General features: G+C 60.8%; 71 protein-coding genes, 1 tRNA gene and 2 pseudogenes (2 of these 74 cut by a window edge). 31 read left to right on the forward strand and 43 right to left on the reverse strand.

The window, feature by feature from the left end; genetic code table 11:
- From CD932_RS18815 to CD932_RS18910, 21 genes and pseudogenes are all read right to left on the reverse strand, one after another.
- Nucleotides 1-24 carry the 5' end (the start) of a hypothetical protein gene (locus tag CD932_RS18815; RefSeq protein ID WP_094444284.1) on the reverse strand. The gene continues 1,173 nt to the left of window position 1, outside the view, so only the first 24 of its 1,197 coding nucleotides appear in the window; its start codon is at nt 22-24; the stop codon falls past the left edge of the window.
- Complete coding sequence (locus CD932_RS18820; RefSeq protein WP_094444285.1) at nt 25-1,398, reverse strand: DUF4055 domain-containing protein; 1,374 nt, start codon at nt 1,396-1,398, stop codon at nt 25-27.
- Nucleotides 1,399-1,539: 141 nt separating this feature from the next.
- Entirely contained in the window at nt 1,540-2,235 is a 696-nt protein-coding gene (locus CD932_RS29790; protein WP_094444490.1) for an HNH endonuclease signature motif containing protein, read from the reverse strand.
- 188 nt (nt 2,236-2,423) lie between these two features.
- Nucleotides 2,424-3,629, reverse strand: a pseudogene (locus CD932_RS29795) (terminase family protein); the annotation flags it as partial.
- Entirely contained in the window at nt 3,598-4,059 is a 462-nt protein-coding gene (locus tag CD932_RS18835; protein WP_094444286.1) for a DUF2280 domain-containing protein, read from the reverse strand. The gene CD932_RS18835 and the pseudogene CD932_RS29795, both read right to left, overlap by 32 nt.
- Before the next feature lie 30 nt (nt 4,060-4,089).
- Nucleotides 4,090-4,728 carry a putative metallopeptidase gene (locus tag CD932_RS18840; RefSeq protein WP_254926663.1) on the reverse strand — a complete coding sequence of 213 codons (639 nt, stop codon included), beginning with the start codon at nt 4,726-4,728 and terminating at the stop codon, nt 4,090-4,092.
- 1 nt (nt 4,729) lies between these two features.
- Nucleotides 4,730-4,978 (reverse strand): hypothetical protein, encoded by a 249-nt coding sequence (locus CD932_RS18845; RefSeq protein WP_094444287.1) that lies wholly within the window; start codon nt 4,976-4,978, stop codon nt 4,730-4,732.
- Nucleotides 4,979-5,115: 137 nt separating this feature from the next.
- Complete coding sequence (locus CD932_RS18850) at nt 5,116-5,430, reverse strand: hypothetical protein (protein WP_094444288.1); 315 nt, start codon at nt 5,428-5,430, stop codon at nt 5,116-5,118.
- Nucleotides 5,431-5,439: 9 nt separating this feature from the next.
- Nucleotides 5,440-5,586 carry a hypothetical protein gene (locus CD932_RS28980; RefSeq protein WP_176461052.1) on the reverse strand — a complete coding sequence of 49 codons (147 nt, stop codon included), beginning with the start codon at nt 5,584-5,586 and terminating at the stop codon, nt 5,440-5,442.
- Nucleotides 5,587-5,662: 76 nt separating this feature from the next.
- A tRNA-Gly gene (locus tag CD932_RS18855) sits at nt 5,663-5,736 on the reverse strand.
- 278 nt (nt 5,737-6,014) lie between these two features.
- Nucleotides 6,015-6,410: a hypothetical protein gene (locus tag CD932_RS18860; protein ID WP_094444289.1), complete on the reverse strand. Its 396-nt coding sequence runs from the start codon at nt 6,408-6,410 to the stop codon at nt 6,015-6,017.
- Nucleotides 6,411-6,452: 42 nt separating this feature from the next.
- A complete protein-coding gene (locus CD932_RS18865) occupies nt 6,453-6,701 on the reverse strand; it encodes a hypothetical protein (RefSeq protein WP_094444290.1) in 249 nt (82 codons plus the stop codon).
- A 181-nt stretch (nt 6,702-6,882) separates the two neighbouring features.
- Nucleotides 6,883-7,413, reverse strand: coding sequence for a hypothetical protein (locus CD932_RS18870; RefSeq protein ID WP_094444291.1), 531 nt, complete (start codon nt 7,411-7,413; stop codon nt 6,883-6,885).
- Nucleotides 7,414-7,485: 72 nt separating this feature from the next.
- Nucleotides 7,486-7,911 (reverse strand): hypothetical protein, encoded by a 426-nt coding sequence (locus CD932_RS18875; RefSeq protein WP_094444292.1) that lies wholly within the window; start codon nt 7,909-7,911, stop codon nt 7,486-7,488.
- Complete coding sequence (locus CD932_RS18880) at nt 7,908-8,270, reverse strand: hypothetical protein (protein ID WP_094444293.1); 363 nt, start codon at nt 8,268-8,270, stop codon at nt 7,908-7,910. Before CD932_RS18880 ends, CD932_RS18875 begins: the two co-directional genes overlap by 4 nt.
- Entirely contained in the window at nt 8,267-8,623 is a 357-nt protein-coding gene (locus CD932_RS18885) for a hypothetical protein (RefSeq protein WP_094444294.1), read from the reverse strand. The genes CD932_RS18880 and CD932_RS18885 overlap by 4 nt, the downstream gene beginning before the upstream one ends.
- Complete coding sequence (locus tag CD932_RS18890; RefSeq protein WP_094444295.1) at nt 8,620-9,474, reverse strand: hypothetical protein; 855 nt, start codon at nt 9,472-9,474, stop codon at nt 8,620-8,622. Before CD932_RS18890 ends, CD932_RS18885 begins: the two co-directional genes overlap by 4 nt.
- The gene (locus tag CD932_RS18895) at nt 9,471-10,382 is read right to left on the reverse strand and encodes a hypothetical protein (protein ID WP_094444296.1); all 912 of its coding nucleotides are present in this window, start codon (nt 10,380-10,382) and stop codon (nt 9,471-9,473) included. The genes CD932_RS18890 and CD932_RS18895 overlap by 4 nt, the downstream gene beginning before the upstream one ends.
- Nucleotides 10,375-10,698 carry a hypothetical protein gene (locus tag CD932_RS18900; protein ID WP_094444297.1) on the reverse strand — a complete coding sequence of 108 codons (324 nt, stop codon included), beginning with the start codon at nt 10,696-10,698 and terminating at the stop codon, nt 10,375-10,377. Before CD932_RS18900 ends, CD932_RS18895 begins: the two co-directional genes overlap by 8 nt.
- An 8-nt stretch (nt 10,699-10,706) precedes the next feature.
- A complete protein-coding gene (locus CD932_RS18905) occupies nt 10,707-13,334 on the reverse strand; it encodes a DNA methyltransferase (RefSeq protein WP_094444298.1) in 2,628 nt (875 codons plus the stop codon).
- Complete coding sequence (locus CD932_RS18910) at nt 13,331-13,867, reverse strand: Ref family recombination enhancement nuclease (protein WP_254926664.1); 537 nt, start codon at nt 13,865-13,867, stop codon at nt 13,331-13,333. The genes CD932_RS18905 and CD932_RS18910 overlap by 4 nt, the downstream gene beginning before the upstream one ends.
- A gap of 57 nt (nt 13,868-13,924) precedes the next feature.
- Between CD932_RS18910 and CD932_RS18915 the strand changes: the two genes are divergently transcribed.
- Entirely contained in the window at nt 13,925-14,251 is a 327-nt protein-coding gene (locus CD932_RS18915; protein ID WP_141213306.1) for a hypothetical protein, read from the forward strand.
- 117 nt (nt 14,252-14,368) lie between these two features.
- Here the strand turns inward: CD932_RS18915 and CD932_RS18920 are convergent, their stop codons facing one another.
- Nucleotides 14,369-14,800, reverse strand: a complete 432-nt coding sequence (locus CD932_RS18920) for a hypothetical protein (RefSeq protein ID WP_094444300.1) — start codon at nt 14,798-14,800, stop codon at nt 14,369-14,371.
- A 32-nt stretch (nt 14,801-14,832) separates the two neighbouring features.
- Between CD932_RS18920 and CD932_RS28380 the strand changes: the two genes are divergently transcribed.
- Entirely contained in the window at nt 14,833-15,111 is a 279-nt protein-coding gene (locus CD932_RS28380) for a hypothetical protein (RefSeq protein WP_141213307.1), read from the forward strand.
- Between the two features lie 2 nt (nt 15,112-15,113).
- Here CD932_RS28380 and CD932_RS18925 read toward each other — a convergent pair whose 3' ends face one another.
- The 9 genes from CD932_RS18925 to CD932_RS29800 form a co-directional block, all read right to left on the reverse strand.
- Complete coding sequence (locus CD932_RS18925; RefSeq protein WP_094444301.1) at nt 15,114-17,462, reverse strand: DNA cytosine methyltransferase; 2,349 nt, start codon at nt 17,460-17,462, stop codon at nt 15,114-15,116.
- Nucleotides 17,459-17,896: an HTH domain-containing protein gene (locus CD932_RS18930; RefSeq protein ID WP_254926665.1), complete on the reverse strand. Its 438-nt coding sequence runs from the start codon at nt 17,894-17,896 to the stop codon at nt 17,459-17,461. The genes CD932_RS18925 and CD932_RS18930 overlap by 4 nt, the downstream gene beginning before the upstream one ends.
- Before the next feature lie 97 nt (nt 17,897-17,993).
- Entirely contained in the window at nt 17,994-18,752 is a 759-nt protein-coding gene (locus tag CD932_RS18935) for a KilA-N domain-containing protein (protein WP_094444303.1), read from the reverse strand.
- A 55-nt stretch (nt 18,753-18,807) separates the two neighbouring features.
- Complete coding sequence (locus CD932_RS28385) at nt 18,808-18,996, reverse strand: hypothetical protein (protein ID WP_141213308.1); 189 nt, start codon at nt 18,994-18,996, stop codon at nt 18,808-18,810.
- A complete protein-coding gene (locus CD932_RS18940; protein ID WP_254926666.1) occupies nt 18,993-19,268 on the reverse strand; it encodes a hypothetical protein in 276 nt (91 codons plus the stop codon). Before CD932_RS18940 ends, CD932_RS28385 begins: the two co-directional genes overlap by 4 nt.
- Before the next feature lie 76 nt (nt 19,269-19,344).
- A complete protein-coding gene (locus CD932_RS18945; protein WP_094444304.1) occupies nt 19,345-19,560 on the reverse strand; it encodes a hypothetical protein in 216 nt (71 codons plus the stop codon).
- 17 nt (nt 19,561-19,577) lie between these two features.
- Entirely contained in the window at nt 19,578-19,865 is a 288-nt protein-coding gene (locus CD932_RS18950) for a hypothetical protein (protein ID WP_094444305.1), read from the reverse strand.
- 70 nt (nt 19,866-19,935) lie between these two features.
- The gene (locus CD932_RS28985) at nt 19,936-20,076 is read right to left on the reverse strand and encodes a hypothetical protein (protein ID WP_176461053.1); all 141 of its coding nucleotides are present in this window, start codon (nt 20,074-20,076) and stop codon (nt 19,936-19,938) included.
- A complete protein-coding gene (locus CD932_RS29800) occupies nt 20,073-20,426 on the reverse strand; it encodes a YdaS family helix-turn-helix protein (protein ID WP_094444306.1) in 354 nt (117 codons plus the stop codon). Before CD932_RS29800 ends, CD932_RS28985 begins: the two co-directional genes overlap by 4 nt.
- 80 nt (nt 20,427-20,506) lie before the next feature.
- Between CD932_RS29800 and CD932_RS18960 the strand changes: the two genes are divergently transcribed.
- The 3 genes from CD932_RS18960 (at nt 20,507) to CD932_RS28395 (ending at nt 23,257) form a co-directional block, all read left to right on the forward strand.
- A complete protein-coding gene (locus CD932_RS18960) occupies nt 20,507-21,217 on the forward strand; it encodes a LexA family transcriptional regulator (RefSeq protein ID WP_094444307.1) in 711 nt (236 codons plus the stop codon).
- A gap of 93 nt (nt 21,218-21,310) precedes the next feature.
- On the forward strand, nt 21,311-22,015 hold the full coding sequence (locus tag CD932_RS28390) for a hypothetical protein (RefSeq protein WP_141213309.1): 705 nt from the start codon (nt 21,311-21,313) through the stop codon (nt 22,013-22,015).
- 345 nt (nt 22,016-22,360) lie between these two features.
- Nucleotides 22,361-23,257, forward strand: a complete 897-nt coding sequence (locus tag CD932_RS28395; protein WP_141213310.1) for a hypothetical protein — start codon at nt 22,361-22,363, stop codon at nt 23,255-23,257.
- Here CD932_RS28395 and CD932_RS18965 read toward each other — a convergent pair.
- On the reverse strand, nt 23,207-23,521 hold the full coding sequence (locus CD932_RS18965; RefSeq protein WP_094444308.1) for a hypothetical protein: 315 nt from the start codon (nt 23,519-23,521) through the stop codon (nt 23,207-23,209). The genes CD932_RS28395 and CD932_RS18965 overlap by 51 nt on opposite strands.
- A 685-nt stretch (nt 23,522-24,206) precedes the next feature.
- Here CD932_RS18965 and CD932_RS18970 point away from each other — a divergent pair.
- The 24 genes and pseudogenes from CD932_RS18970 to CD932_RS19080 all read left to right on the forward strand — a co-directional run bounded on the left by CD932_RS18970 (nt 24,207) and on the right by CD932_RS19080 (nt 41,021).
- Entirely contained in the window at nt 24,207-24,581 is a 375-nt protein-coding gene (locus tag CD932_RS18970; RefSeq protein WP_094444309.1) for a hypothetical protein, read from the forward strand.
- 50 nt (nt 24,582-24,631) lie between these two features.
- Nucleotides 24,632-24,952: a hypothetical protein gene (locus CD932_RS18975; protein ID WP_254926667.1), complete on the forward strand. Its 321-nt coding sequence runs from the start codon at nt 24,632-24,634 to the stop codon at nt 24,950-24,952.
- A 464-nt stretch (nt 24,953-25,416) separates the two neighbouring features.
- Entirely contained in the window at nt 25,417-25,830 is a 414-nt protein-coding gene (locus tag CD932_RS18980; protein ID WP_094444310.1) for a hypothetical protein, read from the forward strand.
- On the forward strand, nt 25,827-26,051 hold the full coding sequence (locus tag CD932_RS18985) for a hypothetical protein (RefSeq protein ID WP_094444311.1): 225 nt from the start codon (nt 25,827-25,829) through the stop codon (nt 26,049-26,051). The genes CD932_RS18980 and CD932_RS18985 overlap by 4 nt, the downstream gene beginning before the upstream one ends.
- Nucleotides 26,048-26,182, forward strand: a complete 135-nt coding sequence (locus CD932_RS29450; protein ID WP_254926668.1) for a hypothetical protein — start codon at nt 26,048-26,050, stop codon at nt 26,180-26,182. The genes CD932_RS18985 and CD932_RS29450 overlap by 4 nt, the downstream gene beginning before the upstream one ends.
- Nucleotides 26,179-26,412, forward strand: coding sequence for a hypothetical protein (locus tag CD932_RS18990; protein ID WP_094444312.1), 234 nt, complete (start codon nt 26,179-26,181; stop codon nt 26,410-26,412). The genes CD932_RS29450 and CD932_RS18990 overlap by 4 nt, the downstream gene beginning before the upstream one ends.
- A 100-nt stretch (nt 26,413-26,512) precedes the next feature.
- Nucleotides 26,513-27,451: a RecT family recombinase gene (locus tag CD932_RS18995; RefSeq protein WP_303396097.1), complete on the forward strand. Its 939-nt coding sequence runs from the start codon at nt 26,513-26,515 to the stop codon at nt 27,449-27,451.
- A 35-nt stretch (nt 27,452-27,486) separates the two neighbouring features.
- On the forward strand, nt 27,487-29,463 hold the full coding sequence (locus CD932_RS19000; RefSeq protein WP_094444313.1) for a YqaJ viral recombinase family protein: 1,977 nt from the start codon (nt 27,487-27,489) through the stop codon (nt 29,461-29,463).
- 27 nt (nt 29,464-29,490) lie between these two features.
- Entirely contained in the window at nt 29,491-30,246 is a 756-nt protein-coding gene (locus CD932_RS29180; protein ID WP_254926669.1) for a KTSC domain-containing protein, read from the forward strand.
- A 40-nt stretch (nt 30,247-30,286) separates the two neighbouring features.
- Nucleotides 30,287-30,736, forward strand: coding sequence for a DUF1367 family protein (locus CD932_RS19015; RefSeq protein WP_254926685.1), 450 nt, complete (start codon nt 30,287-30,289; stop codon nt 30,734-30,736).
- A gap of 27 nt (nt 30,737-30,763) precedes the next feature.
- The gene (locus tag CD932_RS19020) at nt 30,764-31,474 is read left to right on the forward strand and encodes a hypothetical protein (RefSeq protein WP_094444315.1); all 711 of its coding nucleotides are present in this window, start codon (nt 30,764-30,766) and stop codon (nt 31,472-31,474) included.
- A 13-nt stretch (nt 31,475-31,487) separates the two neighbouring features.
- Nucleotides 31,488-32,381 (forward strand): annotated as a pseudogene (locus tag CD932_RS19025) (recombination-associated protein RdgC); the annotation flags it as partial.
- 108 nt (nt 32,382-32,489) lie between these two features.
- The gene (locus CD932_RS29455) at nt 32,490-32,708 is read left to right on the forward strand and encodes a DNA translocase FtsK (protein ID WP_303396099.1); all 219 of its coding nucleotides are present in this window, start codon (nt 32,490-32,492) and stop codon (nt 32,706-32,708) included.
- Complete coding sequence (locus CD932_RS19030; protein WP_094444317.1) at nt 32,705-33,235, forward strand: hypothetical protein; 531 nt, start codon at nt 32,705-32,707, stop codon at nt 33,233-33,235. Before CD932_RS29455 ends, CD932_RS19030 begins: the two co-directional genes overlap by 4 nt.
- The gene (locus CD932_RS19035) at nt 33,232-33,549 is read left to right on the forward strand and encodes a hypothetical protein (protein ID WP_094444318.1); all 318 of its coding nucleotides are present in this window, start codon (nt 33,232-33,234) and stop codon (nt 33,547-33,549) included. Before CD932_RS19030 ends, CD932_RS19035 begins: the two co-directional genes overlap by 4 nt.
- Nucleotides 33,546-34,679 carry a phage Gp37/Gp68 family protein gene (locus tag CD932_RS19040; protein WP_094444319.1) on the forward strand — a complete coding sequence of 378 codons (1,134 nt, stop codon included), beginning with the start codon at nt 33,546-33,548 and terminating at the stop codon, nt 34,677-34,679. The genes CD932_RS19035 and CD932_RS19040 overlap by 4 nt, the downstream gene beginning before the upstream one ends.
- Nucleotides 34,676-35,362, forward strand: a complete 687-nt coding sequence (locus CD932_RS19045) for a hypothetical protein (protein WP_094444320.1) — start codon at nt 34,676-34,678, stop codon at nt 35,360-35,362. Before CD932_RS19040 ends, CD932_RS19045 begins: the two co-directional genes overlap by 4 nt.
- Nucleotides 35,359-35,793: a hypothetical protein gene (locus tag CD932_RS19050; RefSeq protein WP_094444321.1), complete on the forward strand. Its 435-nt coding sequence runs from the start codon at nt 35,359-35,361 to the stop codon at nt 35,791-35,793. Before CD932_RS19045 ends, CD932_RS19050 begins: the two co-directional genes overlap by 4 nt.
- Entirely contained in the window at nt 35,790-36,161 is a 372-nt protein-coding gene (locus tag CD932_RS19055) for a hypothetical protein (RefSeq protein WP_141213311.1), read from the forward strand. The genes CD932_RS19050 and CD932_RS19055 overlap by 4 nt, the downstream gene beginning before the upstream one ends.
- Nucleotides 36,158-37,912 carry a DEAD/DEAH box helicase gene (locus tag CD932_RS19060; protein ID WP_094444323.1) on the forward strand — a complete coding sequence of 585 codons (1,755 nt, stop codon included), beginning with the start codon at nt 36,158-36,160 and terminating at the stop codon, nt 37,910-37,912. The genes CD932_RS19055 and CD932_RS19060 overlap by 4 nt, the downstream gene beginning before the upstream one ends.
- Nucleotides 37,913-38,024: 112 nt before the next feature.
- Nucleotides 38,025-38,258 carry a hypothetical protein gene (locus CD932_RS19065; RefSeq protein WP_094444324.1) on the forward strand — a complete coding sequence of 78 codons (234 nt, stop codon included), beginning with the start codon at nt 38,025-38,027 and terminating at the stop codon, nt 38,256-38,258.
- Nucleotides 38,255-39,574, forward strand: a complete 1,320-nt coding sequence (locus tag CD932_RS19070; protein ID WP_094444325.1) for a hypothetical protein — start codon at nt 38,255-38,257, stop codon at nt 39,572-39,574. Before CD932_RS19065 ends, CD932_RS19070 begins: the two co-directional genes overlap by 4 nt.
- On the forward strand, nt 39,571-39,906 hold the full coding sequence (locus tag CD932_RS29190) for a hypothetical protein (RefSeq protein ID WP_217907316.1): 336 nt from the start codon (nt 39,571-39,573) through the stop codon (nt 39,904-39,906). The genes CD932_RS19070 and CD932_RS29190 overlap by 4 nt, the downstream gene beginning before the upstream one ends.
- Nucleotides 39,907-39,911: 5 nt before the next feature.
- Nucleotides 39,912-41,021 (forward strand): site-specific integrase, encoded by a 1,110-nt coding sequence (locus CD932_RS19080; protein ID WP_254926670.1) that lies wholly within the window; start codon nt 39,912-39,914, stop codon nt 41,019-41,021.
- A 196-nt stretch (nt 41,022-41,217) separates the two neighbouring features.
- Here CD932_RS19080 and CD932_RS19085 read toward each other — a convergent pair whose 3' ends face one another.
- Nucleotides 41,218-41,517 carry an RnfH family protein gene (locus CD932_RS19085; RefSeq protein WP_094444327.1) on the reverse strand — a complete coding sequence of 100 codons (300 nt, stop codon included), beginning with the start codon at nt 41,515-41,517 and terminating at the stop codon, nt 41,218-41,220.
- Nucleotides 41,504-41,941, reverse strand: a complete 438-nt coding sequence (locus tag CD932_RS19090; RefSeq protein WP_094444328.1) for a type II toxin-antitoxin system RatA family toxin — start codon at nt 41,939-41,941, stop codon at nt 41,504-41,506. The genes CD932_RS19085 and CD932_RS19090 overlap by 14 nt, the downstream gene beginning before the upstream one ends.
- A 95-nt stretch (nt 41,942-42,036) precedes the next feature.
- On the opposite strand from CD932_RS19090, the gene smpB reads away from it, so the two are divergent.
- A complete protein-coding gene (smpB, locus tag CD932_RS19095; protein WP_094444329.1) occupies nt 42,037-42,486 on the forward strand; it encodes an SsrA-binding protein SmpB in 450 nt (149 codons plus the stop codon).
- A gap of 301 nt (nt 42,487-42,787) precedes the next feature.
- Here smpB and CD932_RS19100 read toward each other — a convergent pair whose 3' ends face one another.
- From CD932_RS19100 to ppsA, 5 genes are all read right to left on the reverse strand, one after another.
- A complete protein-coding gene (locus CD932_RS19100) occupies nt 42,788-43,096 on the reverse strand; it encodes an H-NS family nucleoid-associated regulatory protein (protein ID WP_094444330.1) in 309 nt (102 codons plus the stop codon).
- 579 nt (nt 43,097-43,675) lie between these two features.
- Nucleotides 43,676-44,620, reverse strand: a complete 945-nt coding sequence (locus CD932_RS19105) for an SPFH domain-containing protein (protein ID WP_094444331.1) — start codon at nt 44,618-44,620, stop codon at nt 43,676-43,678.
- A gap of 16 nt (nt 44,621-44,636) precedes the next feature.
- Nucleotides 44,637-45,053 (reverse strand): NfeD family protein, encoded by a 417-nt coding sequence (locus tag CD932_RS19110; RefSeq protein WP_094444332.1) that lies wholly within the window; start codon nt 45,051-45,053, stop codon nt 44,637-44,639.
- A gap of 177 nt (nt 45,054-45,230) precedes the next feature.
- Nucleotides 45,231-45,743 carry a Dps family protein gene (locus tag CD932_RS19115; RefSeq protein WP_094444333.1) on the reverse strand — a complete coding sequence of 171 codons (513 nt, stop codon included), beginning with the start codon at nt 45,741-45,743 and terminating at the stop codon, nt 45,231-45,233.
- Between the two features lie 133 nt (nt 45,744-45,876).
- Entirely contained in the window at nt 45,877-48,327 is a 2,451-nt protein-coding gene (gene ppsA, locus CD932_RS19120; RefSeq protein ID WP_094444334.1) for a phosphoenolpyruvate synthase, read from the reverse strand.
- 150 nt (nt 48,328-48,477) lie between these two features.
- Here ppsA and CD932_RS19125 point away from each other — a divergent pair, with 150 nt between their 5' ends.
- On the forward strand, nt 48,478-49,326 hold the full coding sequence (locus CD932_RS19125) for a pyruvate, water dikinase regulatory protein (protein WP_094444335.1): 849 nt from the start codon (nt 48,478-48,480) through the stop codon (nt 49,324-49,326).
- A gap of 103 nt (nt 49,327-49,429) precedes the next feature.
- Here CD932_RS19125 and CD932_RS19130 read toward each other — a convergent pair whose 3' ends face one another.
- The 4 genes from CD932_RS19130 to lpxB all read right to left on the reverse strand — a co-directional run.
- Entirely contained in the window at nt 49,430-50,113 is a 684-nt protein-coding gene (locus CD932_RS19130) for a hypothetical protein (RefSeq protein WP_094444336.1), read from the reverse strand.
- A gap of 270 nt (nt 50,114-50,383) precedes the next feature.
- The gene (locus CD932_RS19135) at nt 50,384-51,169 is read right to left on the reverse strand and encodes an RNA methyltransferase (RefSeq protein ID WP_094444337.1); all 786 of its coding nucleotides are present in this window, start codon (nt 51,167-51,169) and stop codon (nt 50,384-50,386) included.
- Nucleotides 51,166-51,804, reverse strand: coding sequence for a ribonuclease HII (rnhB, locus tag CD932_RS19140; RefSeq protein WP_094444338.1), 639 nt, complete (start codon nt 51,802-51,804; stop codon nt 51,166-51,168). Before rnhB ends, CD932_RS19135 begins: the two co-directional genes overlap by 4 nt.
- Before the next feature lie 16 nt (nt 51,805-51,820).
- Nucleotides 51,821-52,752 carry the 3' portion of a lipid-A-disaccharide synthase gene (lpxB, locus tag CD932_RS19145; protein ID WP_254926671.1) on the reverse strand. The gene runs 229 nt beyond the window's last position, so only the last 932 of its 1,161 coding nucleotides appear in the window; its start codon lies beyond the right edge, outside the window; it ends in the stop codon at nt 51,821-51,823.

Genomic DNA, 52,752 nt, shown 5'->3' on the forward strand with positions numbered 1-52,752 from the left:
AATCCACTCTTCGAGCGCGCCCATCTATGCCGCCATCAGAGTGGGAGTAGCCGACAGGATCCGCTCCTGCTCCGCTTCCCAGTCAAGATCCGGGGAAAGGATGCCGCGCCGCTTGAGTTCGTTGAAGTAGCTTTCAGCTGACAACAGGCCGGTCGACGCGCCTTTGAACAGAAGCTCAGCGCTGGCCTCGGCCAATGTTGCGGCGCCGAAGTCTTTGTAGACGGTGATGTGGCCACCCTCTTTTTCACCGACCCATTCAGCCATGAACTGCAACGCCTGATCAGCCGAGTCCTCGATGTTTTGCGCAACCTTCTGCAGTGCACAGGCGCCTTGTTCGTTATCGGCAATGGTCTGGGCAACGCTGGTGCCGCCGGGCTTGATGACGAGCAGCTCGGCGCCAGACTGGCGCATCTGATCCTCCAGGTCCAGCAGCACTTGCCGACCAGCAGCAACCGCAGCACCAGACATTTCGACGTACTTCATGTCAGCCTCGGGATGATCGGCCTTGACCGCGCTTCCCGCGCCAACTGCGATCTCTGCTGCCTCAAGCATTTTGGCAAACAGGATCGGCACGCTCAGTATGTGTAAGTTGGTCTGCCGGTCGCTTTTCGTCTGCCAGTGCTCGACGTTGGCATACGCCAATTCCAGCAAAGCTGGCTTGGCACTCATAAAACCCAGGCGGTTGCCGTAGACCGGCACGAATGGAATGCGGCTGATGGTGGTCACGCCACCATCGAACACGGCCCAGTCATCGCTCTTGGCACTGTCAAGCTTGCGCCATACCTGCCAACCGCCACGGTGCAGCACGCGCACTTGCTCAATGCTCTTGGTGGCGAACTCGCCGTCCTGCACCTTGACGACTTCCAAGAGGCGCAACTGCGACAGGCCCGCCGAATCATCAAGCCAACCCAAAATGTTTTTTGGGTGGATTTGCACAAAATACGGGCGCACAGCAGCGGCCAGCTCTTCTGCCTTGGTAACGTACAGCGGCTTGCCGTCCTTATTGCGCGTGGGAGGGTGATCGACCAGGATGCCGCTGAAACCGAAGCCCAGCGCCTCTTGACCGACCTCCGCCAGGAAAGAATGCAGGTTGCGACCTGTGCGATCAACATCCTCGCACCAGGCTTTGAGCTTCGCCGGCACGTCATCGCCGTAGGTGACTGGCTTGCTGAATGGTTTCGCACCAAGCACCTCGATCGTGCGACCGTATGCGGGAAACAAGGTGGCGACGGCCAAGCGAATCGTATGGGCTTCGCGATCCTCGGCTGGCCATCGCGGCATGTGGGTCTCGCCGGCAGCGCGCATGGCCTTCGTGCCGCCGAGCAGCGCTTCGATCAGGTCGCAGTGCTCATTCAGCACAGCGGCCTCTGGCGATTGCTTGCGTACGGGATGGGTCATGTAAATCCTTGTTGTTACATGCGCAGCGGCGATACCGTGGCGCCCTTCTTTGTGATCGGGTAGCGCTTCACGAGGAAGTAGCCGTTCGCGTCGCAGTTCGAGACAATTGGCGATTGCGCATCTAGCTTGAAGCAGCCGAGATCAGGCACTGTCAGGCAATACACCTCGCGAACGTCTTGCAGGGAAACATCCGTCACAAGACTTCCGCGTGCTGTAACGATTTGCCTCGAACGATGCACCGCACTTCCCGCAGATGCGAGTAACGTTGTCAAATCCGCTCTGCCGTCTGGCATGGGCTTTACATGCCTTGGAGCAGAATTTGACATCGCTGTTCTTGACGGTGCTGCTTGCGGCGAACTGCTTTCCACAGCATGAGCAAGCGGCTGGAGCTGTTGCTCGAAGAGCTGCAACAGTTTTTTGATATTGCTCTTGGTGCCACTGCTTACCGGCGTCCGATGCGTGCCATGCTTTCGTCCGCGATTGATAGGTTCTACCCATTTCGGCAATTTCATCAGCCCGCTCATAACCATGTTCGCGGTTATGCTCGTCACCGGGCAAGCACAGCAAGTTTTCAGGCTGGTTGTTGCTGCGGTCGCCATCGACATGGTGTACGTGATGATCTCCCTGAATTGCTCCGTGCCACGCAATCCAGACTGCACGGTGGAGCCGCTTTTCTCCGTCGGACACTGAGTCTTGGAAGTATTTCCCGCAAAGGTAATAACGCCTGCCCTCAAATTCTTGACAGGTTGCACTAACGACATGCACTCGTGGCCCATCAGGTCTTTCGCTTGAATCCATTCGCCGCTCCTCACAAGAAAAAGATGATCTTGCGAGCATTCTATAACGTAACCATTCGCAATCGTGATCTTAACTGTGCGTTTGGCACCAGTCTTGCCTGCGCCACGGTAAGGCACCCACTCGCCATCAGGGCCAAGAACCTCGCCGGCGACGGGCAATTCATCGAACCGATATCGACCTGCGCGCGTCTGCACCATTGTGCTGGCGGTGAAGCAGGCGTGGTCATGGCCAGACTTCTTGTCCGGCTGGCCGTCGGCGCCCCACACCTGCTGCTCCAGCGCCTCGGTCGTAGTCGGGCACAGGTCGGTATTGATCTTCCAGCGGCGCTCACCCTGGGCGTTCAGGATCATGCCGTTGTAGGCGTTGACCCGGTCCTTGACCGCAGGGTTTGAGTGGTTCACTTCGAGCAGGAAGCCCGCCTGGCGCAAAATGGACAGATCGGACTCGCTGGCGTTCTTGCTGCTGGTGTTCTGGCCGGAAGCATCCGGGAAAATCTTCACTTGGTGGCCCTTGTCCTTGAAGTCCTCCGTCAGGATCCTGGCCATGGCCGGCGTATCGCGCACTTTCACACGCTCGGCCAGTGTCATCGGCTGGCCCTCGCGAACCACGTTGATGCACGCCGTCATGTTCAGCACGTTGAAGTCGAGGCCCACCTGCAGCGGCTCACCAGGCAGAATGATCTGCGTCGTGCGGTTTTTGAAGCGGTCAAAGTCCGGATAAACCGAGCCGCTGGTCAAGTTCGTGAACTTGCCGCGCAAGTAGGCATCGATCAGCGCTGGCGGGTAGCTGGCCAGCAGCGACGGAATGTAGTCGGCGGGCAGATTGAGCTCGTTGTCGAACGTGCTCGCCTGAATCAGGCCATACAGCGTCGCCAGCTCGGGCTTGTCGCGCACCGCCTTCACGAACTGCTGGTAGACGAACTTAAAGCCTTCCGGCGTGGTCGTCACGTCGATGCCGTTGAGCAGGCCCGGCACGTTGTAGCGCATCCGCGCGATGATCTTGCGCCAGGCCGTTTGTGCCTTGAGCATCGGCATCACGTCCAGCTCATCGATCAGCGCGTGGCCGATCTTGAAGCCGACGATGGTTTCAGGCTTCTCCATAGAGCGGCAGATGACCGTGCCGCGATATAGCCGCCCCTCGTACACCTCGACCTCGTGATCTCCCTGCTTCACCTTGATGCGCAAGCCCATCGCATAGGCCACCTCCTCCATCGTGGGATAGAAGATGTCGCGGATCTGCGGATAGGTCGGCGCGAAGTAACCTTGGCTGATGCCTGGCCACTGCCAGAAATGCATGCAGATACCGACGCAGCCCACGAAGGTTTTGCCGGAGCCGAAACCCGCGACATAGGCCTTGTACTTATGGGGCAGGTTCAGGAAGGCAGCCTGCGGGATATTCAGGTCAAGCTGGATCATCGTTCTTTCGCGCCCCATCCTTGACGCCGATGATGATTTGCACGGGCGTCGGCAGCTGATCGCTCGGCTCGGCCTTGCCCTTGTTCACGTAGATATCGCCCACTTCCTTGGCGGCCTGCTCGTAGAGACTGGCCACCAGCGGCAAGTTGCGCATGTTCTCGGCCTTCTGTGCCAGTCGGGCCAGGCCGCGCAGGCGAAATGCCTTGCTGGCGATCGGGATTTCCTCGGCAGTGGCGCGGAACTTGGCCCGTGTCTCTTCGAAGATCGTTCGCCATTTCTGGCTCAGGTTGCGGCCGACGTACGTGTTCGGGTCGTACAGCGACACCTGCTGGCGCGGCACATCGAGGCCGAATTCTTCCTTTACTGCAACAGATACTTGCGTCGGCGAGTCGAAACAGGCCAGCGCTGTGACGACGTACAGCTTCACCTCGTCCTTGAGTGCGGCCATGTTTTAGTTTCCTGTAAAGCAACGTAAAGCCTACGCAGCCTTCAGCAAACAGGTTCCGCAAGCCCTCGCGATGTTGATTCTCGCCACTTCGGGCGGTGTCTTTGCTGCATCGATCATGCGCTGCACGTCCTCGCTGGCGCCGTAGCGGCGGACCACGCCGATGAACTCTTCGACATCGTGCGACCGCATGCACAGCTTCGGCAATCCGTACTTGTTGAATGCTGGCGCGCCGAATTCATCCATCTCTTGGGCGATGTGATAAAGCTCGTGTTCGACCAGGGCGCAGAATTCGGCGTCGCTGCAGGCCAAGCAATACGATGCGTCCAGGGTGATGAGGAAGTCCGGCACCATGCCGAACCAGTCGGCCATCTGCTGTTGCTGGCGGCCCTTTTGCCACGGCCCGCAGCGGAAGGTGACCTCTTCGCACTGACCCAGCACAGTGCGGCCCGCCTTCACGAACCCTTCCGGCGCCCACAGGAACTGCACGTCGGCATATTCCAGGTGGGCGTGGTCTTTGTTGTAGAGCGCGCCGCCTTCGGTGAGGATGGTTGCGCGCGCCCACTTGAGCACCTCGGGCGCGGGCAGATAGCGGTTGTTCAGTGGGTCGGTGAATTCGGGTGGCGGTACCGGGCGGCCTATGCCTGGCGCAGTTGGTTGTCTGCGCGTCATGCTATTGAGCGCCGTCGACGTCGACCATCACGGGCGGCATCGCTACGCCCATCACCCACAGCCGGACGGCGCGGCCGGCGTTCAGCGCGGCCAGTTCGTCGGCATCAGGGCGCCAGTACGACAGCACGGCCGGCAGGTCACCGACGTGCGTGCGCGTGACCGGCAGCGCGCTACATGGCAGTTCGCCCTGATCCCAACCTGCAGGTGCGCCGAGCACGTCGGTGTTCGATGGGTGTTGGATTTTTTGCATACTGGCTTTCAATGTGTCACCGCCCGTGCCAAGCAGGGCCGCGATGAATTGCGGTGGAGCCTCTTGGCCATGATGCGTCGGTGACTGCGCCCGTTTTTCAAAGCCCTGCCACTGGAGCGCGCTGGCAGTCGCAAGTGTCAGTTGTATGGGATGCCGCCGCGCCGGGCGTGCTTCATCATGGCCAGGTGTGCAGCCTCGGTGCGCTCGCGCATCCAGGCGTCAAAGCCGTCATCAGCGTGGCATTGGGCGATGAATACCGACACGCTTCCGTGCGCGGTCTCTGCCAGCGCATCGCCGGTTGCCTCACTGATGAGAATGTGCCCCGCGCGATCTGTCGCGTAGACGATGACCTCGCCACGCTCCTCATCGGCCATCGTGCACATGGCGATCGGCGCGCCGTTGAAAAATACCGTAGCCCGGTATGCGTCCGGGTCGCCTACTGTGATGCGCATGAGATCTCCTTATGCGGTGAAAGCGTGCAGCGTCGGCTTGGCCAGTGCCCACAGCCAGAGCCAGGCCAGCAGCACGAGCGCGACGATGGTGCCGCCGATCAGTGCGCCTAAGCACACCAGGGCGATGAACATGGCGCGGAAGTCGATATCGAACATGCTGGCCTCAAATAGAAAAGCCGCAAGCGCTGTGATGCGGCTGGCGGCGAAACCCGGCGTGCCGGGCAAGGAGAGCTGGAGCGGGTGAAGGGAGTCGAACCCTCGTGGAAAGCTTGGAAGGCTTCCGCTCTACCATTGAGCTACGCCCGCGAAATCTGGTTGCCGGTTACAGCGTCCGGCGCCGAATAGCCACGGTTACAACGCGCGTCGGCTGGGTGATGCATATCCTGCTCGTGGTTTTGGGCTGATTGATGCGCTAAGGCCTCGCCAGTGCCAAACTACCCGCTGCGCCGATGGCTAAATGCGCGGTAAGTCGCCTTCACATTTGCGCCGCTTGGCGCTGGGGATGGATTCTGCGCTACTTCATGGTGCACCTCCTTTTCAGGCCTGCGGCGGCATGCTCGCGCGCGCATCCGGCCAGTTCAGATTTATACGGTGTGAGTACCCTCGACGCCGCGCCGCATCCGTTCGATGGTGCGCTGTTGCAGCCAGTGCTGGGCTTCTTCAATGTGCGTCAGAGCGCAGGCGTTCGCCTTGCATGCAAACGGCCCGGCTTGGAAGCTGCGCAGGCGGTCGGCCACGATGGCCAGCAATACCTCGTGCGTGACGCCGTTGGCGCCATTCTCGGGAATCGGGCCATTCTGGAACATGAGTACCAGTTCGGAGTCCGGCGCGCCGACGGTGCTGCACGACACGTTTTTGCTGGCGTCGAAACCACCGATCTCGTAGCGATGGTTGGCGCCACCACTGCCCGGTGCATCGGTGACGGTGATCGAGATCGTATCGTTCGCAGGGTTGATCTTGTGCTCGTTGATGGTGCGCATAGCAATCCTTATTTGTGCCGCACTGGCCGGGCGGCGTACGGGTTATCTGTCGCGCTCGGCTTGCGCCTGACGCTCTGCGGCCACCAAGACCCATCCAAGTTCGCGGCGCACCTCTTCGCGCGTGGGGAGCGGCTCGGGCGGCGGCGTGCGGCGCTCCAGGTGGGCGCGGTCCAGGTGGCGAGGTGGTTTGGTGATGTGCGCCATGCCGGCCTCGAAAAGTGAATCGCCAATGCAAAAAGCCGACTCAAGGTCGGCTTCTATCTGCTCCAGCGCTATCTGCGAAGTGAGCAATATCTACGATTTTCAGGGCGAGCAGGTCCGGCGCTGGGTCGGGGTGCTGCCGCAAGTTCCGGGTATGGGCGCCCTGGCTTTCACCATGCGTAACGATTCCGGAAGAATTTTACTGAAAAACGAGTTAGGCAATAACTATACACGAAATACTGTGTTTACAACCAGTGCACACGAATATTTTTCAGTCTGCCGTGCGCAACTTTGCGTTGGCCCGGCGCGCGTGGCTGTCGCACAACGCCGTCAACTCACTCACCATGTCGAGCGCCAATTTTTTCTCGTACTCGCGCATGCCGGTGATCTCTCCGGTGCCACTGCCCTTGCAGGCCGTGCACTGGCGGTTACCCATCAGTGCAGTGACGCCAGTTCCCGCGCATTTCTTGCAATGACTATCGAGCCAGTGCGCGAGCGAGGCCTCGGCCACGCGCTTGAACAGTGGGTAGGCGAGTTGCAGGTCGGAGGACTTCACCCAGAAGCGCGCCTTGCCCTTCTCGGCCACGGCGGCGATCCAGATGCGCAACAGCTGCGCCAGGTTCTGCTGATTGCCCTCGAACTGGCGGTTGATCGTGCCGTCGGCGTACTTCACGCGGCACAGCAGCGCGCCGATATCGCCGGCTAGCGCTGCGGCGGCCAGCGGCTCAGTTTGGTGGTGCAGCGCGTCGTCCAGCAGGTTGGACGATCCGATTGAAGCGATGTAGCGGTCAGCGAATCCCATGGGTGCCTTTCATTTGTGAGCCAATGTTAACACCCATTCCCGATTTGAAATAGTGCGTTCTACGATGATTTTTCATACCCTCAATACCCCTGTTTTATTGAACTCGCGGATCGCCGCAAGTGACGCCCGGGAAATGTCAAAATTTGACACCGTGCGCAGGAAAACCATCGTTTTGCCAATGCCCTCGCGCAGCACGCGCATCTCGTCGCCGTTGACGCCAAAGGTGCCGGTGCGCTGGGCGCGCGCCTGGATTTCGGCGATCGCTTCGACCATGGCCTGAGCCACCGGCAGGATCTCGTGGCCGTCCGGCGCCGTGCGCCGCGTCATGTCGGCGTTGCTCAGCAGGTCGTAGACGTGCTGCTCCCGAAAGTGGTTTTTGCCCATCGCCTCGCTGGCCTGGAATCCCGGCATTTCGAAGGCGATGTCCTTTCGCAGCCCGGCCGGCAGCACGGCCGGCTTCTGCACGTACCGCTTGCGCGGCTTCTTGTTGCCGCTCATGCTGAGCCGCCGATCTCGATGCGTACCGCGCCCGGCTTGGCGCCGTACTCGCGCCGCAGTGTGACCGGGTCGAATCTGGCATCGTTGACGCCCAGCGCATCGGCCACGCCATCCAGCGAAGGCTTCAACGCCGCCAGCAGGTTGTCGCGGTCGCGCGCTCGGCGGTCGGGCTGGATGAATGTGATGGTCAAGGCAATGGCGCCGGCGCTGACGACCTGGCCTTGCATCGCGTTTTTCGTGAGAAGCGTGGCGCAGTCGCGCGCCTGCTTGCGCAGCGCCGATGTGGCGCCCCAGTGCAGACCCTTGCTGCGGTTCGGGTTGAGCTTGGCGCTCGGCCAGGGCAAGGTGAAGGCGATCATTGGCCAGCCTCCAGCTTGGAGGCCACGGCCAGCGTAAGCGCCATGCGCGTCGCCGCATCCCGGTCGTCGGCGATGTGGTCGACCGCCGCCCGCGTCGCGCAGTTGGCCCCAGCGCCCCAGCGGCCATACACACTACCCCAGTTGTGCAGCACGTCGACCTGGTGGTCGGCTGCCAGCCGCCCGATTGCCGCCCAGTCGCCAGCCCAGTCCGGCACCAGCGCCTGGCCACGGCTTTCGGCCGCGCCCGCCGGCGGCGTGCCGACCAGGGCGCCGTTCACCTCGGCGATATTGGACCAGCCAAGCAGCTCGGCAAGGCGTTTGTTTGCTGCGATTTTATTTTCTTGATTTTTCATTTTGAGCCTTTTGAGGCGTTTTTTTGATTGCGGATGACCTCGGGTAGCGGGCCGCTATCGTTCGTCGCGTGGCGGCCCGGCACGTGGGCGCGGCGCAGTATTTGCTGTGGGTCAGAAGCCTGCATTTCGGCGTGCGGATCAATTTGACGCACGCGATCGTTCGTCGCGCGCTTGAATTCGATGTCAGCCAGGCGCTGCTCTTCGACGGCAGCCAGGCGGGCCGCGTCCTTGGCAGCGGCGGCATCGAGCTGCATCTGCTTGATCTTGGTCAACTGCGCGCGCGCCGCTTCGTCCGGCGTTGGATCTTTTTTCCCCGCCAGAAGGCCGGCCACGGCCGGTGCGGGCAGCAGTCCCGCCCTCACCGCGCTGTCTAGCACCTCGACGTGCCGGGTCTTGTCCCATCCCACCGAGGCCACCCACTCGGCCGGGCGCCGCGCCAAGCGTGCAGCCGCCACGATGCGCTCGTACGCTTCCAGGAACGGCTTGCGCGCGCTGATCGCGCCGCTGGAGTCGAGCACCGGCCGGCAGATCCGGAACGCCTCGGCGATCTCGGTCGTCCAGACCACGCTGGCCATTTCGTCCTGGCTGGTCAGCGCGATGGCCCAGGCCTCCTCCGCACCTGGCCGGCCGTCCATGAGCTTGCAGCGCTTGGCGATGCCGGCCGGTACCGGCGCAAACTCACCGTTTTCGTCCTGGTAGGCCTGCATGGCGGCCTGCACCGTGCGCAGCGGGTAAGGCTCAAGGTTAGCCAGCCAGGCGCGCACCATGGCGGGCTCGGGAAGCGACTTGCCGTAGGCGGCTAGCGTTTCGGCCAGCAGTTGCATGAAGCGCGGGGTGTCGGCGGCGTTCATGCGGGCACCATGTCGATGATGTCGCCGGCCGGCGTGGCGGTGCCCAGCAACTCACGCATGACCCGCTCGTTCGTCTGCTCGATCGTCTCGCTGCCGGCGCTGGCGCGGGCCTGGCCGGCGTCGTTGCGGATGAAGCGATCGATGTGATCAGCATCGCGCAGGATCAGGTCCAAGCCATTGAACTTCGTGTTGCGGTCGTTCTGGCCCATGTTGTGCGGCGTCTTCGCGCAGCCACGGATGGCCCTGCAGATGTCGGCCGGAGAATAATTTTTGAGCGCCTTGGCGATCAGGCGCTTTCGTTTGCCGTCCAAGGCCGACTTTGGCGAGTCCATGACTTTTTGCCAAAACGCGAAGATCGTTTTCACGGGGTCGAGCTGGGTTTGCTCGACAAGGGGGTTTTTCTTCTGCTCTTGTTCCTGTTCTTGTTCCTGTTCCTGTTCTTGGCTTCGAAGGGGCTTGCAAGGGGCTTCGGAGGGGCTACCGAAATCCCGCATGTTTTTCATGTGAAAAAAGGGGGCATATTTCTCGTAGAAGCCGCGCAGATGCTCGCTCTCCGGCAGATCGTTGTAATCGTTTTGAATGCCGATGCAGCGCTTGTCGTCCGGCTTCAGTTGGTCGGCGATCTGGTACGCGGCCATTTCGTAGACCCAAACTACCTCCGCTTCGTGATCGTAGGCGCAAAACCCGGCTTCAATGGCTCCTTGAAGGCCCTTCGAAGCCCCTTCCATGCCCAGGCCTGTTTCGTGCGCGACAGTGACGATCGACAGGTAATACAGGCCGAGCATGTTTGAAGTAGGTGCCGACATCAGGTACATGCCGACGACCAACGATTCCATGCCCTGCTTGCGCAGCGCCTTGCCCGTCTTGCCGATCCAGAATTTAGGGCTGACCTTTGCATAGTCACGCATGGCCGCCCTCCTGCGCACGCGCTGCGCCGAACAGTGCAACCACCGGTGGCTCACCGTCCAGGCGCGGCTGTGTAGCGATCAGATGCGCCCACGTCTCGCCTGCAAGCACCTTTTCTACGGTGCGTACGTGCACGCCCATGCGCGCGGCCAGCGCCCCATTGCTCAAGTTGTCGCGGATGTGGGCGCGCAGGTCCTGGCGCTTTTCCTGCGCCGAGCGAATCTCGCGCACCTGGTCATCCGTCAGTTTCGTTTGCGAAAGCGCCTGGCCGCGCGGCGCGAACTCATATGCGCGCATCAGGTAGTCATCACGATTCATGGCGGCTCTCACGATTCACGCTCCGCATCCAGCGCCTCGAAGTCAAACAGTGTAGGCATGCTCACCTCGCGCTCCATCGCCTGGCAGTAGTGCACTTGGTCGGTGAAATATGCCGGGTTCAGTTCGCTGCCGGCGCCGCGGCGGCCCAGCTTCATCGCGCGCACGGGCACGGTACCCAGGCCGCAGAATGGGTCGTAGATCACCTCGCCCGGGTTGCTGTAACGGCCGATGAGGCGGTCCACAATATCGATCTGAAACGGGCAAACATGCTTTTCGACCGCGCGCGCCGACTGCTCGCCGTTCAAGGTGCGCATGCGCACGATGTCGTGCCACACGCCCGGATCGGCGCTGCCCGGCGCCAGGCTGAGATAATCCGCCGGCAAGGCCTTCCCGGCCAGCAGCGCCTCGCCCACCTCGACGTGGTATTCGTAGTTGTAGACGTTGTCCAGAGACATGCTGGTGAACATCTTGGCCAGCTTGCCCGGGCCAAAGCTGGCCAGCTCGGCCGCGCCCAGCAGGCGATCGCCACTGGAGCGCCAGAACGCATGTGCGTCGACCTGCCAGCGCGCGACGCTGTAGCCGGTGCCGGGAATCGGCGCGGCCTTGCGATCAAACGGGATCCGGTCGCCGGCATCGTCCAAGCACATCGGCTTCGCCTTCGTGACCGGCGTGTCGGCATAGCCGCGCGAGCGGTCCGTCTGCGGTTTGTGGAACAGCAGGATGTACTCCGGCGAGCCGACGCCCATCTTCGTGCCGTCCTTGCACACCTCGGAATAGCCCAGGCGGTAGGTCTGGTTGTTCTCGCGCACGACGTCGGTCACCACCGTGATCATGCCCATGTAGTCGAAGCCGTGCTTGATGCCGTGGAAGATCGCCTCGGCGTGGAACGGGCTGACCGTCGGGATGCCGGCGCCGGTCACGTTGCCGAAGTTGATGCGGTCCTTGACGTGGCATGCGTAAATGCGGCCCGGCTGCAGGATGCGCAGCAGCTCGGGCGTCAGGAAGTCCATCTGCGCCCAGAAGTGGTCATTGTCCTGGGTGTGGCCGAAATCGTTGTAGCTGGGCGTGTATTCGTAATGGTTGGCGAATGGAACGCTGGTGATGATCATGCCCACCGAATTGTCCGGCTGCTGCATGGCTTCCAGCACGCAGTCGTTATTGGCCACCGAGAAACGTTCGCCGGCCACCACCGCGCGCTCGACGCCGATGGTGCGCGCCAGCGAATCTTGCATCGACAACTGGTCCAGGCCGTAGTTGCGGATGATCTTGCCCATCGTTTCCTGCATTTCGTCGTGGCGGCGCCATTTCTCCATCAGGTCGGCCAGCACCTTGCGCTCTACCTCCGTGTGGATGATGTCGATGCGCACGGCGTGCTGCTGCTGGAAGCGCTGGACGCGGTGGACGGCCTGGATAAAATCGTTGAACTTGAAGCCGATACCCGCGAAAATCTCACGATGGCAATACACCTGGAAGTTGCAGCCGCTGCCGGCGATGATCGGTTTTGTCGACAGATCCTTGATCTTGCCGTCGCTGAAGTCAGCGATGCGCTGCTCGCGCTGCTCCAGGTCCTGCGTGCCCCACACGCTGACCACGCCGGGCACGGCCGCCTGGATGGCGTGGCGCTCGTCCTCCAGGTCGTGCCAGATCAGGAAGTGATCATCAGGATCCTCGGCCATGATCTCGACCACCTTGGCGACGCGCGCGGCCATGCTGTCGCGCTTCTCGCCGGCGGCGGCCGACAGGCCCATGGCCACGTTCGGGATCAGGAGGCCCTGGCCGTTCTTCTCGGCGCCGGCAGTGTCGTAATTGCTCGGCACCTCGTGGAAGCGCACGTCCAGCGCCGGCAGGTCGTAGCCTTCGTCCGAATGGCCCAAGTCGCTCGGGCGCTGGATGAAGACGGCCCAGCTGGCAACCCACAGCCAGAATTCCTGTTCCTTGTGCGGGTACAGCGTCAGGTTGCCGGCCTTCTCGCTGTCGCGCTGGAAAAAGCGCGTCAGGGCCTGGCCCGTGTCCATCACGCCCAGGAAGCCCGCGTAGTGGATCAGTTCCTTGAAGCGGTTCGGCGACGGCGTGGCCGTGTAGACGAATTTGAACTCGACCTGCTCGAACAGCGGCAGGAACTCCTGATAGGTCTTGCTGCCGTAGCTGCGCAGCACGCTGGCCTCGTCCAGGCCGACGGCGCGGAACTTGCGCACATCGATCTTGCCCTCGCGCACCGATTCGTAGTTTGTCAGGTAGACGACGTCCTGGCCGTCGATCTCCGCGTCCGTGCGGATAAACCGCACCTGCACCTCATATTCGCCGGTGAAGCGCTTCGCGGCCTCGCGGATGAACTCCTGGCGCACGCCGAGCGGCAGCACGATCAGGCGCAGGCCTGGCCGGTGAATGCCGATCTGGCGCATCACCTCCAAGTTGGTCGATGTCTTGTGCAGGCCGAACGAGGCGAAGATGGCCCGCTGGCCGCCAGCCAAGGCCCAGCGGACGATGTCGCGGGTGTGCGGCTTGAGGCCGGGGTGGATATCGGCCAGTGGCACGTCGAAGCCTTTGCGCTGCGCCAGCTTGATCTTGGCGCGCAGGAATTCGCTGTACGCGGCTTCTTTCAGGTGTTTTTGCTCTTGCGGGCTAAAGGCGCTCATGGGTGTTCCAATGTAGGTGGTGTGGTGACAGGCGCTGCTGCAGCGTCCCGCTGTTCAAATAAGAGTTGCGCGCACTCATCCATCAGCTCGGCCTGCGTGCCGTAGCGCGTTTCGAAGCGGGCCTTCCATGGATGAACCGCAATCAGGGTTTTATCTTCGCCGGTGCCGTCCTGGTGGTGACCGGCGCAAAGCGGCAGCACGAGCTGGTGGCAGCCAGGCTTCGTGCGGCCGTCGACGTGATGGATGCTGACGTGCGTATTGAAATTGCCGTCTTTCTTGCAGGCGACGCAGCCCAGCGCGGCAAGGCGGGACCACAGCAATTTCTCGGCGGCCGTTACGGCGCGCTCTTTCGATTTCAAGCCGGCCTTGCGCTTCGGCGCCGTGCGCTGGTGCGACTGCAGGGAGAGCATGCCGGTGCTGGCCATGGGCGAGGCGCGCTTGAGCTTTGACACTTCGCGCACCTCGATGCACTCGCCACGGGCGAAGGCAGTGCGCTTGAGGCCGGCGCCTGGCTTCATGGGTGAGCGCTTCATCGACGAGCCTCCCTGTCATCCGGTCGTGTTACGATTCCATTTTGCTTAGGAGGAGCCATGCAAAATGAGCGAGATTCCTGTCGCGCTGATTGCGAGCGAAGGGGAATAGCCTGGGCGCGGGCAATTCTCCCAACTATGGTTGAGGGTGTATCCAAGACTGCTGTGCATGAATGGATCGAAGAAACGGATCGCGCAGAGAAAGCTGCTACCGATGCCCGGCAGTTCGCTCTTGCGGAGCGAAGCACTCGTGCGTCCGAAACGTCATCGCAGGCATCTGTCGAGTCTGCCAAGACCTCTGGCACCGCAGCTCGTGCTGCCATTTTCGCCGCCGCAGTTTCGTTCTTTGCGCTCGTGGTCGCGGTAGCGGCGTATTTCAAGCAGTAACTCATCGCACCACCGCCAATCTCGCTGCGGCAATCCCGCGCGCCATGACGTTGTAGCGCGCAAAGCGGCTCGCGCTGTGGTCGCCGCCATCGTGGAGGGCGTAGGCCTTGAGTGCCCTCACGATTGATCCTCCATCGCGCGCTTGATGCCAGCGCCATCAAGGCCTGCAGCCTTGCAGCCCAGGCGAGTAGCATGGAAGTAGGTCATTTCGTTGGCGGCGCGGCCAGCCGTGGCGAGGCCAGCGGCCACCAGGCGCTGCATGGCCTCGTGCGCCTGCCCACCGCCGGCGGCATAGTAGTTACGCCAGCCCCACTTGGATTTCGGGTATTGCTTCACGGCGCCCAGCATGTGCTGCAGCTTGGCGAGGTCGCCAGGCATGATGGCGTCGCGGACGGCCGCCAGCGCGCAGGCGGCGCATTTGCCGTGCTGGGATAGTTGCTTGGCGGTGCTGGCCTTGCCGCAGGCGCAGAACTTGCGGATCAGCGAGAAGGCGGGCGCGGCCTGGTTTGCGATGTGGGCGCGATCATTTCTTGCTAGGTCGTACATCATGCTAAGATTCCTTTTTGATAAGGACTGGTGATATGCGAATTTCTCAAGAATGCGGACACGATGGCTGGGACATATACACAGCATGTCGCGAAGACAACCCAGAGAACTGGAAGCCAGGTGACCCGATCAGATTTGCCGCACATGGCTTTGCTGAATTCGCACGCCCCCATCATTTCAGCGGCACTTGGTCCGATAAGAAACGCCAAAATCATCCGCTTAGTGGCGAGTTGCACTTTTACGAGTTCAATGAGGCGCACAATGCTATCGAAGCAAAATTGCGCGAAATGGTCGACATGCTTAAAGTGAAGTAAGGTCATGCTGCCCTCCCAGCAATCTCACGCTCATGAGCGAAGTTGGCGAGGATCAACGCCTTGGCCATGGGTGGGCAGACCGAATTGCCGCACATGCGTACTTGGGCCGACTTCGTCAGTTTCAGGCCCTGGGCGGGGTCGTCGCCGATGATGTAATCGTCGGGGAAGCCCTGGGCCCGGAACAACTCGCGCGGCTGCAGCATGCGCAGGCCGATATCCACGATCTGATAGTCCTGGCCTTGAATCGTCACCAGACCGAACCTGTCTCGGCTCGTGACCGTATTGAGGGGATCGGTAAGGCTGTGCGTCTCGCTGGCGCCGTAGTAGGCCAGCAGGAACGAGCGCACCTCGGCGTGGTGCTGTCCGCCGGCGCTGACCGTGCCCAGCGGCTCGTCGGTACCGGCCGCCGTGCTGGTGCCGCGCAGCTTGATCATGTTGCTGGTGACCAGCGCCGACTTGCCGCCACCGCCGGCCGTGACCGTGCCAAGCGGCGCATCAACGGCGTGGCCGACGCTGGCGCCCATGTCGCGCTGGATGTGTGCCGTGACGATGCCAAGCGCATGCGGTGCGCCAGCCGGGTTTTCTTTCGGCCCGGCTGTGATGGTCGGCAGCGGTGTGTTCATGTCGCTGCCGGTGGCGCCGGTGCGGAATTTGGTGATGTGCGCCGACACCATCGAGAAATGCCCGCCCTTGACCTGGGCGCAGATCGTGCGCAGAGGCGCGTCGGCCGGCATCACGCGCTGATTGCTCGCGTTGGCGTGCTCGGTCAAGAAAGCCGTCACCAGGCTGTGGTGGTCGCATGCGGTGACTGTGCCGATAGGATCGGTCAAGTCGGATCCGACGACGCCCGTGTAATGCTTGGCCAGGAATGCGGTTGCCACGGCCTTGTTGCCGCTGGCCGTCACTGTACCCAGCGGCGCCTCGACGTCGTGCGCGCCGGTACCCCACCGCTTCACGCCGCTTGGCGATACTTCGCCGTGGGCGGCGTCGACCAGCACGGCCGTGACCAACGCCGCGTCAGCCTTCGATGTTGCTGTTGCCGTCGGCTCGCCCACGCCGCGCGGGCGGCTCCGGCCAGCACGGCCGCCAACACCAGTCAGCAGTGCTGATACCAGAGCCTGGTTGCCGGCAGCGGTAATGGTCGGCACCGGCATGTCGGCGCCAGCGCCGGGATGTCCGGTGGTGTTGGTCATCACGAATGGCACAAGCTCGGCCTCGACCAGCGCATGCTTCGCGGCCCCGCCCACAACCGTGCCCAGCGGCTTCTCGATATCCAGAGCGCGCGGCGCCTGGCCCTCACGCTCCCCGTATCCCACCTGCACCAGCGTCGCCACTCCCAGCGCCTTCTCGCCGCGGTGCGCGCCGGTGATGGTGCGGAATGGCTCGTCGATCGATTCCGTGCGATCGCCGCCCTGGTGCGTGACCGGGACGATGGTAGGCAGCACGACAGCGCGATGGTTTTCAGTGGTCAGTGTGCCGAATGGCTGGTTTGCCGACACAGGCTTGCCGCCGTACACCGGGCCGCCCTGGCCAACGATGAACGGATCCGCCGCGTCGACCACGTAGCGCATGATGCCCTTGGCGATGCGGCGCAGCGTGGCCGGCGCCAGCGGCCGGTCGCGCTCGAAGATCGACGGGCATGGCAGGCTGAAATCGATGCACTCGGCCGCCGTTCTGTACGGCCTCAGCTTGCCGGCGCGCACCCCGATGCTGTCCGGCGCGCCATGAGTTGGCTCCGGCCACTTGATGGTAATGCCGTCGCGGCGCGCCACCAGGAAGAAACGCTTGCGGATGGTTGGCGTGTCATGGTCGCAGCCGCGCATTTCGCGGTAGTCGACGGTGTAGCCGTGCGCGCGCAGCTGGCGAATGAAGCTGTCGAAGGTCTTGCCCTTCTTCGCCGGGTCAGGCTTCGCGCTGCCGTCGGCGGCGATCAGCAGCGGACCCCACGTTTTGAATTCCTCGACGTTCTCCAGCATGATCACGCGCGGCTTGCACTTCGCCGCCCAGCGCAACGTCACCCAGGCCAGACCGCGAATCTTCTTCTCGACCGGCTTGCCGCCCTTGGCCTTGCTGAAATGCTTGCAGTCGGGCGACAGCCAGACCAGGCCCACCGGCCGGTTGTTTGTGACCTTGATCGGGTCGACGTCCCACACGCTTTCGCACAGATGCGTGGTATGCGGGTGGTTCGCCGCGTGCATGGCCAACGCCTCGGGGTCGTGGTTGATGGCGATATCGACCGGGCGGCCGAACGCCTGCTCCAGACCGGTGCTGGTTCCGCCACCACCGGCAAAATTATCTATTATCAATTCGCTACCAAGATCGAGCGACAAGGTGAAGAGGTCGCGCTTCATGGGCGCACCTCGTCAGCCGGCCCGAACAGCGCCGCCACCAGCGGATCGCGCATCACCGATTGGCGGTTGATGCGGACTGCGAAATGGGTATCGTCAGCCATGATATGGAAGCTGCGGCCTGGCAGTACAGGCAACGCGCGCACCGGCGACGCCGGGATGCGCGGCTGGTGCTTGTCTTGCTCGATCTGACCCAGGAACTCGCTCACGAGCAGCGGGTCGCTCACCAGGCGGTAGCGGGCCTTGCCCAAGTAGGTCGCTGTGCCGTCAGCGTAGCGCGCCAGCACCGCCACGCCAGCGGCGCGCAGGTCGGCAATGTATTTGCGTGCGCCGGATGGCGACATTTTCAGATGGGCGCAGATATCGTCGGCCTGCATTTCGCGGGCAGCGAGTTCTGCGACCAAGCTTTTGAGGTTGGCAGTGCGCTGCTCGGTCATGGTGGTGCAGCGAGTGCGCATGGCTGGGGCGGTCATGGATGCCCCGCAGTGAGGGTAATCAGTGCGCGCTGGCGCGCCGAATGAGTTGGTCGGCTATTCACAAGGCCACCTCGCCCAGCACCGAGTCGCGCCATTTCACCTGCTGGATCGGTGCGCCGCTGCCGTGCGCCTTGCCCGTGTCGAACACCACAGCATGCGCGCGCCCTTTCGCCGTCGGTACCCAGTGGCCGGCAATCTGCTCTTGCAGGCCGGCCTGGGCCAGCAGCTGGTTGAAGTCCTTGGCGCTTTTGACAAAGCGGCGGCCCATTTCCGTGGGCGTGAAGCAGATATCCTGCTCGGGCGTGGCAAGGTGCGTGCGCTCCATCAGCTGCAGCATGTTGACGCCGGTCAGCGCCGCCGTGCCCTGGTTCGCACTGATTGCTGCGGCATTCTTGTCCAGGCCGATCAGGCGTGCGATGCCGAAGATGGCGCGGAACTCCTTGGCGGGTGAGATTACGCTTCGCGCTGGCGCGGCAGCTGGCGCCTGGGCAGTGACCAAGGCATCGAAGGTCCGGATCACTTGCAGGTGGAACTTCGCGCTGATCCACATGGCATAAGCGTAGACCAGTTCCTTGCACACGTAGGTGCCGCCATTGCGGCCCGGCGTGGTCACGGTCGTGAAACTCTGCTCCGGCGCAGAGTTTAATTCCGCCTCCAGGTCCTGGGTTTCTGGACGACGGAAGAAGAACGCAGGCTGGTGCCGGCTCTCGGCGCCGGCGGCTTTGTGCAGATCGTTGAGGCAAAAACGCCCCACGCTGTCGACCGCGATCAGCGTTTCGGCGATGGTGATGCCTTTATGTTGTACAATTGATGCCATAAATTCTTTCGCGAATTTGTTGTCTTAAGGAAGCCAGCCTGCCAGCTGGCTTTTTTCATTTCTGGCCCAGCAATTCGGCGAGCATTGCGCCGTAGTGCTCCCGTGCGCGGACATGGCAGGGGTCCGGGTCGTGCGGCCGCACGTAATCTGGATTCGGATCGACCTGGCCCTGCTGCGCGCCCTGCCCGGCCTGCCCGGCCTGCGCCGGCGCGCCACCTTCCGGCTGCAATGTCTTCCAGGTCAAACCGCCACCTCTGGCGCGGCCGGCGTGGCAATGGCCTTCAATTCGCGGATCGCAATATCGGTCACTTCGTGCATGCGGATCAGCAACGTGGCGCCGACGGGCAGGCGGCCGCGGCGGATCTTGCCGATGACCGGCGGCGCCACTTCAAGCGCGCGCGATAACGCCGCATCGTTCTTCAGGCCCAGCTTCGCCATCACGGCGTCGAGCAGCTGGCAGTTGCCGGCGGCGTTGTCGAGCGCTTGGCTCGGGGAATGGATAGGGGTTTGCGACATGTCATGCTCCTGATTGATGGTGGATAAATCGGCCGCCAGGCGGCCGTGTGATGCTGTAGCTGTCGGGTGCAGCCATTTACGGCGGTTCGCGGCGCGGCACTTCGTACTTCCGCGCCACCCTGTCTGTGGCATCGCGCCATTTCTGGCGCGCTTCCTTGTGTGCGGCCTTCGCCGCGCTCTCGCCCTCCCCGTCTCTGGCCACCTGCAGGTCTTTCTCTGCCTGGCGGTAAATCATCGAACGCTGGAAGACGAGTTCTTTTTCCTCGGCCGTGACCTCGGGTTGTTTATTCAATAGCCGCCTCCATGCCGTTAAACCCGGATCCGCATGCGGGGAACAACGCCGTAGCTCGGGCGCGGTGCCGGGCCAAAGTGGGCCCGGTTTTCCCGTGATTTGGGTCTAGCGCCGCCAGAAAACGGCGGCGTATCATTCCGTTTCGGCCGGGTGTCGTGGTGGTCGCGGATGATCACGATCGTGCATTCGTTCAGCACGTCACTGACGGATTTACCCTTGGCCACGCAGGCGGCTTGCAGTGCATCTTTGTGTTCATCGGTGACATAGCCCTTGACGAGCGCGGTGCGTTTTTGTTTCAACTTCATGGTTTTCTCCTGGTGGTCGGTGTTACAGGGTTTGGGTACAGCGAAATTGCAGGGCGAGGCTCGGCGCGTGTTACGGCGGCCGGTCTTCTTCAAGCGCTTTCAGGCACTCATCGAACGGCACGCCGGGCGGCAGCTCGTGCAGTTCGAGTAGCGGGATGCGCACGAGGTCTTCCGCCGGGCGCGGCGGGGAAATGAGGATCAGGCGGATCATGGAATTGCTCTCGCGTCGATGCCAACAGCAGCGCGGTCTGGCACGGTGTCGAGAATGCCGTTCGTCGTGGGCGGCTGGCGGCCGGCGTGGCCTGGTGCTGGGACGGGATCGGTGGTGCGGTGGGCTTGGCGGCGCTTTTGCTCTCCGAATGTCGGGGGAAGCAACTCAAAGCGCGTGACAGCACCACCAACGGCAGCCTCAACGCTGGCGCATCGCTCCGTAGGTGGATGGCCCTTCTTAATCCACTTGTAGACGGCCTGAAAGCTAACGCCGCAGGCGTCGGCTAAAGGGATTGCGCCGCCAGCTATCTGCACTGCGCGCTCAATTGGGGTGGGGTTTTTGGCGTCCATGCGTAATTAAACCACAGGTTGAAATTTAATTCAACCCCAGGTTGGTTGATCTTCAACCATATTCAACCGATGATTGAAAAATGAACGCACCAGGACAAACAATCAAATCAAGGCTCTCCGCGCTGGGAAAAACGCAGGGGTGGCTTGCCGAGCGAGCGGACGTTTCCCACAATGCGGTCTCGAAATGGATCAAAACGGGGAAGATTTCGCGTGAAAATGCAATACTGGTCGCCCAAGCCTTATCTTGCAGTGTTGATGAGCTACTGCTTGGTGAGGGCGATGATTCAATTTCGACGGCGAGGGCCGCCGAGCAACCGCGCTCAACCGCGGTAAATGAAAGTGGATTCGACCAGAATGCTAGGCCAATCCCACTCGGCACGCGGGCGATCCCGGTGATCTCGGCCATACAGGCCGGGGCCATGAAGGAAATCACCGTCCCATATGCTGCTGGAGATGGTTACGCGACGATTTATGTAGATGACACCTATTCCCAATGGGCCTTTGGCCTTGAGATCGATGGTGACTCGATGGTGCCGGATTACCAGCCAGGCGACATTGTGATCATCGAACCTGAATGGCAGCCCCGCCCCGGCGATTGCGTTGCTGCAAGAAACGGCAAGCAGGAGGCGACATTCAAGAAATATCGACTGCGCGGCATCAATGCCGATGGCAACGACATATTTGAACTGGTCCCGATCAATGAAGACTACCCAACTGTGCGCAGTGATGAGACGCCACTTACGATAATTGGCGTCATGGCGGAATCGCGTCGGAAGATAAAAAGGCGTTGAAAGCGAAACGGCACGCCCTTACGCGCCGAACACTAGGCTAAGTACATTCCTATAATCGATTTGGCGTAGCGAATAAATAAACCGGACCTCCGTATGTATCGAAAATTATTATTGCTATGCCTAACGTCGAGTTATTTTTTTTGCTCCTATGCGCATGCACAATATTCATCAGTGAGTCAAGATAGAGGATCTTTAGAAAAAACGAGGCAATTAGCACTGGAGGCCGACCTCGAAAAATTAATGGGACGGAGATTCTGGATTACCCCCAACCCCGCAGCGACAAGAAGAAAAGAATTTATCTCTGCCGAGGATGATGGCACGTTTGGCAGTGAAAAATTTGTAGTGACGGAAGCGACTAGTTTTACGATTAGCGCGTTTGTGCATAAGGGATATCAAGATTACGTAAAAATTACTTTCCCAGATGGAAAAATGGCGTATTTGGAGGAAAATATCTTATTTCGGAGCAACCGGAGAGAATACGGCATTTTTAAAGACTTGTATCGACCAGGGGATACCAAATTCGATTTCATTGAGTACATACTTCCGGCATCTCCAGAGGAGTTGCGCATTGCGGAAAAAAAGGCCAAGGCTAAGGCAGCAAGTGCAGCCGCAGCATGGAAAGCTCGTGGCGGAGTGCGTATTGGAATGACTGCTAAGCAGGTTCGTGCATCCAACTGGGGTGGGCCGGAGAGCATCAATCGCAGCACTGGATCATACGGCACACATGAGCAGTGGGTTTATGGTGGCGGCAACTACATTTATTTTGAAAACGGCATCGTATCTTCAATTCAAAATTAGTAGCATAAGAACTTCACCAACAGGCTGCAGCGTCACTTCGCTGACGGTGGGTGTGCGGCTCGTAGAATACATGACTTAGTGAAAATATGCGACCACTTGACGATACCGCGCGCCTCACCCTCATCGCCGCCATCACGGTAGCCAACGACCATCACCAAGCCAACCCCAGCGCCTGGTCGCGGGACGGCTACTTGATGTGGCCTGATTCGGTTTGCGGGAGTTGCGGCCGGGCTGGGCTGAGTGAGTCGCGGTGGTGCGGATGCTGCGGGAAATTAGTTGGCCAATAGATGATCGGTTGACAGTGCTATTGAAATACAAACCTCATACGCAATCTTTGGAGTGGAAATGCCTGATAGTGGACGCGAAACAATAAACACCCCGATATTTTTCAAGACCGTTGAGCAGTTTTGCAGAAGGCCGGGATATGTTTTGGACCTGCGTTGCGAAAAAGAAGATTTCGATCAAATCATTGGAAAATATGAGCGTCCACATAATAATCAAATAACGTGTGAATTGAATGGCTGCGCCACGATGCACATGCGAGGCTATATTATAAGCACCAAGGACGGCCGAGAGACAAATTGCGGAAATACTTGCGGCCACCGGGAATTTGGTGTCGCATTTAAGGATGTAGAGGCGCGATATTTGGCAGCAGAAGATACGGAGCGTCGTAGAAATATGCTCGATGCAGTCATTAAAGACAGAGCCGAAATGATTGCAATTGCAAACTCCCTTCAGCTAGAAATCGCTGTGGCCGCAGAATGCGTAGCGAAAATAATGGCAGAAGTCGTCAAGGATCCATCGCTTGAGCGAGCACTTACAGGCTGCCTGCGCGACGGTGGTGCCATTCGAGTCGAAGACAAAACCGAATCGCCCTTGCCTGGATCAAAAGGCAACCTACACACGATCGCGACGATCCGTGGAGGCGAGGCGGTGTACAGACACGTCACTATCGTGCGTGCCATCAGATACGATATTATTGATCCACTTTACGCCCTCGATAGCGCCGATCTTGCGACTATGACGTCAAAAGAGCTGGCAGTCAAAACGCTGCAGTTAAATACTCTCTCGCAAGCCATGGTCGGCGCCAGGACTTTTTTAAATGACGCAAGGGCATTCTGCTCAAAGCAAAACCTCGCTGAGTTTGAAAAGCTCCGACAGTTGATGTCTTCAAAAAATCATACGGCCAGACTAAATCGAATCCTCGATCGTCTTCCTGCTCTTGTTGACTATGGTAACTAGCTCAACTTGATTCATCCCTGTGGAACTAGTAATGATACCGCCCGGAACGACGCGCATAGCCCGAATTTGCGCATCCAACACATCTCGCGCCCAGGCTAGTGACTTCGCGAGGTGGGTGCTGCACGATTGCGGCTCGTTGTATTCGAAGCCATGCACGCACACACCAACGCCGCCGAATTCCTGACTTGGCTGGATTTCGATTTTGCCGATCTTCTTCATGCCCGAATAGTCAAAATCACAGATCACCAAGCTGATGTCATTCATTATTCGAACTCCCCGCATTATCAGCCCCGCCAGCCGGGGATTTTTTTTGCCCCAGCGGGGCCGATTTATTTTCCACTATGCTTTCCCTAATAAAAGGTACTCAAAAATCAGTATCTTACTCTTGAAGTAAGCTTTTGATCTTGCTTTTCCAAGTTCTAAAGCTACTGCTTTGAAGCCTATGCCCTTGGAGGCTCGGTTCCTGAGCAGCACTCTCCCAGTAGCCAAGCAACAAAGCTTAGCCCCGTGAGAACGCTGAATGCCCCTCTTCGACTTCGGACACTGCGCATAGGGGAGACTTTGACCGCTTGCGGCCCCCGACTCGACTCTCCCCACTATCACCCATCGTCGCCGCCTGTCGTCCTTCTTGCGGCACTTCCACTACGCCCGTTTCGCGTTAATACCCTGGGTACTGCGTAGCGTTCGCCGGCTCCATCTATCTGGACATGCGCAACCCGGCGAGATTCTGTCCAAGCTTCCGATCGCTTTTGAGGCGACCGAAAAATTATCTCACAATAATTCAACTTAAGGTTGACTGCATAATTCAACCTGTGGTTTAATGCATTCATCGAAAGCAAACACAGGAGTACGACATGTCCCCAGCAGAGCTCGCAGCATTCGCAGCGGTCCTCATCGCCAACGGCGAAGTGATCCCGGCAATCGTCATCCCAGCGCGCGGCTGATCGCCATGAGCGCCCGCGACCACGACGCCGCCGAACTGCGCGAGGAAATGATCACCAACCTGGCAGCTGAGAAAAATGCAGCCGCTCGCACCATCGTGCTGACCGGCGGTGCCGGCTCCAGCGGGATCGCCAACATGCTGCTCGACGCGCTGGCAGCACCTGGTGCCATGAATATGCTGGCGCGCACCGCCTTGGCATGCGATGCGACCACTGCTGGCAACGCGTTCCGGGAATTTGTCGCCGACAGGATCTACGCCGATGCGCTTGCGGTCGCCACCAGAGAAATCGACGGCGCTGCGCAGTTGGCGCGCGACGATCCGGCCAGTTGCCAGGCCAAGAGTCGCGCGCAGGCCGTGGCGCTGGAGAGATTGCAGATTTAACGGTCGACAGCCGCACGAACCTGGTCAACAAAAATAAAGCGAGGTGTGTGATGGATCGGATTGTGGTGAATGGAATCGAGTATGTGCGTGCCCAGCCAGCAGTCAGCGCGGCGCCGGCAATCAGGCGAATCCCGCAGCCGAAGATGGTCGAGCGCAAGTGCCGGTGCTGCCGCTCAACGTTTTGGGCGCGCGCAGCTGACGTAAAGCGAGGCTGGGGCCTGTACTGCTCGAAGTCCTGCAAGGCCATCAGGCAAGAGGCGCGCACCGGGCAGTACCAGGCATATCAAGATCGACGTGATGGGCATGAAGGCGGCGAATTCACCAACGCGCACCAGTTCAGCAACGAAGAGCACGACTGCAACAAGGATTGAATCGGTCGCCCGCGCCGTAGCTCAAGGCGGGACGGGGCTGGCAGCCAGAAAAACTGCCCGATGGCACAGAGTGGCCCGATTGATCTTCGACAGGATCTGGAAGCCGGGGAAGACCGGCGCCAACAAAGCAAGGGATGGGCGTGAACTTCGCCTCGATCGTCGCGCAGCAAAAGCGAAGACCGGCCTTGAAGCAGCTGGGTTTGTGACCAGCCCCTTGCTTTGTTGGCGGCCCACCAGCCGCAGGAATCACACGCCCGACGGATTGACCGGGTCGTCAACACCACGAATTGCGTCAGCGGGCACGCGATGTACCAAGCGCCGGAGTTACGACCCGCACCGGCCGCGCTTCCTGGCGTACGCAGGATTGAAAGCTCCGGAGTGGCCTTGTTGTCGGACAGTGCGGCCGGCAACAGCAGGGTTCGATTCCCTGCCGGGGCGCCAGATCATAACCAGAGGAGCAAGACATGCGCCAAGTTCAAGTTTTCAAGTGGGAGCAGCAAGTTATCGATGGTTGCCGCCAGAGTGTAAAGGTACCGGACTTTACGGCGAATTTTCACCAATTCGGCCAGGAGGCTGACGGCGAAGGTCAATCTAATCCGGTTGCCATCGTTGAAGCCTCCGACGGTCAAGTGCACTCGATCTATCTCAGCTTGGTGCAGTTCATCGAATCTGCTGCGACAGCGGGCGATGCGACTACTTTGCGCGACTACTTCGCGGCCAGGGCGCCGGTCATCATTGGTGATGCAATGCTGCGCTGCGGATTCTGCGAGGAGTCTATCGGAATGTTCGAACTGGAATCCCGCGTGATGATTTTTACTGCGCTGTCCGAAATGCGCGGTGAATATGCCGACGCCATGCTTGCCGAGCGTGCAGCATGATCGCCGCCCGCAACGTCACCGCCGGCCGCCAGTCCCGCCTGGCCGTGTCTGCCGCCCTTGCCTTTGCCCACCAGGATGCTGGCGTCGAATCGGCGCTGAACAGCGGCTGCCTGGACGCGACCGAGCAGATTCCGTGCGGTGCCTGTTACGGCGTGATGGCCACGGCCAATCGCAACGGTATCCGCGTGCTGCTGGCTGGCCGTGAAGGGAGTGCATCGTGAGCTACGTCATCACCACCTGCACCGCCGCCGGCAGCCAGCACACCTACGCCGGCACCGGCAGCCCTGACGCAACCCTCGCCGCGCTGCCGGAAGACGAGCCCATGAGCATCACCGTGCTGGTGTCGCCATGACCGCCCTCTTCCGCCGTCTGCTGGCCGCCCACCGCTTCTACCAAGCGCGGCACCAGCACAACATGAACAAGATGCGCTTGGCCGGCGTGCGCCGCGAGCTGGCTGGCCTGGACGAAGTGCGCAAGGAATTGATCACCGCGCAGATCGAAGCGCTGATCGACCTGGACGCATCGGCAGCGCAGTTGCAGCGCGCCGGCCGCGCACACCGGGAGGCGCAATGCGTGCAGTAGGCCAGGCCTTTCGCAACTGGCGCGCCGGCCACGCCATTGGTCACGCCGTCCGCCTGGCGCTGTTGAAGGCAGAAATTATAAAACTCACAAGGAAAACGTCATGAACGCAGTTACGCAAGAAAGCCGCACCGCCATGCAGGCGACGCATTACGAACAGGGCGACATGCCCGTCGTGGCCACCAGCAGCGCCTCCCTGATTCTGGACAGCGCGAGCATGGACAGCATGATGCGCCTGGCCGACATCATGGCCAAGGGCCGCGCCACCATCCCGGAGCACCTGCGCGGCAGCCCGGCCGACTGCGCCGCCGTCATCATGCAGGCCATCCAGTGGCGCATGAATCCCTTCGCGGTGGCGCAGAAAACGCACCTGGTCAACGGCGCGCTCGGCTACGAGGCGCAGCTGGTCAATGCCGTGATCCAGTCGAGTGGTGTGACGGCCGACCGATTCAATTACGAATGGTACGGCCCGTGGGAAAAGATCATCGGTAAATCCAAGGTCTGCACCGTGCCGGCGAAGGGCACGAAGGGCGCTGCGGATTACAAGAAAGAATATCAGTACCGTGTGCCCGACTACCAGCTGCAGGACGAGGATGGTTTGGGTGTGCGTATCTGGGCCACGTTACGCGGTGAGACTGCGCCGCGCGTGCTCGAACTGCTGCTGGTGCAAGCCAGCGTCCGCAACTCCCCACTGTGGGCAACCGACCCCAAGCAGCAACTGGCCTACCTGGCGGTAAAACGCTGGACTCGCCTGTATTCCCCTGACGTGATCCTGGGCGTCTATACGCCGGACGAGTTGGATGAAGTGAACCGCGAAATGCGCGATATCACGCCCCAAGCAACGGTAGCGACGCAGAACGTGATCGATAGCCTTCCGGAATGCACCGACGAGCTGTTCCAGCAGAAAACGCCGGAATGGCGCCAGACCATCCTCAGCAAGAAGAAAACGCCGACGCAGCTGATCGCAATGCTCAGCACCCGGGCGACCTTCACCGAGGCGCAAAAAATGACTATCGACAGTTGGGCGCACGAAAACGACTAATCGCAGCACCACATAAAAATCACCAAGGACACATCATGCAACGCGAAAACACACTCACCCGCGAAATTCACAACCTGCTGCAGGGCAGCGACGACTGGCACGTATTCCGATTCAACCACCACGGCGCCAGCGAGGCGGCCGCGATGCTGGGCCTGTCGAAGAAGGTAACCCGCAGCGAACTGGTGCGCATGAAGGCCACCGGCCTGGCCAAGGAGTTCAGCGACTGGGTGCAGGAAAACATTCTGGACTACGGCCACGAGGTCGAAGCGCTGGCGCGCCCGCTCGCCGAACGCATCATCGGCGAAGACCTCTACCCCGCCACCTTGTCGCTGGGTCGGGAGAGCGCATCCTGCGACGGCCTGAACATGGCCGAAACGATCGGCTTCGAGCACAAGCAATGGAATGCCGAGCTGGCCGCATCGGTGCGTGCCGAAGTGCTGCCGGACGAGCACCAGCCGCAGGTCCAGCAGCAACTGATGGTGACCGGCGCCGAGAAGTGGCTGTTCATGGCATCCGATGGCACCGAAAACAATATGGTCTGGATGTGGGTCTATCCGGATGCGGCCTGGTTCGAGCGCATCGTCGCTGGCTGGGAACAGTTCGACATCGATGTGGCGAACTACGCGCAGGTTGACCATGCGGTGAAGCCAGAGGCAGCGCCGGCCGCCGCCCTGCCCGCGCTGGTCGTGCAGACCGAAGGCAAGGTCGTCAGCAGCAACCTGATGGCCTACCAGAAGGCGGCCGAGAAGTTCCTGTCGACCATCAAGACGGATCTGCAGGACGACCAAGACTTCGCGGATGCCGAATACAACGTCAAGTTTTGCGGCGAGGCCGAGGCCAAGCTGGAGCACGCCAAAGCGGCGGCGCTGGCGCAAACCTCGACCATCGACGAGGTAATGCGTACGGTCGACCACATCAAAGCCCAGTTCCGCGCCAAGCGCCTGGAACTGGAAAAACTGGTCAAGACCCGTAAAGAGCAGATCAAGGAAACGATCCTGAACGACGGTCGCCGTGCTTACGCTGCTCACATTGCCGGGCTCGAAGCTGAGATCGCCCCGATCCGCCTGCAGCTGGCCACGCCTGACTTTGCCGGCGCCATGAAGGCCAAGCGCACGCTGGCCAGCCTGCACGATGCGGTCGGCACAACGCTGGCCAATGCCAAGATTGCGGCAAACACGCAAGCGGCCGACTACCGCGCCAAGCAGACCTGGTGCCGCGAGCACGCCGCCAACTACGGCTTCCTGTTCATGGACATGGCCAGCATCATCGGCAAGCCAATGGATGACTTCCAGCTCGTGATCAACACCCGGATCGCTGAGCACAAACGGGCCGAAGCTGCCAAGCAGGAAGCGCTGCGCGCCAAGATCGCGGCCGAGGAAAAGGAAAAGGCCGAAGCAGCCGCTGCCGCCGAACTGGCCGCCCAGCGCCGCGCCGACGCCGAGCGCCAGGCTGCCGAAGCCAAAGCCGCCGCGGAACGTCAAGCCGCTGCGGACCAAGCCGAGCGCGAGCGTGTCGCCGCTGCGACCAAGGCGCAGATGGAGCAGCAGGCCGCCCAGGTTGCCGCCGCCCGCGCCACCCAGGCCGCAGCCGACCGCGCCGCCGAGGCAGCGCAAACCATCCACGAAAACGCCCTCGCCGCCGCGCGCCAAGGTATTGCCCAGGACCAGGCCGCCGCACTGGCCGACCAAGGCCGCCTGACCGACGCTGCCGAAGAGCTGGCCGCCGCCAAGGCTTCGCCGGACGGCGCCAACCTCTCGCCAGCAGCGCAAGACCTGTTCGAGCAAGAGGGAGCTACAAACTTTGAGCGCGCACACACGCCGCCGACGCTGCGCCTGGGCCAGATCAGCGACCGCCTGGGTTTCACGGTCACTGCCTCGTTCATGGAATCCATCGGCTTCGCGCCGGCGGCCACGGACAAGGCCGCCAAGCTGTACCACGAAGGCGACTTCAAGAGCATGTGCGCCGCTATTTGCCGCCATATCAGCGCCGTTCAAGTCAAACACGCCATTTAAGCCATTTCCAACCACCAGGAGAACATTGTGAGCGCCATTCCCCAAATCGTCATGCACCAGGTCGAGTCCAGTCAGTTTGCAGCCATCGGCCATGCGCCAGAACTGAACCTGCTGGCCATCCAGTTCCACCCGAAGAAATCGACCGGCCAGAGCGACATTTACCACTACCAGAATTTCAGCGCCGCCCTGTTTGCCGAATTCCTGGGCGCCGAGTCGCAAGGATCCTTCTTCATCCAGCGCATCAAGAAGTTTGCCGACCAGTTCCCATATTCGAAGATCGATCAGGCGGCGTTCAGCCACACAGCGCCGCAGCCGACCGTCAAACCGGCCAGCCTGGCCGAGGCCCCGCCGGTCAAGTTGAGCAAGGAACTGCTGGCCTGCCTGCTGACGGGCCGCGAGTACGGCAAGGAAATGCTGAAGGAAGAAGAAATGCAGGCCAAGACGGCCGGCCTGATCGTCATCTTCGGCGCCAGCGACGACCTGATGGAGCTGCGCGGCGCTATCGACGGCGAGCAGTACTGCCCCGACGGAGGCACGGCACTGATCGATGCGCGCGGACTCCTACTGGACCGCGACAACATCGAGAGCGATGTTCACCTCCGGGATTTCTTCGCGCGCGAGCCGCTGGCGCGCAAGGTTGAGGCGCTGTGGGACAAAGAGGACGGCATCAGCTGGACCTACCGCACCGACGTGCCGCACGCCACGTTCGAAATCGAGGAAGACGGCGAGACGTATTGCCGCGGCATCGTGATCGACGTGGCCGACCTGGCGCCGGCAGCGTGACAGCCTGGCGCCGCGCGGGAGCACCGCCTTGACAGAAATCGTGCTCATGAAAACGGCCAATGTCCTCGTCCCCCACGACGAGGCGGCGGCCGACTTCATTCAGAAAATGAAGGTTGGCGCGCTGATGCACGCCGACTTCAAGAAGGTGCGGAATTATAAATTCCACAAGAAGTACTTCGCCTTGGTGTCCTTCGCCTTCGACCAGTGGGAGCCGCGCGGCGGCCTGACCTACCAGGGCCAGCCGGTGGCAAAGAACAAGGAGCGTTTCCGGAAAGACGTGGCGATTCTGGCTGGCTTTTTCGAATCGACAGTGAACCTCAAGGGCGAGGTGCGGCTGGAAGCGAAAAGCGTTTCGTTTGCACAGATGGACGAGATCGAGTTCGAGGCGCTGTATAGCGCGACCATCGACGTGATCTTGTCCCGGATTTTGACCAAATACACCAGGCAGGACCTGGACAACGTAATTAACCAGCTGCTGGCATTCACCTGAAAGCCAGCAGCAGCAACGGAGAAGATCATGGATCAGTTGAAAGAGGCGGTAGCGGCAGCGTTTGACAAGGTAGTCGCATCCGGCGCCATCGAGGAAGCCATTCACAAGCAGATCGGCGCGGCCGTCACCGCCGGCATCAACGAGCACCTGCGCGAATACAGCGATTTCGGCAAGGCGCTCAAGGCAAAGATCGGCACGCTGATCGAAGTCGACCTCGACACGATCGACCTGCCGTCGTACCGCCAATTGGTAGGTGACATCATCAAGAAGCGCGTCGGCGCGGTCATGAGCACGGAGTTCACCGAGAACCTGGATAAGGACATCGCCGAGTTGCTGGCGCCGGCGCCGGCCACGATCACGCTGCAGGCGCTGCTGGACGAGTTCATCGAAAGCAAGAAAGACGCTTGGAATATACACCAACTGCGCGGCGAAAAATTCACGCTGAACATCAACCGCAGCGAAAACTGCGATGGCTATGTGGATGTTTCAATCGACGAAGATCCGAACCAAGGGCGGCACTCGTCCTGCGCCATCCACCTGCGGATCCGCGGCGACGGTGAAGTTTGGGCACTCAGCCTCGGCGGTGCCGACATCAAAAACAAGATTTTCGTCGGACCACTCTTCAATTTTGAAAAACGCCTGTTCCAAATGTACACGGCAAAGACGCGCCTGATCATCGACGCAGGCGCGGAAGCCGGCGACTTCGACACCACCTTCCCGTACAACGACAACGATTAAGCGAGCAGCCGCCATGTTTTTCAAGAACCTCCAGATTTACCGCTTGCCTGCGCCATGGGCAATGACCGCCGCGGCGCTTGAGCAGGCACTGGCGCCGCAGCAGTTCACGCCCGCCACCAGCATGGACCTGGTGCGCCAGGGCTGGGCCCCGCCGCGCGCCGCCGGCACGCCGCTGGTGCATGCTGTCGGCGGCCAGTTCCTGCTGCAGTTGAAAACCGAGAAGAAGCTTCTGCCGGCGACCGTGATCAACCAGGTCGCCGCCGCCCGCGCGCTGGAAATGGAAGAAGCCCAAGGCTTCCCACCCGGCAAAAAGGCCATGAAGGAACTGAAGGAGCGTGTCACCGACGAGCTGTTGCCGCGCGCCTTCGCCATTCTCAGCACCACGGCCGTCTGGATCGACCCGGTGAATGGCTGGCTGGTGATCGACGCGGCCAGCCCGGCCAAGGCTGATGACGTGGTCAAGCTGCTGCTGAAATCCGTAGACAAGCTGCCGCTGGAAAGCCTGCGCGTGCAGCGCTCGCCGGTCGGCGCCATGACGGAATGGCTGGAAACGGGTAATGATCCGGCCGGCTTCACGGTCGACCAGGACGCGATCATGCGCGCCACCGGCGAAAGCAAGGCCCAGGTGGCGTACAAGCGCCACACCCTCGAAGCGGACGATATCCGCCGCCACATCGCCGCAGGCAAGCAGTGCACGCGCCTGGCCATGACCTGGAACGACAAGATTTCCTTCGTGCTGGACGAGAGCCTGGCCATCAAGTCGGTGAAAGCGCTGGACATATTGCGGGAATGCGCGATTGGCGAAGCAGCCGACGAGCGCTTCGACAGCGACTTCGCCCTGATGACCGGCGAGCTGGCAAAGATGCTGGCCGACCTGGTCGAGGCCCTGGGCGGCGAGGCTGATGTAGCGGCGCCAGCGCCACGCCCGGCGGCGGACGCGGGACCGGCCAAGGGCGATGAGCCCGTGCGCCCGGCGCGCCCGGTGCTGCAGCTGAACGGCGAAGCGCTGGGCGCCGTGCCGCCCGGTGACGGCAGCGCGAGCGATGCGCTGTACGAACAAGCCGTGGGAATCGTTCGCGCCAGCCAGCGTGCGTCCATCGCCCTGGTGCAGCGCCACCTGCGCATCGGCTACAACCGAGCGGCCCGGCTGATCGAGGTGATGGAAACCGCCGGCGTGGTCAAGGGTACGCAGGGCATCTATACGGTGGCGGCAGTGGCGGGAGTGGAAGCATGAGTGCCGCCTTCTACAAGACCAGCGACCCGGCCGTGCTGGCTGCGATGGCGGCGTACGAAGCCGAAGCAAAGAAAGTCTCGATGGTCGGCAAGGTGTTCGCCGACCACTTCGGCGGCAAGCTGCTCACAAACTCGACCGCTCACGGCCGTAGCGTCGCAGGTATCTGCTTCCATCCCGCCAAGGACGATCCATTGTGGACAAAGCCCGATGCCCAGCGCGCCAACATTCAGTATCCCCGCGCCTCGCTGCGGAAGTCTACGAAGGGGCAGCGCGCGGCGCTGAGCGAGTTGCAGGCCGAATGGAGGGCGCGCTTCCCGACCGAGAAAGCCGACCTGGCGCCCGTACTGGCCTCAATGGGTACCGACTGGGGCGGGCTGTTATTCGGCGGCTTCGCCATGTTCCAGCACGACGGCGGCACCGTCTACGTGTCCACCGGCGTGAAATTGGCGCCATGCATGGTTGAGATTGTGGCCAGCGAGTACATCGCCGCGAAAGCGGAATTTGAAAAGGCAAAGGTGGCAGCATGATCAACCGCCTCTACACCGTCAGCGCCACCCTGACGGCCGTCATTATGGCCACCAGCGAATGGGAAGCCGAAATCCGCTTTAAGTCGAGCTTTGGCGAGATCAAGGACCAGCCCATCGATGCGGTGGCAGATCAGGAAATCCGGACCGAGGCCGACCTTCCTGACGACTGGACCGTCGATTGCCTGCCGTATGGCCCACGCGACAACACGCTGACCATCGGCGAATTCCTGGACGTGCTGCCGCCGCTGGTGGTGCGCGATACCAAAACCGTCGATATGTTTGCGGCAACTTCCGAGAAAGCGACTGCAGCATGAGCGAAAACAGCAAAATCGAATGGTGCGATCACACGTTCAATCCGTGGGAAGGATGCCAGAAAGTCGGCCCAGGTTGCGATCACTGCTACGCCGAGACGCGCAACGCTCGCTTTGCCGGCGGCATGGCCGTGAACTGGGGCCCGGGCGCGCCGCGCCGCCGCACCAGCGCCGCGAACTGGAAAAAGCCGCTCGCCTGGAGCATGACCAACTTCGTCGAGTGCGAAGCATGTGGCCATCGCGGCGCCGGCGTTCCGTGGCGAGACGTCGGGCCGAACATGGGCATCATCGACGACGGTCACCAATGCGCTGCATGCGGATCCCGCAACGTCGAGCCGACCCGGGCGCGCGTGTTCTGCGCCAGCCTGGCCGACGTGTTCGACAATGCTGTCGATCCGCAATGGCGCTTCGACCTGATGCGCCTCATTGAGCAGACGCCGAATCTGGACTGGCTGCTGCTGACCAAACGAATCGGCAACGCTGCGACCATGCTCGATGAAGCCGTGCTGGCGATCAACCATGGTCGCTGGAACTGGCGCGACAACGCTTTCCCGAATGTCTGGCTCGGCGCCACCGTCGTGAACCAGGCCGAAGCCGACCGCGATATCCCGAAGCTGCTGGCCGTGCCAGCTGCGCGCCGATTCTTGAGCATGGAGCCTCTGCTGGGGCCGGTCAACCTGACGGCTATCCCGATGAGTGGAAGCGGGCACCACGAGTTCGATCCCATCATCACCGCCAACGTGCTGCGACGCGCCGAGGCGTATCCGCCTCTTCCATCGCTGGACTGGGTCATCGTCGGCGGCGAATCAGGCCCCGGCGCCCGGCCAATGCATCCGTTGTGGGCGCGCAACCTGCGCGACCAGTGCGCGGCCGCCGGCGTGCCGTTCCTGTTCAAGCAATGGGGCGAGTGGTTGCCGGGCGGCCATTACACCACCGAGTTGGCTATCAAGGATTCAAACCCGGGCGAGAGCAAGTATCTCTGCGCGCTGTGGACGGGCGCGACCTGGAATTTCGGGCGCTTTGGCCCGGACGAAATCCATTTCGAGGCTGAGCCGATGTACCTGGTGGGCAAGAAAGCATCCGGCCGCGAATTGTACGGCCGCACTCATGATGAATTTCCGGAGGCAGTATGAAAGAGCGCCCTATCCTCATGAACAGCGCCATGGTGTGCGCCACCCTGGCCGGCACCAAGACGCAGACCAGGCGGATTATCAAGTTGCCGCCGGCACCGGCGGCGCTGGGCGAGTGGCAGGCATCGACCATCGGCGGCGAGAACGGCGGGCGGACGGCGGCCGGCAATGAAGTGCCCCTGCGAGCGGTTATCTGGCACACACGCACCGGCAAGACCATCAGTTGCCCACACGGCCAGCCTGGCGACCGCCTGTGGGTGCGCGAAACGTGGGTGTGCGACGATTTCCGAGTGCAGGCCGGCCCCTACCTTGAAGTGCCAGGCGCGCGGGAGGCGCTTTTCTATCGCGCCGACAACGAGCAGTCATTTGAAGCGCCGGAAGGAAAGTATTGGAAGCCTTCTATCCACATGCCGCGATGGGCCAGCAGGATCCTGCTGGAGATCGTGTCGGTGCGCGTCGAGCGGCTGAACGACTGCAGCGAGGCGGATGCAATAGCGGAAGGCGTACGCAAGTTCACCGACTCCTTCATGCGTGGATTACCCGGCTGGGAAGGCTACCCCGGCGCATTCGCACGGCCGGACGCTTACACCGCCTATTACGACCTGTGGGAGAAGATCAACGGCGTCGGCAGTTGGGACGCTAACCCATGGGTGTGGGTAATCGAATTTAAGCGAGTGACGCCATGAACCCGCGCATCTACAAGAAGCAGGCAAAGCGCGCCGTCCAGCTGCTGCGGAGCTTTGGCGACAAAACCAAATATGCGCCAAGTAGCGAGCCGGGTGTCATCGACATGCCGATGCGCTGGCCGCGCCAGCAGTGGCTCAAGCGAGCAAATCCGGCGCGCTATCAGCTCTGGAACCGCATCAGCAGCATACCTGAGTGGCACCAGTGCGGATGGGACGGAGACGCAGAAGGCGGCGATGCGCGCGTGGACTGGGTATCCCATTACGGTTACGCACGCTTGCCTGAAGGCTTCTTCGACGGGCCGGAATGGGATAACGGCGGAAAACCATGGCCGCGCATGACCACCAGCCAGCGCATGGGCATGTGGCGATTCAGCCAGATTGCACCAGGCTGGCGGTGGCGCGGCGGTCGCGCTGTGCAGGTGGCGTCGTGAGCGCAATGATCCTGCGCAGCGTGGCGGAAACGCTGCCGCGCTTCGCCTATCGATTCGCTAACGAGGTCGCACTGCACGAGGGCATGGCGCAGGTGCTCGCCGAAGCCGGAATCGAGTTCCAGCGCGAGGTGGTGGCCGGGCCGAGGGATCGCTTCGACTTCCTCGTCGCGCCAGGCATCGTCATCGAGGCCAAAATTAAAGGTTCGCTGTCGCAGGCGCTCACGCAAATCGCCCGATACGCCGCCCGGCCCGACGTTACAGCCGTGGTGCTGGTAACGACCAGGTTCTGGGGCAGCGCGGGCGCCAAGGTCGACCAACTGCACGGCAAGCCAGTGCGCATTATCAAACTGACAGGAGCATCGTTTTGACTTCGACATACGGAACCATCAACTACACCGAGCGCTTCTGGCTAATCCAGGGCGAGCCGTTCGTGCGGGCGCGACTCAAGCGCGTTTTCCCAAGGGTGCCGCAGCACGCCGCGAAGCACATCTGCATTTCGGTGACGCCCGAGAATACGCGAGAGCTGGCCTGGTTTATCGACAGGTACCCGATGGACGTCGACCGCCGCGACATCATGGACCGGTTGGCCGATCAGCACCGGGATTGCGAAACACGACTGGCTGACCTGATGGCCGGCCATGTGGCGCCTTTCGAGATCAAACTCGCCAAGCCGGCGCGCGAGTATCAGGCCTTCGCGGCGCAGATGCTCGAACTGAAAGGCGGCTTCTTGCTGGCCGACGACCTGGGCCTGGGCAAAACGGTCTCAGCGATCTGCGGCATGGTGCGCACTGAGAACCTGCCCGTGGTGGTAGTCTGCCCGGCGCACTTGCCGCGCCAGTGGCGCGCCATGATCAAGGAATTCGCACCCGACTTGACCGTGCACATTCTCAAGAAGGGCTCGCCATACGACCTGATGCCCCGCTCGCGCTCGAAGCAGATTGAACTGATTCCGCCGCGCCTGCCGGACGTGATCATCACCTCGTATCACAAACTGCGCGGCTGGGCCGAGACTTTGCACGGCGTGGCGAAATACGTGGTCTATGACGAATGCCAGGCACTGCGCAGCCCCGGCACCGCTATCTACCAGGCTGCCGCACACCTTGGCGCCGGTGCCGCGCGGCGCATGGGCCTGAGCGCGACGCCGATCTACAACTACGGCCACGAGTTTTATCACGTGCTGAACGTGGTGGCGCCCGAGGCGCTAGGCGAGTACGACGAATTCGTGCGCGAGTGGTGCTCGACCGAAGTGGACGGCAAGGCCAGGCTGGCCAACGCCAAGGAATTCGGCGCCTACCTGCGCCGCGAGGGCATCATGCTGCGCCGCACGCGCGCCGACGTCGGCCGCGAGCTGCCCGACCTGTCGAAGATCGTGCACGAAGTGGATGCCGACGAGAAGGCGCTCGACGCCCTGCACAGTGATGCGATCTCCCTGGCCAAGATCGTCTTGCGCCATAACGAGCAGTTCCGCGGTGAAAAGATGCAGGCCGCCGGCGAGTTCGACGCGCTGATGCGCCAAGCTACTGGCATCGCCAAGGCGCCGTACGTCGCCGAATTTGTCAAGCTGCTGCTCGACAGTGGCGAGCCGATCGTGCTGTTCGGCTGGCACCGCGCGGTCTATAGCATCTGGATGGAGGCGCTGGCCAGCTTCAACCCTGTCTTGTACACGGGCAGCGAGTCAGCAAACCAAAAGGACGAGGCAGTCAGCGCCTTCCTGACCGGCAAGGCCCAGGTGCTGATTATGTCGCTGCGGTCCGGCGCCGGCGTCGACGGCCTGCAGGGCTACTGCAACACCGTCGTGTTCGGTGAGCTGGACTGGTCGCCTGGCGTTCATGAGCAATGTATCGGGCGCGTGCACCGGGATGGACAGGATGCGCCCTGCTCTGCCTACTTTCTCGTGTCGGACAGCGGCGCCGACCCGATCATGGCCGAAGTGCTGGGCGTGAAGCGTGAGCAGATCGAATCGGTGCGCAATCCGGACTCGGCGCTTGCCGAACGGATCAACACCGGCGAGAACAACATTCAGCGGCTCGCGCGGGAATTTTTGGCGCGGCGCGGCGAGGCGTTGGCGCCAGTCGAGACGGTGGCCGCACTTCCAGGCGCTCCAGGAGCTGCGCCATGAACGACAACCACGAAGTCCCGAACAGCGAGCGCAGGCCACGCGCGGCACGTGTGGCGACGGCCCTGATCCTGATTTACGTAATCGCCAGCGTGACCGGCGCCTGGTGGGCGGCATGAGCGCCCGCACGCCGGCGCCAGCCGAATCGCCGCGCGATCTGGCCGACCAGCACGACCTGCGCCTGCACCGCGCAAAGCAACTGGCCAGGCCGGTCGGCTATCAGGGCCTGAACTGCTTCATTGCCGGCTTCTGCTGGCACAAGGGCGATGCTGACATGACTGTGTACATCGAGGGCCTGGCCGAACCGGTCGCGCCCGCCGAATTAACCATATTGGAGCAACCACAATGATGAATAACGAGCAACACAAGCAAATCAGCAATGCACTGATGATGGCGGCCCTGGGCTGCGGGCACACGATCGACAGCAGCTGCATCACCCTGCAATGCGATCCTGCAAAGCCAGGCAATGCGCTGGCCCAACTCTCCGGCCGCCTGCTGGATGCATATTTGACGGCAGTTGGCGCAAGCGCCGCGCCCCAAGGCCAGCCGATCATCGGGCGCCTAATGGATCAAATCTCCGCGTTGCCGGTGCTGTGGGGCCTGAACGAGCCGGGCGCGCTGCTGCGCAACAGCGATGTGTTCCGCGTGCTGGCCGCTGCTGGCCGCGAGCAAGCCGCCCTCGCAGCCGCCCCGGTGCAGGCGCAAGAGCCGGTGGCGTGTGATTGCGAGGGCGCTGGAGGTTGCAGTAAATCGTTTGAATTGGCCGCCGGAGAATTTTGCAAGGCGTCTTGCTTTTCAGCTGCTGAACAGATGGCTTTTTGCGACCCGGTGCAGCCCGTGGCCGTGACGACGGATGGTGACATCTACCAATTGCGGCTGGAAAACGGTTTATGGAAAGACGTTGATGAGGGAATGTTTAAATACGAATCTAAACGCGGCGCCAATGGTCGCGTTGTCCATATCGCCGCCCCAGCAGCGCAGGGCGATGCCACTGATACCCGCGCAGCGCAGATCGGCGCCACATCGCACCTGATCGCCGAGCAGATATTCAACATCGCTACGCCCTACTTCCTGTGGACGAAGGACGGTGCCGCGTGCGACGGCTGGCAGCGTGCTACAGCGGGAGCCATCGGAATGCCTGGCCTTTTGTCTTTCGCCAAAGCTTTGATCGAGGCCACCCAAATGCCTGCCGTCACCAATACCTGCGCCGAAATGCGCGCGCTGTGCAGCGCATGCGGCGGCACGGGCGACGTGCACAACATAGATGGCGAATGGCGTGGCCAATGCACCTGCGTCCATGCATGGCAACAGCGCGCCGAGAAAGCCGAGGCCGACTGCCAAATCATTGGCGATAAAAATGATCGGCTACTGAAGTGCGTGGAACATCATCAAGCGATCGCTGATGATTGGCAGGGCAAGGCGGAAGATGCGCTGGACCGAGTGAAGGAGTTGGAGGCGCAGCTTGCGCGGCGCGGTGTTCCACTCTCGCCCGAAACGCAGCAGGCCATCGCCGCCGCGCGCGCCGCTGGCCAGTCGATCGCTGCAACGCCGGGCGGCCTGGTCTTCATGAACGACGGCGCCGAGCCTGGCAACGGTGAGCTGGACTGCCCTGCTTGCGGCGGCAGTGGTCACGCCGGCGACGTGACGACAGGGAGCGCGCCATGAACATGGGCGAGCACGACATGGTGGCCAAGCTGGTCGAGACCATCGAGCGCAATGCGCGCGCAGCAGCCGCCAAGGCGGAGGCGCAGCGTCAGCCTCTGGCCTGGGTAAAGCTGGAGCGCTACGTCGAGATATCAGGTGATTCCGTTGATTCCGTGCAGGCTCGCCGCAAGGCGGGCAAGTGGTTCGACGGTGTTCAATGCAAAATTGTAGACGGTCGGTTGTGGATAAATCTGCCGGCTGTAGAAGAATGGGTTGAAAAATGGGAACAAAACAGTCGGGGCCTCCAGGTGTTGAACTCCGGTCGGGGGTCAAAAGCGAATCGATCAGAATAAAGTTCATGTATCGTGGCGCCGAGTGCAGGGAGACATTGAAGCTCGCCCATACGAAGGCGAATATCAAATACGCCGAGCGCCTGCGCGGCGAGATCCTGAACGCGATTCAGCTCAGGACTTTTTCATATGCGGAGTATTTCCCCGAATCGCCGCAGTTGAAAAGGCTGGGCATGCAGCCCAAGCAGCATCAAATGACCGTAGGCGACCTGATGGAAGATCAATTCCGATTGTATGAGCGCACGCTGTCGGCCAGAACCCTCGCAGTCTATCGCCGGATTTACCAGACAAAGCTCAAGCCGAAATGGGGGAAGGCCCTGCTTTCAGAAGCCACCCCGGCGGCACTTCGAGCATGGATTGGTGAAATGTCAGTCTCGGCACGATCAATTCGCCAAGTTCTTATCCCCCTTCGCGGGGCGTTTGATCTTGGGGTCAATGACGATCTGATAGAAAGCAACCCGCTGGACCGGGTGAAGCTGAAGAAAATCCTTGATAGGGACGCTCACGAAGCCAAGTCAGTGACCGATCCATTTAGCGCCGATGAAATCCAGGCGATTTTACGGGCTAGCGACGGGCAATGCCGCAATGTGTTCGCTTTCGCCTTTTCGACCGGCATGCGGCCAAGCGAGTACATTGCGCTCAAGTGGGGGTCTGTCGACTGGATCGAGCACACCATCAAGGTAGAGCGAACGAGGGTCAACGGCGACTCCAGGGATGAGGTGAAGACAAGGGCCGCGAAGCGGCTCATTGACATGCGACAAGGCGCTTTAGAGGCGCTTGTTGCGCAGCGACCACATACTGCACTTGCAAATGACGAAATATTCCATGATCCGATAACTGCTCATGGGTGGTTGACATCGCAGCGCGTGGCGCTGTTCTGGGAGGCGGCGCTAAAGCGAGCCGGCGTCAGATACCGCAACCTCTACCAAACGAGACATACTTTCGCGTCTACGTTGCTGTCGACTGGCGAGAATTTGTTCTATGTTGCCAAGCAGATGGGGCACACAGACACCACCATGATTACCCGGACATACGGGCGCTGGATAGAACAGGAAGATGGTGTCTTGCCGGTTTTTTACGAACGTGTCAACGCGAGGAAAAAGACAGCGGCACTGTAAATTTTTCGCCCACGTTTCGCCCATTTAAATTACAACCCTGCGCAAACCCGCATGGATACTAGCTATCAACCAGCGGGCGCAGATTATACAGAAGCTTGGACCTCCTGTCATTGCGGCATAGAAAAGATATTTAAGACCGACAAGGACGGCCTGGGTCTGGAGGGCGAACCAGCATAGACCCGGCCCGCCGATCTGCTCAAGACTTGGCGCCCTTGCCACCGGCACGGCGCCGGCGCGCCTCTTTCGGATCGGCCTGCAGGGGCCGGTAGACTTCCACCCGGTCCTGCGCGCGCAAGACGGTATCGAGCGTCTTTTTCTTGCCGTAGATGCCGACCATGTTGACCGCCAGGTCGATCTCGGGATGCTGCAATAGCAAGCCGCTGTGCTCGATCGCCTGCTGCACCGTGCTGCCGGGAGGCAGGTTCAGCGCGCGCAGGAAGGCCGCCTCGGGCAAGGCGTAGCAGACCTGCACCGCGAGGGACTCAGGCGCCGCCATAGACGGTCTCGGCGCGCTTGCAGAAGGAATCGACCATGCTGTTGGCGATCATGCCGAAGACGGGGCCGATGATCTGTTCGAGCACGCGGCTGGAAAACTCGTAGCGCAGGTCGAGTTCGATCTTGCAGGCGTCTTCGCGCAAGGCCTTGAAGGTCCATACGCCGTCGAGGGTCTTGAAAGGACCGTCCACCAGTTTCATCTTGATGGAGCTGAACGGCACGTTCTCGTTGGACGTGGTGAAGCTTTGGCGCACGCCGTGGTACTGTATGCCCACGCTGGCGACGACGGAGTGTTCGCCGCGTTCGCGTATCTCGACCGCGCCGCACCAGGGCAGGAATTTGGGATAATCCTCCACCGCCGCCACCAGCGCGAACATTTGTTCGGCGCTGTAGCCGAGAAAAACTGATTTATGTACTACTGCCATTGAAGAACCATTTGCTATGATGTTGGATACATTTGGATTTTATCGCGCTTGCGCGAGACAGTAGTTTAACCGACCCGCGCACATTTACCATTCTCATGACCATAGCAGACAATAGAAAAGCATTCCACGACTACTTCATCGAGGATCGCTACGAAGCCGGCATCGTGCTCGAAGGCTGGGAAGTCAAGGCCATCCGCGACGCCCGCGTGCAAATCAAGGAAGCATATGTCGTCGTCCGTGGCGACGAGTTGTTCCTGTTCGGCGCGCATATCAGCGCCCTGCCGACCGCCTCCACCCATATCCACCCGGAAGCGGTACGCACGCGCAAGCTGCTGCTGCACCGCACGGAAATGGACAAGCTGATCGGCAAGGTCGAGCGTTCCGGCTTCACCCTGGTGCCACTGAACCTGCACTACAAGGGCGGCCGCGTGAAATGCGAAATCGGCCTGGCCAAGGGCAAGAAGCAGCACGACAAGCGCGCGGCCGAACGCGATCGCGACGGCGCGCGCGAGGTGCAGGCGGCGATGAAGACGAACCGGCGCTGATCAGCCAGCGTCACCTTCCAGCAACCCGGCCAGGCGCCGGGTTTTATTTTGCCCGCGCCATGCGTGATCGCACCGACCATCGCCAGATGGCGTCAGCCAGAAAGGGAAAAACGGGAAGCGGCGATAATGGCACGCTATTCACAGCAACTGCCAGAGCGATAAGGAAAATATGGGAAGGAACTATTTGGCCTGCAAAACGAACGATTGCGGCAGATAAGCAGCTACGGATGCTTGCACACTGTTTTGCCGTCAAGATGAAACTGGCACAGCACAAGCATCCGAATACACGGCAATTACACTATTACACCTTCAGCAGGTCGCGCGATTTACCTGAATCGGTCCATTCCTTGACCCATTTAGGTTGACGGCCGCGGCCAGTCCATTGTTGCGAAGCATCGTTCGGATTGCGATAACGCACTGCTACCGTACCGGTTTTTGCACGGATACCGGTACCTACCAGATCTTTTACGGATACGCCCACGCTTTGCGCAATGGCCAGGATTTGTTCGCGCGCTTTGGACAGATCGTCATGCTCGCGTTTCTTCATCTGCTTCTTGATGTCGTCTTGCAGAGTACGCAGTTCCGACAGGGATAAACTGGACAGATCCATAATATTTCCTTTGTATGAGTTGAAAGACAGTGCTGAACACGTGAATTCTATCCAATTGTAACGCGATTGAGGAGCTTTTTTTTCGAAAATTGAATGTTTTTTGCAATTATTTTCATTCGCCAGTGCCATTATCATGACATCTGTGGCAAACATAAAACACTGCCGCCAGGTATTAACCTGGTATTCCCTGTAAAAACACCAGCATCGCCAACTTTCCCGTGATGCGCACAACCTTATCTTGCCATTAATTCTGAAGTATTTTTTGATTCATTGCAATTTATAGCCGTCATATAAGATAATTTATAAAAAAGCATGCCCGATTTATCTGCCATCCCCCAACCACAGCAGATGCAATCAAGGCACGCGACGATAGCCCGCAACGACGCACACTTTAATCGAAAAATCCAATTGATGGTGCACGCCAGGCGTAATACCTCAAACCACAATGCCAGCCGCGTTCCGCCAGACCAATTCCTGAGCATGCCAAATGCCGCCGCCGGTAGCGCAAGCGCACAATAAATCGATGCAAAAACGCCCGCAAAGGCGGGCGCGACTGACTATGCGATAAGCAGTCGATTACTATGGCAGCGCGACGCCGCCTTTCGGCGTTTGCGTTTTTACCACCTGCATGGCGGTGGCGATCAAACCGCTGATGTCGCCCAGATTGGCCGGTACAATAATCGAATTATTGGTTTTGGCCAGTTGCGCAAAAGCACCCACATACTGCTCCGCCACTTTCAGATTGACGGCGTCCTCGCCACCCGGCTCGCGGATGGCGGCGCCCACCTGGCGCAGCGCCTCGGCGCTGGCCTGCGCCAGTGCCACGATGGCGGTCGCCTGCCCTTCGGCGCGGTTGATCGAGGCCTGCTTTTCGCCTTCGGAGCGGGCAATCGCCGCTTCGCGCTCGCCGCTGGCGATATTGATCTGTTCCTGCTTGCGCCCTTCCGAAGCGGCGATCAGCGCGCGCTTTTCGCGTTCCGCCGTAATTTGCGCCTGCATCGCATGCAGGATTTCCTTCGGCGGCGTCAAATCCTTGATTTCATAACGCAATACCTTGACACCCCAATTGGCCGCCGATTCATCAATGGCATTGACGATGGCGGTATTGATATGGTCGCGCTCTTCAAAGGTTTTATCGAGTTCCATCTTGCCGATTACCGAGCGCAAGGTGGTTTGTGCCAGCTGCGTAATGGCGGCAATATAATTCGATGATCCATAGGAAGCGCGCATGGCGTCGGTAATCTGGAAATACAGAATGCCGTCGACCTGCAACTGCGTATTGTCACGCGTGATGCACACTTGTGGCGGCACATCGAGCGGAATCTCCTTGAGCACATGCTTGTAGGCGATACGGTCGACAAACGGCACCACGATATTGAGGCCAGGGCCCAGCACCGCATGGAATTTCCCCAACCGCTCCACCACCCATGCATGCTGCTGCGGCACCACATTGACGGTCTTGAAGACAAATACCAGTGCCAGCAATAACAAGATCAGCGACACGCTCCCGATGCTAATTTCCATAGTTTATTCTCCAGTGTTATCCAACAATCAAACGGCTGCCGCGCACGGCACGTATGGTGTAATGCCCCGCTTGCGTATCGCTGCCGGGCATCAATTCCACATCCCACAAAGCGCCCCGGTACATCACGCGCGCCACGCCATCGACCCAATGCGCGACCGCCACGCTTTGGCCAATATCCAGATTCACATTCGGATCCTGGGCCGCATCGCGGCGCGCCGCCTTGCCAAAACGGCTGCGGCGCAATAACAAGGTCGCCACCACGCCGACAACTGCGGCGCACAAGCCCTGCAGCGGGCCATTTGCCCCGGCCAATGCGGCCAGCGCGCCGGCGCTCATGCCGATGGCGATCATCAGCAGATAAAAGGTGCCGCTGAATAATTCCAGGATCAAGACGACGCCAGCGGCCACAAACCAGCCTATCCAATCGGCCATGATGTTTTCCTTTCAGTGAGCCGTTGCAGAAAAATAAAAACCCCCGTGACCGATTCAGGTGACGGGGGTTTTCAGAAAATTGCCAGATATTTATTCTTGCCTATACACCTATAAGTAACAGTCTAAAGCAATTTGCGCGTGCGTCAATAGCTGGCCGTCATTCATTTCACGCGGCGATTACTCTTCCAGCAGGCTGCGCAGCATCCACGCGGTTTTTTCATGCAGGTCCAGACGCTGCGTGATCAGGTCGGCGGTTGGCTGGTCGTTCGCTTTCTCCAGCAGCGGGAACAGGCGGCGCGCGGTGCGGGCCGTCGCTTCCTGGGCCGAGACCAGATGGCGCACCATGTCCAGCGCTGGCGGCACGCCGTCGATTTCCTTGATCGAGGCGAGCTTGACGAACTGGCTGTAGGTGCCTGGCGCAGGGTAGCCCAGCGCGCGGATACGTTCGGCGATCAGGTCCAGCGCGGCCCACTGTTCAGTGTACTGCGTCATGAACATCAGGTGCAGCGTGTTGAACATCGGACCCTTGACGTTCCAATGGAAGTTATGCGTCATCAGGTACAGAGTATAGCTGTCGGCCAGCAGGCCGGACAGGCCTTCCGCGATCTTCGCGCGGTCCGCTTCGGAAATGCCGATGTCGATTTTCGCCGCGCCGGTTTTCAGACTTGCTGTTGGTTTCTTGCTTGCCATATCTACTCCTGTCGTGTGTAAGTGGCACCATTTTAGCCGATCTTGCGCCAGCTCATCAGCGTGAGCCGTGCGACCGAAAAAAAACCCGCCGCCATCACTGGCCGCGGGTTTTTCATGGAGGACAAGAAGCCGCTTACGCTTTCAGCGCCGCCAGTTTTTGCCAGGTATCGATCACCGAATCCGGGTTCAGCGACATCGATTCGATGCCCTGCTCCATCAGCCAGACGGCAAAATCAGGATGATCCGAAGGACCCTGGCCGCAAATGCCGATGTACTTGCCGCGCGCCAGACAGGCCTTGATGGCCAGCGACAGCAGGGCTTTCACGGCAGGGTCGCGCTCGTCGAAGTCGGCGGCCAGCAATTCCATGCCGGAGTCGCGGTCCAGGCCCAGGGTCAGCTGGGTCAGGTCGTTCGAACCAATCGAGAAGCCGTCGAAATGGTCGAGGAACTGGTCGGCCAGGATGGCGTTCGACGGCACTTCGCACATCATGATGACACGCAAGTCGTTTTCGCCGCGCTTGAGGCCATTTTTTGCCAGCAGGTCGATCACTTTCTCGGCCTGCCCCAGGGTGCGCACGAACGGCACCATGATTTCCACGTTGGTCAGGCCCATGTCATTGCGCACGCGTTTCATCGCTTCGCATTCCATGTTGAACGCTTCGGAAAAATCGGCCGACAGGTAGCGCGCAGCGCCACGGAAGCCCAGCATCGGATTTTCTTCGTCCGGCTCGTAGCGCGAACCGCCAATGAGCTTCTTGTACTCGTTCGACTTGAAGTCGGACAGGCGCACGATGACCTTTTTAGGCCAGAACGCGGCGGCGATCGTCGCGATGCCTTCGGCCAGCTTGTCAATGTAAAACGCTTTTGGCGAGGCATGGCCACGCGCCACCGATTCAACCGCTTTTTTCAGGTCGGCGTCGATGTTCGGGTATTCGAGAATGGCGCGCGGGTGCACACCAATATTGTTATTGATGATGAATTCCAGGCGCGCCAGCCCCACGCCGGCGTTCGGCACCGACTGGAAGTCGAACGCCAGTTGTGGATTGCCGACGTTGAGCATGATCTTGGTGTCGAGCTTGGGCAGTTCGCCGCGCGACACTTCCGATACTTCCGTTTCCAGCAGGCCGTCGTAGATCTTGCCTTCGTCGCCTTCCGAGCACACCACGGTGACGAACGTGCCATCCTTCAGCACGTCGGTAGCGTTGCCGCAACCGACCACGGCCGGCACGCCCAGCTCACGTGCGATGATCGCCGCGTGGCAGGTGCGGCCACCACGATTGGTCACGATGGCCGAAGCGCGCTTCATGACCGGTTCCCAGTTCGGGTCGGTCATATCGGCCACCAGCACGTCGCCTGGCTGCACGCGTTCCATGTCGGCCGGGTCGTGAATCACGCGTACCGGGCCGGCGCCGATCTTCTGGCCGATGGCGCGGCCGGACGTCAGCACGGTACCGGTGCTTTTCAGCTTGAAGCGTTCCTGCACGTCGGTCGCCTTCTGCTGCGACTTGACCGTCTCGGGACGCGCCTGCAGGATGTACAGTTTGCCGTCGCGGCCATCCTTGCCCCACTCGATGTCCATCGGACGGCCGTAATGGTTTTCGATGATGACGGCGTATTTCGCCAGTTCCACCACTTCGCTGTCGTTCAGGGAATAGCGGTTGCGCATTTCGACCGGCACGTCGACGGTTTTCACGGAACGGCCAGCTTTCGCTTCATTCGTGAATTCCATCTTCAGCAGCTTGGAGCCGATATTGCGGCGGATCACAGGCGACTTGCCTTTTTCCAGCATCGGCTTGTGCACATAGAATTCGTCGGGGTTGACGGCGCCCTGCACCACGGTCTCGCCCAGGCCATAGCTGGAGGTAACGAACACCACGTCCTTGAAGCCGGACTCGGTATCGATGGTAAACATCACGCCGGCCGCGCCCAGGTCCGAGCGCACCATGCGCTGCACGCCGGCCGACAAAGCCACTTCGGCGTGGGTAAAGCCCTTGTGCACGCGATAGGAGATGGCGCGGTCGTTGTACAGCGACGCGAACACCTGCTTCATGGCGTCCAACACATTGTCGATGCCAACGACGTTGAGGAAGGTTTCCTGCTGGCCAGCAAACGACGCATCCGGCAAGTCTTCCGCAGTAGCGGACGAGCGCACGGCAAACGACATTTCGGTATCGGAATCGGCCACCAGTTTGGTGTAGAAAGCGTCGATTTCGGCTGCCAGGCGGGGCTGGAACGGTGTTTCGACGATCCACTGGCGGATCTCGGCGCCAGCTTGCGCCAGGGAGCGCACGTCGTCGATATCGAGGCCTTCAAGGCGGTCGGCGATGCGCTGGGCCAGCGGCAAGCCGCCGTTGGCGCCATAGGCGAGGAAGTCGCGGAACGCTTGCGCGGTGGTGGCGAAACCACCTGGCACGCGCACGCCGGCTTCGGCCAGCTGGCTGATCATCTCGCCCAGCGAGGCGTTCTTGCCGCCGACGGATTCGACATCGGTCATGCGCAAATGTTCGAACGAGGCGACGTACACCGCGTTTCCATCGGCTTCCTGAACTTGCTGTTGCTGCTCCTGCAATGCTGCGTTGGTCATAATGACACCCTTACTGATTAGAAATCTTTAGGCGCGGCGCACAGACAGTCTTCTTGTTATTCTTGGCGTCGTGCAGCACAATCAATACCGTTCCAGCCATTTTACCTTGTGCGGCGCGAATTGACGACGCACAATCTTGATCCGAAAACCATGACAACCGACCCACGCCCCCCCCTGCCCTCGGCGGCCCGCACCGTCTTCTTCGTCTCCGACGGCACCGGCATCACCGCCGAGACCTTCGGCCATTCCGTATTGTCGCAGTTCGAATTGCGCTTTCGACAGGTGCGACTGCCCTTCATCGACACCATGGACAAGGCCCATGACGCGGCGCGCAAGATTAACGAAGCGTTCGCCAGCGACGGCCGGCGGCCGATCATTTTCTCGACCCTGGTGAAAGCCGACCTGTCGGCCGTGATCCGCAAGTCCAGCGGCATGCACATGGACCTGATCCAGACGTTCGTCGCTCCTCTGGAGCAGGAACTGGGCGTGATGTCGACCCATACCATCGGCCGCTCGCACAATATCGTCGACAGCGAAGAGTACAAAAACCGCATCGAGGCGATCAATTATTCGCTGGCCCACGACGACGGCCAGTCGCATAAAAACCTGTCCTCGGCCGACGTGATCCTGGTGGGCGTATCGCGCTCGGGCAAGACGCCGACCAGCCTGTATCTGGCCATGCAATACGGCATCAAGGCGGCCAACTATCCCTTGATTCCCGACGATTTCGAGCGCGACAAGCTGCCATCGGCCTTATATGAATTCAAGAATAAAATTTTCGGATTGAGCATTACGCCCGAACGTTTGTCGGAAATACGCAACGAAAGGCGGGCTGGCAGCAAGTATGCAGCGCTTGAAAACTGCCGCTACGAGGTCAACGAAGCGGAAAAAATGATGAAACGCGAGGGTATCCGGTGGCTGTCATCGACCACCAAGTCGATCGAGGAGATCTCGACGACGATCCTGCAGGAGATCAAGCCGAATCGACGCGAGTATTGATACTGGAAACCGGCCATCGCAGTGAACTGTTCATGCCGGACGCAGGTCGCGGCATGATCGCTTACCCATGATGGCCGGAACCAGAGATCAGCCAGACAAGCTGTTACAGATTCGGGACGGGCACTTGCTGCTGGATGCTCACCAACATGTACCCGCTCTTCGCATTGCCAGCCACCTTGCCCCATCCCGCCGCTGTGCCCATTTCGAACATCATTTCAGCGCCTTCGGCCAGAGCGAATGCAATGACGAACATGGCGAAATCGTACCTGAACCAGGCGACCTGCTGCAGCGGAGCGCCACTCGATGCCCACCATACCGTCTGGTTCCCCTGCGCATCCACCTTGACCTCAAGAGCAGGCACAAAAGAGAAGGGGGTTGGCACACCCTGCACCATAAGCGAAGGAAGCTGAGCGTAATATATGCCGTCCCACACTGCGAAATTCACCGGTGCAAACGGCGACACGCCTTGTGCCTGGCCTGCGTAGCCGGTGATCGTCCCGCGCACCTGCATCCCCCCTGTCGTCGGGGTAAAATCCAGACTTGCCACCGTCCCCGTCTGGCCGGTAATCACCAGTGTGTTGCTGTCGAGCGCGCACGCACTCGCAGGATATTGGGTCGAGTTCAATCCATCAGTAGAGATCGTGACGCTGGCATCATAGGAGACACTCCCACCTGCCGACGTCATGCTGGTGTCAACCGTGATAAAGGCGCCCGCAACATTGGGCAAGGGATAGTAGCCCGTGTATGGCACCAGGGCTTGTGCGGTGGATGGCAAGTTTGAAAGCATGGAAGTCCGATCAAATTTGAAGTTGGGATAACAAGTCTACCCAATTTTCTTGATAGAAAAAACACTATCCCCGGTATCCATGGATTTTATTTTCTGAAGCGAACCTGAGTGCGTCCAAGGGTTCAGCGAGCCTCTGCTCCCGGCGCGATCACCAGGCTGCCAGTTCCTCTTTCATGGTGCTGATGGTCACCGTGGCGCAACGTGGCGCCACCAGGCCTCGTCACGCGCCCCACCGCCAGCAAGCAGAGGGAACGGCATGGCGAACCTTGGTCAGGACTGGTTCTGGCGCACCTGCTCGAAGAAGCAGACGGCCGCGCAGGCGGCCACATTCAGCGACTCGACCTGACCCAGGTGCGGTATCACCACCTGGTGCGTGGCCATGGACAGCAGGTCGTCGGCCACGCCCTGCCCTTCGTGGCCGAACAGCCAGGCCACCGGCTGGCGCAGGTCGACGTCGTACAATTGCTGCGTGGCGTAGCCGCTGGTGGCCAAAGTCGCCACCTGCGCGTTCGACACCAGCGCGGCCAGGTCGACGTTTTCAAAGATATCGAGCACGAAGTGCGCGCCCATGGCCGCGCGCAGCACCTTGGGCGACCAGCAAAATGCCGTGCCGGCGCTGCAATAGACTTGCGTGATGCCGGCTGCGGCCGCGCTGCGCAAAATCGACCCCACATTGCCCGGGTCCTGCAGGTTATCGAGCAGCACCGCCGACACCGTCAACGGCGCCGTGACAAAGCGTTCGGGCGTCTCGATCAGGAACATCGCGCCGACGCCGTGTTCCACCTGGCTGACCGCGTTGTACAGCGCATCGGGCAGTCCCAGCACATGGGCGCGCCGGCTTTCCAGCTGGCCGACGATCTCCATCACTTCCGGATTGCGCAGCGCGCTTTCGCTGACGATGCACTGTTCGGGCAGGCCGCGCAGCTGCAAATAGGACTGGCACAGATGCACGCCGTCGAGCAGGGTGCGGCCCGACTTGCGCCGCGCCTGCGCGCTGCCGGCCAGTTTCAGCAACTCCTTGTACTGCGCGTTGTCGCGCGAGGTGATGGTCTTCATGCCGCCACCGCCTGCGCACCAAACAGCTCGATCACCTGGCGCACGGGCGCGAATGAGCGGCGATGCACCGGGGATGCGCCGTGCAGATGCAATCGCTCGATATGCAGCCTGGTGCCATAACCCTTGTGCTGGTCGAAGCAGTACTCGGGATATTGTGCATGCAGCCGCACCAGCGCCGCGTCGCGCGCCGTCTTGGCCAGGATCGAAGCGGCCGAAATCGAGTCGACCTTGTCGTCGCCGCCGATGATGGCCATGGTGCGGATCGGCATCACGGGGCAGCGGTTGCCGTCGATCAGAGCCAGGGTCGGGATGGTCGCCAGCGCTTCGACGGCGCGGCGCATGGCCAGCATCGACGCCTGCAAGATGTTCAGGCGGTCGATCTCTTCTTCGGACGCCTCGGCGATCGCCCAGGCCAGCGCCTTGGCGCGGATCTGCGGCGCCAGCAGGTCGCGCCTGGCTTCAGAGAGTTTTTTCGAGTCGCGCAAGCCGTCGATGGGCTGCTGCGGGTCGAGGATCACGGCGGCGGCAAACACGGGGCCGGCCAGCGGGCCGCGCCCTGCCTCGTCGACGCCGCAAATGATTTCATCGAGCGAGAATGGCAGGTCGTCAAACAGGCCAGGATAGATATTTTTCACGTTGAATCTTTTTCAGTTACTTGTTGGCGGCGATGACCTGCATTACCGCGCCGGCGCTTTCGCGCGCACTGTCGCGCAGCAGGCTGTGGTGCATGTCGGTAAAACGCTGCACCAGGCGCAAACGGCCCGGAATATCGCTCAGTTGCCGCCACACGGCATCGGCCAATGCTTCGGGACTGGCGGCGTTTTGCAGCAACTCCGGCACCAGGTAGTCGCGCGCCAGGATATTGGGCAGGCCGATCCACGGCTGGTAGCCCATGTGGCGCATGATTTCCCACGAGGCGCGCATCATCTTGTAGGCGATCACCATCGGTTTTTTGTACAGCGCCACTTCCAGCGAGGCCGTGCCCGAGGCGACGAGCACCGCGTCGGCCGCGCAGATGGCGGTGTGCGAGCCACCGTCCGTCAGCAAGATGTCGACGTCCTGCAAGCCGGCCTCCCGCACCAGTTGCAGGAAATACTGACGCTGCTTTTCGCCGGCCATCGGCGCGACAAAGCGCAAGGAGCGGTCGCGCGCCAGCAGCAGCTTGCAGGCCGATACGAACGCCACCGTATTGTATTTGAGCTCGCCCATGCGGCTGCCCGGCATCAGGGTCACCACGTTAGCGTCGTCAGGCAAGCCGAGGGTGCGGCGAGCGGCCGCTTCGTCCGGCTGCAGGGGGATCATCTCGGCCAGTGGATGGCCGACATAGGTCACCGGCACGCCAGCGTTGCGGTAGATGGCTTCCTCGAACGGGAAAATCACCAGCATATGCGAGACGGCCTTGATGATCTTCTTGATGCGCCCGCCGCGCCAGGCCCAGATCTGCGGCCCGATATAGTGCACGGTGGGGATGCCGGCCGCTTTCAGCTGCTGTTCCAGCCCCAGGTTGAAGCCCGGGTAGTCGGCGCCGATAAACACGGCCGGCCGCTCGGCCAGCAGCTGGTCGCGCAGCGCATTCTGGATGC

This window comes from Janthinobacterium sp. PC23-8, from assembly GCF_002250505.1.
Classification (GTDB): domain Bacteria; phylum Pseudomonadota; class Gammaproteobacteria; order Burkholderiales; family Burkholderiaceae_D; genus Janthinobacterium.

Excerpts from the sequence above, each read along its gene's own strand:
- CD932_RS19125 (WP_094444335.1), top strand. The coding sequence starts at position 48,478 with ATGACAACCGACCCACGCCCCCCCCTGCCCTCGGCGGCCCGCACCGTC.
- CD932_RS18950 (WP_094444305.1), bottom strand. The coding sequence starts at position 19,865 with ATGAAGTTGAAACAAAAACGCACCGCGCTCGTCAAGGGCTATGTCACC.
- CD932_RS19020 (WP_094444315.1), top strand. The coding sequence starts at position 30,764 with ATGGATCAGTTGAAAGAGGCGGTAGCGGCAGCGTTTGACAAGGTAGTC.
- CD932_RS19115 (WP_094444333.1), bottom strand. The coding sequence starts at position 45,743 with ATGGCAAGCAAGAAACCAACAGCAAGTCTGAAAACCGGCGCGGCGAAA.
- CD932_RS18970 (WP_094444309.1), top strand. The coding sequence starts at position 24,207 with ATGAGCGCCCGCGACCACGACGCCGCCGAACTGCGCGAGGAAATGATC.
- CD932_RS28980 (WP_176461052.1), bottom strand. The coding sequence starts at position 5,586 with ATGTTCGATATCGACTTCCGCGCCATGTTCATCGCCCTGGTGTGCTTA.
- ppsA (WP_094444334.1), bottom strand. The coding sequence starts at position 48,327 with ATGACCAACGCAGCATTGCAGGAGCAGCAACAGCAAGTTCAGGAAGCC.
- CD932_RS18980 (WP_094444310.1), top strand. The coding sequence starts at position 25,417 with ATGCGCCAAGTTCAAGTTTTCAAGTGGGAGCAGCAAGTTATCGATGGT.
- CD932_RS28380 (WP_141213307.1), top strand. The coding sequence starts at position 14,833 with ATGCGAATTTCTCAAGAATGCGGACACGATGGCTGGGACATATACACA.
- CD932_RS19130 (WP_094444336.1), bottom strand. The coding sequence starts at position 50,113 with ATGCTTTCAAACTTGCCATCCACCGCACAAGCCCTGGTGCCATACACG.
- CD932_RS18840 (WP_254926663.1), bottom strand. The coding sequence starts at position 4,728 with ATGACGCGCAGACAACCAACTGCGCCAGGCATAGGCCGCCCGGTACCG.
- CD932_RS18925 (WP_094444301.1), bottom strand. The coding sequence starts at position 17,462 with ATGAAGCGCGACCTCTTCACCTTGTCGCTCGATCTTGGTAGCGAATTG.
- smpB (WP_094444329.1), top strand. The coding sequence starts at position 42,037 with ATGACCATAGCAGACAATAGAAAAGCATTCCACGACTACTTCATCGAG.
- CD932_RS18835 (WP_094444286.1), bottom strand. The coding sequence starts at position 4,059 with ATGGCCGCACTCAAGGACGAGGTGAAGCTGTACGTCGTCACAGCGCTG.
- CD932_RS18895 (WP_094444296.1), bottom strand. The coding sequence starts at position 10,382 with ATGCGTGACTATGCAAAGGTCAGCCCTAAATTCTGGATCGGCAAGACG.
- CD932_RS19105 (WP_094444331.1), bottom strand. The coding sequence starts at position 44,620 with ATGGAAATTAGCATCGGGAGCGTGTCGCTGATCTTGTTATTGCTGGCA.
- CD932_RS18920 (WP_094444300.1), bottom strand. The coding sequence starts at position 14,800 with ATGATGTACGACCTAGCAAGAAATGATCGCGCCCACATCGCAAACCAG.
- CD932_RS18875 (WP_094444292.1), bottom strand. The coding sequence starts at position 7,911 with ATGAGCGGCAACAAGAAGCCGCGCAAGCGGTACGTGCAGAAGCCGGCC.
- CD932_RS18885 (WP_094444294.1), bottom strand. The coding sequence starts at position 8,623 with ATGAAAAATCAAGAAAATAAAATCGCAGCAAACAAACGCCTTGCCGAG.
- CD932_RS18820 (WP_094444285.1), bottom strand. The coding sequence starts at position 1,398 with ATGACCCATCCCGTACGCAAGCAATCGCCAGAGGCCGCTGTGCTGAAT.
- CD932_RS18845 (WP_094444287.1), bottom strand. The coding sequence starts at position 4,978 with ATGCAAAAAATCCAACACCCATCGAACACCGACGTGCTCGGCGCACCT.
- CD932_RS19035 (WP_094444318.1), top strand. The coding sequence starts at position 33,232 with ATGATCAACCGCCTCTACACCGTCAGCGCCACCCTGACGGCCGTCATT.
- CD932_RS19050 (WP_094444321.1), top strand. The coding sequence starts at position 35,359 with ATGAACCCGCGCATCTACAAGAAGCAGGCAAAGCGCGCCGTCCAGCTG.
- CD932_RS19080 (WP_254926670.1), top strand. The coding sequence starts at position 39,912 with ATGTATCGTGGCGCCGAGTGCAGGGAGACATTGAAGCTCGCCCATACG.
- CD932_RS18995 (WP_303396097.1), top strand. The coding sequence starts at position 26,513 with ATGAACGCAGTTACGCAAGAAAGCCGCACCGCCATGCAGGCGACGCAT.
- CD932_RS18935 (WP_094444303.1), bottom strand. The coding sequence starts at position 18,752 with ATGGCATCAATTGTACAACATAAAGGCATCACCATCGCCGAAACGCTG.
- CD932_RS29190 (WP_217907316.1), top strand. The coding sequence starts at position 39,571 with ATGAACATGGGCGAGCACGACATGGTGGCCAAGCTGGTCGAGACCATC.
- CD932_RS19045 (WP_094444320.1), top strand. The coding sequence starts at position 34,676 with ATGAAAGAGCGCCCTATCCTCATGAACAGCGCCATGGTGTGCGCCACC.
- CD932_RS18960 (WP_094444307.1), top strand. The coding sequence starts at position 20,507 with ATGAACGCACCAGGACAAACAATCAAATCAAGGCTCTCCGCGCTGGGA.
- CD932_RS18930 (WP_254926665.1), bottom strand. The coding sequence starts at position 17,896 with ATGACCGAGCAGCGCACTGCCAACCTCAAAAGCTTGGTCGCAGAACTC.
- CD932_RS19030 (WP_094444317.1), top strand. The coding sequence starts at position 32,705 with ATGAGTGCCGCCTTCTACAAGACCAGCGACCCGGCCGTGCTGGCTGCG.
- CD932_RS19100 (WP_094444330.1), bottom strand. The coding sequence starts at position 43,096 with ATGGATCTGTCCAGTTTATCCCTGTCGGAACTGCGTACTCTGCAAGAC.
- CD932_RS19085 (WP_094444327.1), bottom strand. The coding sequence starts at position 41,517 with ATGGCGGCGCCTGAGTCCCTCGCGGTGCAGGTCTGCTACGCCTTGCCC.
- CD932_RS18985 (WP_094444311.1), top strand. The coding sequence starts at position 25,827 with ATGATCGCCGCCCGCAACGTCACCGCCGGCCGCCAGTCCCGCCTGGCC.
- CD932_RS18940 (WP_254926666.1), bottom strand. The coding sequence starts at position 19,268 with ATGTCGCAAACCCCTATCCATTCCCCGAGCCAAGCGCTCGACAACGCC.
- CD932_RS18860 (WP_094444289.1), bottom strand. The coding sequence starts at position 6,410 with ATGCGCACCATCAACGAGCACAAGATCAACCCTGCGAACGATACGATC.
- CD932_RS18990 (WP_094444312.1), top strand. The coding sequence starts at position 26,179 with ATGACCGCCCTCTTCCGCCGTCTGCTGGCCGCCCACCGCTTCTACCAA.
- CD932_RS18910 (WP_254926664.1), bottom strand. The coding sequence starts at position 13,867 with ATGAAGCGCTCACCCATGAAGCCAGGCGCCGGCCTCAAGCGCACTGCC.
- CD932_RS18900 (WP_094444297.1), bottom strand. The coding sequence starts at position 10,698 with ATGAATCGTGATGACTACCTGATGCGCGCATATGAGTTCGCGCCGCGC.
- CD932_RS19000 (WP_094444313.1), top strand. The coding sequence starts at position 27,487 with ATGCAACGCGAAAACACACTCACCCGCGAAATTCACAACCTGCTGCAG.
- CD932_RS28395 (WP_141213310.1), top strand. The coding sequence starts at position 22,361 with ATGCCTGATAGTGGACGCGAAACAATAAACACCCCGATATTTTTCAAG.
- CD932_RS28390 (WP_141213309.1), top strand. The coding sequence starts at position 21,311 with ATGTATCGAAAATTATTATTGCTATGCCTAACGTCGAGTTATTTTTTT.
- CD932_RS19070 (WP_094444325.1), top strand. The coding sequence starts at position 38,255 with ATGATGAATAACGAGCAACACAAGCAAATCAGCAATGCACTGATGATG.
- CD932_RS19110 (WP_094444332.1), bottom strand. The coding sequence starts at position 45,053 with ATGGCCGATTGGATAGGCTGGTTTGTGGCCGCTGGCGTCGTCTTGATC.
- CD932_RS19065 (WP_094444324.1), top strand. The coding sequence starts at position 38,025 with ATGAGCGCCCGCACGCCGGCGCCAGCCGAATCGCCGCGCGATCTGGCC.
- CD932_RS18905 (WP_094444298.1), bottom strand. The coding sequence starts at position 13,334 with ATGAGCGCCTTTAGCCCGCAAGAGCAAAAACACCTGAAAGAAGCCGCG.
- CD932_RS18915 (WP_141213306.1), top strand. The coding sequence starts at position 13,925 with ATGCAAAATGAGCGAGATTCCTGTCGCGCTGATTGCGAGCGAAGGGGA.
- CD932_RS29800 (WP_094444306.1), bottom strand. The coding sequence starts at position 20,426 with ATGGACGCCAAAAACCCCACCCCAATTGAGCGCGCAGTGCAGATAGCT.
- CD932_RS18975 (WP_254926667.1), top strand. The coding sequence starts at position 24,632 with ATGGATCGGATTGTGGTGAATGGAATCGAGTATGTGCGTGCCCAGCCA.
- CD932_RS28985 (WP_176461053.1), bottom strand. The coding sequence starts at position 20,076 with ATGATCCGCCTGATCCTCATTTCCCCGCCGCGCCCGGCGGAAGACCTC.
- CD932_RS19040 (WP_094444319.1), top strand. The coding sequence starts at position 33,546 with ATGAGCGAAAACAGCAAAATCGAATGGTGCGATCACACGTTCAATCCG.
- CD932_RS18870 (WP_094444291.1), bottom strand. The coding sequence starts at position 7,413 with ATGGGATTCGCTGACCGCTACATCGCTTCAATCGGATCGTCCAACCTG.
- CD932_RS18880 (WP_094444293.1), bottom strand. The coding sequence starts at position 8,270 with ATGATCGCCTTCACCTTGCCCTGGCCGAGCGCCAAGCTCAACCCGAAC.
- CD932_RS18965 (WP_094444308.1), bottom strand. The coding sequence starts at position 23,521 with ATGAATGACATCAGCTTGGTGATCTGTGATTTTGACTATTCGGGCATG.
- CD932_RS19135 (WP_094444337.1), bottom strand. The coding sequence starts at position 51,169 with ATGAAGACCATCACCTCGCGCGACAACGCGCAGTACAAGGAGTTGCTG.
- CD932_RS29790 (WP_094444490.1), bottom strand. The coding sequence starts at position 2,235 with ATGCTCGCAAGATCATCTTTTTCTTGTGAGGAGCGGCGAATGGATTCA.
- CD932_RS18890 (WP_094444295.1), bottom strand. The coding sequence starts at position 9,474 with ATGAACGCCGCCGACACCCCGCGCTTCATGCAACTGCTGGCCGAAACG.
- CD932_RS18850 (WP_094444288.1), bottom strand. The coding sequence starts at position 5,430 with ATGCGCATCACAGTAGGCGACCCGGACGCATACCGGGCTACGGTATTT.
- CD932_RS19090 (WP_094444328.1), bottom strand. The coding sequence starts at position 41,941 with ATGGCAGTAGTACATAAATCAGTTTTTCTCGGCTACAGCGCCGAACAA.